Origin of the sequence: Aliivibrio sifiae (assembly GCF_002954705.1) — a bacterium.
Taxonomy (GTDB): Bacteria; Pseudomonadota; Gammaproteobacteria; order Enterobacterales; family Vibrionaceae; genus Aliivibrio; species Aliivibrio sifiae_A.
In genome coordinates this window covers 1,155,493-1,213,163 of record NZ_MSCO01000001.1, presented here as the reverse complement: position 1 = coordinate 1,213,163, position 57,671 = coordinate 1,155,493, and the positions used below count along the sequence as shown (strand labels likewise).

The 57,671-nt window shown below is 38.6% G+C and carries 44 protein-coding genes and 3 pseudogenes (1 of these 47 running past the window's edge); 17 read left to right on the top strand and 30 right to left on the bottom strand.

Features of this window, described 5'->3' with window-relative positions:
* From BTO22_RS05395 to BTO22_RS05375, 5 genes are all read right to left on the bottom strand, one after another.
* A protein-coding gene (locus BTO22_RS05395; RefSeq protein WP_105054597.1) for a type I restriction endonuclease subunit R crosses the window boundary here: on the bottom strand, nucleotides 1-2,708 show its 5' portion. It extends 511 nt beyond the left edge of the window; 2,708 of the gene's 3,219 nt are visible here — the first part of the coding sequence; its start codon is at nucleotides 2,706-2,708; the stop codon falls past the left edge of the window.
* Between the two features lie 124 nt (nucleotides 2,709-2,832).
* Complete coding sequence (locus BTO22_RS05390; RefSeq protein ID WP_146107516.1) at nucleotides 2,833-3,591, bottom strand: restriction endonuclease subunit S; 759 nt, start codon at nucleotides 3,589-3,591, stop codon at nucleotides 2,833-2,835.
* Complete coding sequence (locus tag BTO22_RS05385) at nucleotides 3,588-4,109, bottom strand: restriction endonuclease subunit S (RefSeq protein ID WP_105054595.1); 522 nt, start codon at nucleotides 4,107-4,109, stop codon at nucleotides 3,588-3,590. The genes BTO22_RS05390 and BTO22_RS05385 overlap by 4 nt, the downstream gene beginning before the upstream one ends.
* Nucleotides 4,110-4,185: 76 nt before the next feature.
* Nucleotides 4,186-5,865 (bottom strand): type I restriction-modification system subunit M, encoded by a 1,680-nt coding sequence (locus tag BTO22_RS05380; protein ID WP_258132459.1) that lies wholly within the window; start codon nucleotides 5,863-5,865, stop codon nucleotides 4,186-4,188.
* 197 nt (nucleotides 5,866-6,062) lie between these two features.
* Nucleotides 6,063-6,413: a hypothetical protein gene (locus BTO22_RS05375; protein ID WP_105054594.1), complete on the bottom strand. Its 351-nt coding sequence runs from the start codon at nucleotides 6,411-6,413 to the stop codon at nucleotides 6,063-6,065.
* A 154-nt stretch (nucleotides 6,414-6,567) separates the two neighbouring features.
* Here BTO22_RS05375 and BTO22_RS05370 point away from each other — a divergent pair, with 154 nt between their 5' ends.
* Nucleotides 6,568-7,758, top strand: a complete 1,191-nt coding sequence (locus BTO22_RS05370; RefSeq protein WP_105054593.1) for a cystathionine beta-lyase — start codon at nucleotides 6,568-6,570, stop codon at nucleotides 7,756-7,758.
* Nucleotides 7,759-7,854: 96 nt separating this feature from the next.
* Here the strand turns inward: BTO22_RS05370 and BTO22_RS05365 are convergent, their stop codons facing one another.
* From BTO22_RS05365 to BTO22_RS05340, 6 genes are all read right to left on the bottom strand, one after another.
* The gene (locus BTO22_RS05365) at nucleotides 7,855-8,217 is read right to left on the bottom strand and encodes a DUF2750 domain-containing protein (RefSeq protein WP_374954013.1); all 363 of its coding nucleotides are present in this window, start codon (nucleotides 8,215-8,217) and stop codon (nucleotides 7,855-7,857) included.
* A 138-nt stretch (nucleotides 8,218-8,355) separates the two neighbouring features.
* Nucleotides 8,356-11,433, bottom strand: a complete 3,078-nt coding sequence (locus tag BTO22_RS05360) for an efflux RND transporter permease subunit (RefSeq protein ID WP_105054591.1) — start codon at nucleotides 11,431-11,433, stop codon at nucleotides 8,356-8,358.
* Complete coding sequence (locus BTO22_RS05355) at nucleotides 11,433-12,512, bottom strand: efflux RND transporter periplasmic adaptor subunit (protein ID WP_105054590.1); 1,080 nt, start codon at nucleotides 12,510-12,512, stop codon at nucleotides 11,433-11,435. The genes BTO22_RS05360 and BTO22_RS05355 overlap by 1 nt, the downstream gene beginning before the upstream one ends.
* Nucleotides 12,513-12,514: 2 nt before the next feature.
* Nucleotides 12,515-13,549, bottom strand: a complete 1,035-nt coding sequence (locus BTO22_RS05350) for an efflux RND transporter periplasmic adaptor subunit (protein ID WP_105054589.1) — start codon at nucleotides 13,547-13,549, stop codon at nucleotides 12,515-12,517.
* Between the two features lie 95 nt (nucleotides 13,550-13,644).
* Nucleotides 13,645-14,001 carry a DUF2799 domain-containing protein gene (locus BTO22_RS05345; protein WP_105054588.1) on the bottom strand — a complete coding sequence of 119 codons (357 nt, stop codon included), beginning with the start codon at nucleotides 13,999-14,001 and terminating at the stop codon, nucleotides 13,645-13,647.
* A 144-nt stretch (nucleotides 14,002-14,145) separates the two neighbouring features.
* Nucleotides 14,146-15,672 (bottom strand): fumarate hydratase, encoded by a 1,527-nt coding sequence (locus BTO22_RS05340; protein ID WP_105054587.1) that lies wholly within the window; start codon nucleotides 15,670-15,672, stop codon nucleotides 14,146-14,148.
* A gap of 165 nt (nucleotides 15,673-15,837) precedes the next feature.
* Here BTO22_RS05340 and pabB point away from each other — a divergent pair, with 165 nt between their 5' ends.
* The 5 genes from pabB (at nucleotide 15,838) to BTO22_RS05315 (ending at nucleotide 21,445) form a co-directional block, all read left to right on the top strand.
* Nucleotides 15,838-17,208, top strand: coding sequence for an aminodeoxychorismate synthase component I (pabB, locus tag BTO22_RS05335; protein WP_105055562.1), 1,371 nt, complete (start codon nucleotides 15,838-15,840; stop codon nucleotides 17,206-17,208).
* A 26-nt stretch (nucleotides 17,209-17,234) separates the two neighbouring features.
* A complete protein-coding gene (locus tag BTO22_RS05330) occupies nucleotides 17,235-17,816 on the top strand; it encodes a CoA pyrophosphatase (RefSeq protein WP_105054586.1) in 582 nt (193 codons plus the stop codon).
* Nucleotides 17,817-18,005: 189 nt separating this feature from the next.
* Nucleotides 18,006-19,256 (top strand): aromatic amino acid transport family protein, encoded by a 1,251-nt coding sequence (locus BTO22_RS05325; RefSeq protein WP_105054585.1) that lies wholly within the window; start codon nucleotides 18,006-18,008, stop codon nucleotides 19,254-19,256.
* 96 nt (nucleotides 19,257-19,352) lie between these two features.
* On the top strand, nucleotides 19,353-20,714 hold the full coding sequence (locus BTO22_RS05320) for an L-serine ammonia-lyase (protein WP_105054584.1): 1,362 nt from the start codon (nucleotides 19,353-19,355) through the stop codon (nucleotides 20,712-20,714).
* Nucleotides 20,715-20,893: 179 nt separating this feature from the next.
* Nucleotides 20,894-21,445 (top strand): hypothetical protein, encoded by a 552-nt coding sequence (locus BTO22_RS05315; protein ID WP_258132457.1) that lies wholly within the window; start codon nucleotides 20,894-20,896, stop codon nucleotides 21,443-21,445.
* Between the two features lie 224 nt (nucleotides 21,446-21,669).
* Here the strand turns inward: BTO22_RS05315 and BTO22_RS05310 are convergent, their stop codons facing one another.
* From BTO22_RS05310 to sbcD, 8 genes are all read right to left on the bottom strand, one after another.
* Nucleotides 21,670-22,029, bottom strand: a complete 360-nt coding sequence (locus BTO22_RS05310) for a DUF2799 domain-containing protein (protein WP_105054583.1) — start codon at nucleotides 22,027-22,029, stop codon at nucleotides 21,670-21,672.
* Between the two features lie 90 nt (nucleotides 22,030-22,119).
* On the bottom strand, nucleotides 22,120-22,479 hold the full coding sequence (locus BTO22_RS05305; protein ID WP_105054582.1) for a DUF2799 domain-containing protein: 360 nt from the start codon (nucleotides 22,477-22,479) through the stop codon (nucleotides 22,120-22,122).
* A gap of 69 nt (nucleotides 22,480-22,548) precedes the next feature.
* Complete coding sequence (locus BTO22_RS05300; RefSeq protein ID WP_105054581.1) at nucleotides 22,549-23,715, bottom strand: amino acid permease; 1,167 nt, start codon at nucleotides 23,713-23,715, stop codon at nucleotides 22,549-22,551.
* Between the two features lie 99 nt (nucleotides 23,716-23,814).
* Nucleotides 23,815-24,969 (bottom strand): amino acid permease, encoded by a 1,155-nt coding sequence (locus tag BTO22_RS05295; RefSeq protein WP_105054580.1) that lies wholly within the window; start codon nucleotides 24,967-24,969, stop codon nucleotides 23,815-23,817.
* A 414-nt stretch (nucleotides 24,970-25,383) separates the two neighbouring features.
* Nucleotides 25,384-26,781: an MATE family efflux transporter gene (locus BTO22_RS05290; RefSeq protein ID WP_105054579.1), complete on the bottom strand. Its 1,398-nt coding sequence runs from the start codon at nucleotides 26,779-26,781 to the stop codon at nucleotides 25,384-25,386.
* Between the two features lie 183 nt (nucleotides 26,782-26,964).
* Complete coding sequence (locus BTO22_RS05285; protein ID WP_105054578.1) at nucleotides 26,965-27,450, bottom strand: acyl-CoA thioesterase; 486 nt, start codon at nucleotides 27,448-27,450, stop codon at nucleotides 26,965-26,967.
* A gap of 36 nt (nucleotides 27,451-27,486) precedes the next feature.
* The gene (locus tag BTO22_RS05280) at nucleotides 27,487-31,167 is read right to left on the bottom strand and encodes an AAA family ATPase (RefSeq protein WP_105054577.1); all 3,681 of its coding nucleotides are present in this window, start codon (nucleotides 31,165-31,167) and stop codon (nucleotides 27,487-27,489) included.
* Nucleotides 31,164-32,408, bottom strand: coding sequence for an exonuclease subunit SbcD (gene sbcD / locus BTO22_RS05275; protein ID WP_105054576.1), 1,245 nt, complete (start codon nucleotides 32,406-32,408; stop codon nucleotides 31,164-31,166). The genes BTO22_RS05280 and sbcD overlap by 4 nt, the downstream gene beginning before the upstream one ends.
* Nucleotides 32,409-32,592: 184 nt before the next feature.
* On the opposite strand from sbcD, the gene BTO22_RS05270 reads away from it, so the two are divergent.
* On the top strand, nucleotides 32,593-33,609 hold the full coding sequence (locus BTO22_RS05270) for an endonuclease/exonuclease/phosphatase family protein (protein WP_374954008.1): 1,017 nt from the start codon (nucleotides 32,593-32,595) through the stop codon (nucleotides 33,607-33,609).
* A gap of 49 nt (nucleotides 33,610-33,658) precedes the next feature.
* Here BTO22_RS05270 and queD read toward each other — a convergent pair whose 3' ends face one another.
* A complete protein-coding gene (gene queD, locus BTO22_RS05265; protein ID WP_105054575.1) occupies nucleotides 33,659-34,021 on the bottom strand; it encodes a 6-carboxytetrahydropterin synthase QueD in 363 nt (120 codons plus the stop codon).
* A 267-nt stretch (nucleotides 34,022-34,288) separates the two neighbouring features.
* Between queD and asnS the strand changes: the two genes are divergently transcribed.
* Nucleotides 34,289-35,689, top strand: a complete 1,401-nt coding sequence (asnS, locus tag BTO22_RS05260) for an asparagine--tRNA ligase (protein WP_105054574.1) — start codon at nucleotides 34,289-34,291, stop codon at nucleotides 35,687-35,689.
* Nucleotides 35,690-35,803: 114 nt separating this feature from the next.
* Here the strand turns inward: asnS and BTO22_RS05255 are convergent, their stop codons facing one another.
* The 3 genes from BTO22_RS05255 to BTO22_RS05245 form a co-directional block, all read right to left on the bottom strand.
* The gene (locus tag BTO22_RS05255; RefSeq protein ID WP_105054573.1) at nucleotides 35,804-36,355 is read right to left on the bottom strand and encodes a YcbK family protein; all 552 of its coding nucleotides are present in this window, start codon (nucleotides 36,353-36,355) and stop codon (nucleotides 35,804-35,806) included.
* Between the two features lie 169 nt (nucleotides 36,356-36,524).
* Nucleotides 36,525-38,069 carry a L,D-transpeptidase family protein gene (locus BTO22_RS05250; protein WP_258132456.1) on the bottom strand — a complete coding sequence of 515 codons (1,545 nt, stop codon included), beginning with the start codon at nucleotides 38,067-38,069 and terminating at the stop codon, nucleotides 36,525-36,527.
* Nucleotides 38,070-38,210: 141 nt separating this feature from the next.
* Nucleotides 38,211-39,620 (bottom strand): amidohydrolase, encoded by a 1,410-nt coding sequence (locus tag BTO22_RS05245; protein ID WP_105054572.1) that lies wholly within the window; start codon nucleotides 39,618-39,620, stop codon nucleotides 38,211-38,213.
* 392 nt (nucleotides 39,621-40,012) lie between these two features.
* On the opposite strand from BTO22_RS05245, the gene BTO22_RS05240 reads away from it, so the two are divergent.
* Entirely contained in the window at nucleotides 40,013-41,296 is a 1,284-nt protein-coding gene (locus tag BTO22_RS05240) for a dicarboxylate/amino acid:cation symporter (protein ID WP_105054571.1), read from the top strand.
* Between the two features lie 113 nt (nucleotides 41,297-41,409).
* Complete coding sequence (locus BTO22_RS05235) at nucleotides 41,410-41,922, top strand: hypothetical protein (protein WP_060990787.1); 513 nt, start codon at nucleotides 41,410-41,412, stop codon at nucleotides 41,920-41,922.
* A 162-nt stretch (nucleotides 41,923-42,084) separates the two neighbouring features.
* On the opposite strand, the gene BTO22_RS05230 is transcribed toward BTO22_RS05235, so the two are convergent.
* Together BTO22_RS05230 and htpX are read right to left on the bottom strand one after the other, a co-directional pair.
* On the bottom strand, nucleotides 42,085-42,570 hold the full coding sequence (locus tag BTO22_RS05230) for a YehS family protein (RefSeq protein WP_105054570.1): 486 nt from the start codon (nucleotides 42,568-42,570) through the stop codon (nucleotides 42,085-42,087).
* Nucleotides 42,571-42,712: 142 nt separating this feature from the next.
* Nucleotides 42,713-43,588 (bottom strand): protease HtpX, encoded by an 876-nt coding sequence (gene htpX / locus BTO22_RS05225; RefSeq protein WP_061002229.1) that lies wholly within the window; start codon nucleotides 43,586-43,588, stop codon nucleotides 42,713-42,715.
* 303 nt (nucleotides 43,589-43,891) lie between these two features.
* Here htpX and BTO22_RS05220 point away from each other — a divergent pair, with 303 nt between their 5' ends.
* On the top strand, nucleotides 43,892-44,053 hold the full coding sequence (locus BTO22_RS05220; protein WP_105054569.1) for a heat-shock protein HtpX: 162 nt from the start codon (nucleotides 43,892-43,894) through the stop codon (nucleotides 44,051-44,053).
* An 87-nt stretch (nucleotides 44,054-44,140) separates the two neighbouring features.
* Here the strand turns inward: BTO22_RS05220 and BTO22_RS05215 are convergent, their stop codons facing one another.
* Entirely contained in the window at nucleotides 44,141-44,731 is a 591-nt protein-coding gene (locus tag BTO22_RS05215) for an acetate uptake transporter (RefSeq protein ID WP_105054568.1), read from the bottom strand.
* 242 nt (nucleotides 44,732-44,973) lie between these two features.
* On the opposite strand from BTO22_RS05215, the gene BTO22_RS05210 reads away from it, so the two are divergent.
* From BTO22_RS05210 to BTO22_RS20400, 4 genes and pseudogenes are all read left to right on the top strand, one after another.
* A complete protein-coding gene (locus BTO22_RS05210) occupies nucleotides 44,974-46,656 on the top strand; it encodes a sensor histidine kinase (RefSeq protein WP_105054567.1) in 1,683 nt (560 codons plus the stop codon).
* The gene (btsR, locus tag BTO22_RS05205; protein WP_105054566.1) at nucleotides 46,649-47,365 is read left to right on the top strand and encodes a two-component system response regulator BtsR; all 717 of its coding nucleotides are present in this window, start codon (nucleotides 46,649-46,651) and stop codon (nucleotides 47,363-47,365) included. Before BTO22_RS05210 ends, btsR begins: the two co-directional genes overlap by 8 nt.
* A gap of 181 nt (nucleotides 47,366-47,546) precedes the next feature.
* Nucleotides 47,547-49,013 carry a carbon starvation CstA family protein gene (locus tag BTO22_RS05200; protein ID WP_105054565.1) on the top strand — a complete coding sequence of 489 codons (1,467 nt, stop codon included), beginning with the start codon at nucleotides 47,547-47,549 and terminating at the stop codon, nucleotides 49,011-49,013.
* A 561-nt stretch (nucleotides 49,014-49,574) separates the two neighbouring features.
* A pseudogene (locus tag BTO22_RS20400) lies at nucleotides 49,575-50,026 on the top strand (ISAs1 family transposase); the annotation flags it as partial.
* Between the two features lie 280 nt (nucleotides 50,027-50,306).
* Here BTO22_RS20400 and BTO22_RS05190 read toward each other — a convergent pair.
* Complete coding sequence (locus tag BTO22_RS05190; RefSeq protein ID WP_105054564.1) at nucleotides 50,307-52,982, bottom strand: peptidase inhibitor family I36 protein; 2,676 nt, start codon at nucleotides 52,980-52,982, stop codon at nucleotides 50,307-50,309.
* 287 nt (nucleotides 52,983-53,269) lie between these two features.
* On the opposite strand from BTO22_RS05190, the pseudogene BTO22_RS05185 reads away from it, so the two are divergent.
* Nucleotides 53,270-53,452: pseudogene (locus BTO22_RS05185) on the top strand (transposase family protein); the annotation flags it as partial.
* 56 nt (nucleotides 53,453-53,508) lie between these two features.
* Nucleotides 53,509-54,019: pseudogene (locus BTO22_RS20395) on the top strand (methyl-accepting chemotaxis protein); the annotation flags it as partial.
* A gap of 103 nt (nucleotides 54,020-54,122) precedes the next feature.
* On the opposite strand, the gene BTO22_RS05175 reads toward BTO22_RS20395, so the two are convergent.
* The 3 genes from BTO22_RS05175 to BTO22_RS05165 all read right to left on the bottom strand — a co-directional run bounded on the left by BTO22_RS05175 (nucleotide 54,123) and on the right by BTO22_RS05165 (nucleotide 57,346).
* Nucleotides 54,123-54,569, bottom strand: coding sequence for an exoribonuclease R (locus BTO22_RS05175; protein WP_105054562.1), 447 nt, complete (start codon nucleotides 54,567-54,569; stop codon nucleotides 54,123-54,125).
* Between the two features lie 9 nt (nucleotides 54,570-54,578).
* Complete coding sequence (locus BTO22_RS05170; RefSeq protein ID WP_105054561.1) at nucleotides 54,579-55,883, bottom strand: DEAD/DEAH box helicase; 1,305 nt, start codon at nucleotides 55,881-55,883, stop codon at nucleotides 54,579-54,581.
* Nucleotides 55,884-56,056: 173 nt separating this feature from the next.
* Nucleotides 56,057-57,346: an NAD(P)/FAD-dependent oxidoreductase gene (locus tag BTO22_RS05165; RefSeq protein ID WP_061011642.1), complete on the bottom strand. Its 1,290-nt coding sequence runs from the start codon at nucleotides 57,344-57,346 to the stop codon at nucleotides 56,057-56,059.
* Nucleotides 57,347-57,671: the final 325 nt, after the last annotated feature.

Sequence of the window (57,671 nt, the reverse complement as noted above, 5' to 3'; positions counted from 1 at the left end):
TCATCTGATTTAATGGTTGCAATGCTTTCTTTAAAATTGGCTGCCAGTAAATCAATCGGTGCGATTTTTGGATCAACACCTGTACTAAGAATATGCTCATCCACCAATTGACGCACTTTGGCACCAATCTCGCTCATATCTAGCCCTTCGTCTCGAAATTTGCTTTTTGAGGCATTGTGGATCTTGCCTAATAACTTCATATCAGGAATAAACGGAGCGGCTTCGGCATCAGGCAAGATAACATTTAACTGCTTGGCAAACTGTTTGAATGCCATGTCAAATTGCGCTCGCACTGTTTCATCTTTTAATACTAAAACGTAATCATCAATATCGTCACTCGGTTTGTCATTTTTAAGTACCAGCTTAAAGAACGACATGGCACGCGTATGCTTGGCTTTCAGCTTTGGTATTTCATCTTTTAAGCTTTGATACGAACCTTCTATATCATCGCTGCTGAACAACTCTAACGCCTCAGTAAGATGGGTCGCTAAGCCATGATAATCCACCACATAACCACACTCTTTGCCTTTATAGGTTCGGTTCACACGAGCAATGGCTTGCATTAAGGTGTGATCTTGCAGCTTTCTGTCGATGTACATCACTTGAGCAATAGGTGCATCAAAGCCCGTTAACAGCATGTCTTTGACTATCAAAAAAGCGGTATTATTAAACTTTTTATTTTTCTCTTCTGTGCCTTGTTTATCGATACCAAATGGCTTTTTAAAATTGGCGATAACCTTCTTTTGATGCACTTTATCTGTGTATAGAGAGAAGTACTTTTCATCATTGTGATCGCCAGAGATAATCACCTCTGAGTGAGGCGCACCTAATTCATCTAAAGTCTTTTTAAAAATAGCCGCCGCATGACGACTGCCCACCACGATCATTGCTTTAAAGCCATCAGGACGAATATGTTCTTTGTAGTGTTTGATTAAATCGATACACACCCAACGAATACGCGCAGGGGCTTCACGAACCGCCTTCTCTACACCGTATTTCCTTTTGATCTCACGTTGTTCTTCTTCAGTGTATTCACCAAAGTATTCTTCAAACAGTTTATCGAGTGAATCACCTGCGACTTCCGATTTCACTTCACGGCCTTCATAAAGCAATTTAACCGTTGCACCATCTTCTACCGCTTGGTTTATTTTGTATTCATCGATGTAACCACCAAAGGCTTGGCTCATTTTTTGAGTTTTCAGCAATGGCGTTCCTGTAAAACCAATTTTAGGCGCATTCGGTAACGCGGCATTAATCGTCATTGCCAAACCACCAAATTGGGTTCGGTGCGCTTCATCAGCCAAGACAATGATTTTGTCACTTGGGTTTAAATCAACAAAGCCTTCGGCTACCGTTTTTTGTTTCTCTTGTTCTTTTTCGAGATCAGCAAATTTTTGTACCATCGCGGTCACAAGATCAGAGCTGTCTTTCTTTAGTAATTCTTTTAATTCTGCCACGGAGCCTGCGTTATATACCGTCTCACCCTGCGCATCACGGAAGGTATTTGATAGCTGCTCATCAAGCTGAGTTCGGTCGGTAATAAACACCAACTTATACTGTTTTAATTCTTCATCACGACGCATTTTTACGGCAAGCATCACCATGGTCAGCGATTTACCACTGCCTTGAGTATGCCAAACTACACCACTTCTTTCTTTTCGATCCTTGCCTGATTTCAAGCGTTCAATCACTTTATTAACGGCGCGATATTGCTGATAACGCGCCACTTTTTTAATTAAACGACCATCATCGGTTTCAAATAGAATGAAGTTTTGCAGAATATCGAGAAAGTTTGAAATACTGAACATGCCCGCCAATAAACGCTGTTGCGCGGTAACTTCTGTTAATACCTCGTAACTTGCTGCTGGCTCAGCGGCTTGTTGCCATTCATCATGCTCTGCTGAGTTATCTTTACTCTCGTCTAACGCATCATCAGGGATTTGAACCGTAATTGCAGAATGAAGTGGAACGATATTATCGCGTAATGACTGTTGTGCTAATTGTGCATCAGAAAATGGATACGCGTCTTTCCAATCACCATAATGCTGACTGTTTGAGCTGATGGTGCCCACTTTGGCTTGATCTCGGCAAGTCGATACCATGAGTTGGTTATACCAAAACAGTTTTTCAGCCCCTTCGTGATCATCGGTATGACGTAGATTCGCGTAACGGCGTAATTGATTAATGCCATCACTCATTGGCGCGGAGATATACGGTGATTTACACTCAATCACAGCTAACGGAATACCATTAACAAAGCAGACAATATCTGGAATGATGCTTTGGTTTGTACCTTCTACTTTAAATTGATTGGTACATAAGAACTCGTTGTTACTTGGGGTTTCAAAATCAACCAGTTTAACCGTCTGCCCTTTTCGCCCTTTGCCTAAGTCTTGCTCTACTGAGAGGTAATTAACCATGGTTTGATAGAAGGCGTGGTTATATTCCATTAAGGCGGCGAAATTGGGGTGCGTGACTTCACGAGAGACTTTGCGAAGGTTCTCATCACTTATCCACGGGTTAATGCGTTTAATCGCGGCTTCAAGACGTTTTACTAACACCACATCACGCAGGTAAGTACGCTCAGGAATGCCATCGGCGCAAGCATAATCTGGTGACAATTGTTTGCCTTGAATGTAAGTCCACCCTAATTGAACCAACTGAGCAATGGCAGGGGCTTCTACTTTATTGAATTCGTTGTTTTTCATGTACCTAGCCTGATTTTCTCATCACTATTTTTATGTCCCGACTTGGGGGGTGACTTAGGGGGTAACTTGGGGGGGCATTGATAATAATCACCAATGACCCAAGGTGTAATTGACGCTAATGTGGTTATTCGCTGTCTACCTTTACTCGTACTTTGCCTGTTAGGAGATCTTGCATAAGGGCTTTTTTGAGTGACACTTTAGACGTTTTTATCTTCATTAAAGTTTGAATACGACCATCCACAGCAGACAATGTATCGCCGATTGCTTTCTGCTCAGATAAAGGTGGAATAATAATTTTAAGTAAATTTAATGACTCTCCACTAATTCCCGCTCTTGTCGTAAACTTACTGCTATGAATCATTTGCTGTCTCATATAATTAGCCTGAAACGCATATTTACAATAATTAATATCAAAAATTTTTCGCTTCTGACGAGCTCGAATTACAAAACCGTTATAAACAACATTATCTAAGCTACCTAAATACACATTCGTGAATCCAATTTCATCTGCCGTTTCAGATGTACGAGTAATAAATATATCACCTAGATTTACTTTAAAGCGACTCAGTTCACCTTCGGTCATTTCAACTCTGTTCGTCAACATGCCATCATAAATACCGTTTCCATCATAAACATTACGGTAGCTAATGATAGGAACACCCTGACCAAAAAACTCTTTACCCTTATTTACACCGTTTTTAAGAGTAAATACGTTATCAAAAGTATCAACCTCCCATCCCTTCGGAATTCTGCCCACTGGCGAGTCTTTAAATTCCGTATGTGGTTTTTCATCTACACCAACACCGCGCGTTAGTAGCTCTTGCATCATGCCTGTTTTTAGGTCTTTGAGCTTGTTAATTTGCGCCTGTGTTTTTTCTATCACTTCATCGACTGAGGTGAGAATAGCGGCGATTTTTTGTTGTTCTGGGAGTGGTGGGAAGGTGGGAAAGGCACCGATAAACTCTTAATATTATCAGCATTAATATTTATATTTGAGCTGCCCTGAGTAATTGCTGCGATCTGAGATTGACATATATCGGACTCATAAGCATATCCAAAGTAGCGAGTTGATACTTTAGTTTCATCAAAGCGAAAACGAATCAGATAAGAAGCAAAAACTGAAGGATATTGTTTATCAACAATTCCATAACGACCAATCGCACCACTTCGTGCAAAAAGAAAATCACCTATATCAACTTTAAATTGATTAAATTCCTTCTCATTGATAGGAAGTCTTGGCATATCTTTATAATTGATTTTTGGATTATTTAAATCAGTGATTCGAATTAAATACGTTCCACGATCATTATATGCATTATTTGTGTAATACCCTTGCTTATGCTCTTTTGTAAAAGAGCTAACCTTTCTTTCTATCCACCCCTCAGGCACAAACTCACTCATAACCCAACTCCTTCAAGTAACCTTGCATTACTTGTTCGGCTTCGGTCACTTGTGCATCTAACTCATGCAGTGATACTTAGTATTTATCCCACCAGTGTTCTAGTTGGCTGATGATCTTCGCATCAACATCACCCACTTGTTCTTCAACAACCAGACGGATTTGCTCTTTGCTTTCAATGCTTGGTTTGAATGCATAATAATCGTTGTCTTTTTTATCACTTTTTATATCAAAGACGACCGATACATCAAAGCCGTTTAGCATCTCTTCTTGAATGTATTCGTCATTCACTTCACGCATTGGAATGCCACCGTGAAGGATTGCACGTACATCAAAGATCTCCGCTGGAGGTGACGTATCCGCATAACGGCGAATGTTAAGGTTAAAATCGTTCTCAGCAATTTCAGAGAATGGAACCACACGCGCATAACGCTTAATATCACACTGGCTTTCAAACGAGTGGTTTTCAAAGGTGGCGACAATTTTAGCAATGTCTTCTGGGCGCAGTTTATTTTGATTTTTACCCTCTGCAAATTCCAACTCACCATTAATGAACAACACCTTGCCTTTACGTGCGCTTGGTTTGTTCTTATTGATGATAAGCAAACACGCAGGAATGCCCGTACCGTAGAATAATCCTGATGGCAAACCCACCACGGCTTCTAATAAATCGTCTTCTAAAATCCCTTGGCGAATGGCTTTTTCACTTGAGCCACGGAATAACACCCCATGAGGCATAACCACGCCTACCATGCCTTCGCTGTTGGTGCTGGCGATCATGTGTTGTACAAAGGCTAAATCACCTGCGTCTTTTGGTGGTGTGCCGTAAGGGAAACGTCCAAAACCGTCGTTATCACACTCGTCTTTACCCCACTTTTTCAGTGAGAACGGTGGGTTGGCAATAACGCGGTCAAAGCTCATTAACTCGCCGCCTTCGGTGTGCTGTGGGTCTCGCAGTGTATCGCCTTTACGAATATCGGCATTTTGTACGCCATGTAAGAACATGTTCATCTTACAAATTGCCCATGTGTTCAAGTTCATCTCTTGACCATACAGTGACAAGTTAGCGGCGTTTTCACCCTGCTTTTCTAATTGGTTACGCGTTTGAACAAGCATACCGCCCGACCCTGATGTTGGATCGTAAATACGCATTCCTGCATGAGGCTTTAATAACTCAACCAATAGCTGAACCACTTCACTTGGGGTATAAAACTCGCCGCCTTTTTTGCCTGCGCTATCGGCAAACATTTTAATCAGGTATTCGTAAGCCGTACCCAGTAAATCAGGACGCTCAAAGTCTTCATTACGTAAACGGTATTTATTGAAATGCGACAGTAAATCTTGCAGCTTTTTATCTGACAGTTTGTTTTTGATGTTGAAGTCAATCGTCACTAACACGCCTTCTAGCGCCGAGTTGTATTCTTCGATTGATTCTGTCGCTTTGTTTAGCGTTTCACCGATGTTGTGCTTTACATCTTTAAGTGCTGACCAACGGGCATTTTCTGGGATAAAAAAGGTACTGTCGTATTCGTCTTCATCATTAGCAAGATCTTCAGCTTGTTCCTGTGTTTTGCCTTTGTCTAGGTAGTATTGAATGACTTTTTCTTGAGATTCTTCAAACGCATCCGATAGGCGCTTTAAAAACATCATGCCGAAGATGTAATCTTTAAATTCAGACGCATCCATGTTGCCACGAAGAATGTCGGCGGTTTCCCATAAGAAGGATTCGAGCTGTTGAAGAGATAGCTTGTTAGTCATGCAATAGAGCCTAATTAAATAAGAGGTAACGTGTATCAAGTAACACGTCTATTCAAACGAATTGATATGTGGTGGATTTTACGAGGTTATGCCGTTGGGGGCAATCGAACCGTCAGATAAACGTAGACAATAGATAAGAAAAAAGCCAACGAATCAATTCATTGGCTTTTGGATATCATGGAATAACTAAACTGCGATTAAGAACGCTTTGGCTGCTGGTACGTTTTACCTGCGGCTTGATACGTTTCTTTTTGCTTCATATCGAACATTGCATAGAAGAACCAAGCGATGAATTTAATAACGTCATCACCTTCGTTCATGATCCACTCTGCAAGCTCTTGTGCTTCGCCGTTTTCATCTTCATCATTAAATACGTGATAAATACGTTGCTCGCCTTCAACTTCAGCAAGACGGAATTGACCCGCTAGCGATTGTGCCGCTTCAACGATGTCTTGGTCTTCACACGTTTTTAATGCTTCTAGCACTTGAGGAAGATTTTCTTTTTGGCATAGTTCTTTAACTAGTGTTTCAAATTCATTCTGTTGCATTTTAATTTAACTCTTTTAGTCAACATGTCATCTAGATAGCGCAATTTTAGCAGCAATAAAAATTTATTCGATAAGAATTCGTTTTAATCCTTGATATTTCGCCTTCACTTTGGCTTTATGGAAGTATTAATTACCTATTATTGAATGGATTCAGATGTCAGATAAATTAGATACCAAATACGTTACCGCCGGTCGCAATAAAAAATGGACAAAAGGCGTGGTAAATCCACCTGTTCAACGTGCCTCTACCGTGGTGTTTAATACCGTTGCTGAAAAAACGCACGCCATGATTAACCGAGCAAAACAAACTCTATTTTATGGACGCCGTGGCACTGAAACTCACTTTGCCCTGCAAGATGCGATGGTTGAGCTTGAAGGTGGGACGGGTTGTGCTTTATACCCTTGTGGTACGGCTGCGATTGCGAATGCGATTTTATGTTTTGTAAAAACCGGCGATCATATTTTGATGGTTGATGGCTGTTATGAACCTACTCGTGATTACTGTGACACCATCTTGAAGAAAATGGGAATTGAAACCACCTATTACGATCCTATGATTGGTGAAGGCATTCGTGATTTAATTAAGCCTAATACCACGGTGTTATTTACTGAATCACCTTGTTCTATCACGATGGAAGTTCAAGACGTTCCGCTACTTGCTCGTATCGCACATGAGTCCGATATTGTCGTTATGCTTGATAATACGTGGGCTGCGGGTGTGAACTTCTCACCGTTTGATCATGGTGTTGATATCTCTATTCAAGCCGCAACCAAGTATATTGTCGGTCACTCAGATGTGATGTTAGGCACTGCAGTCGCTAATGAAAAGCATTGGGAGCAACTGCGCGAGCAAAGCTATTTAATGGGCCAATGTATCTCACCTGATGACGCCTATTTAGCAATGCGCGGTTTACGCACTATGGGCGTTCGTCTAAAACAGCACGAAGCTAGCAGCATTAAAGTAGCTAAGTGGCTTGAGCAGCATCCACTGGTTGATCACGTTCGTCACCCTGCACTTGAAAGCTGCCCGGGCAATGAGTTTTATCAACGTGATTTTAAAGGCTGTAATGGCTTGTTCTCTTTTGTGCTAAAACAATCTGATAGCAAAGCGACAACTGCGCTGCTTGATGGCATGAGTCATTTTAGTATGGGTTATTCTTGGGGTGGCTTTGAAAGCTTGATCTTAGCGAATGAACCAAAAAGCTTTAATGCATTAAGAACGGTGGCTCATCCTCAGTTTGAAGGGACTTTGATCCGCGTTCATATTGGATTAGAAGATGTGGATGATTTGATTGAAGATTTAGAGCAAGGTTTAGCTCGATATCAAGATATGCTCTCTGCCTAACTCAGTTTATATCGTTTTTACTTACAAAAATGGCGACTCCTAAATGGGTCGCCATTTTTATATCTGTCTGTATTTAATATCAATTCTGATAAAAAATTAACGCTTTCTTTCTTGTTTTGTTAATTCAAAATCGAATTCGTCGGGAAAAAGGATTTGCCCTTCTTCGTTTTGGTTTGGGAATACAACAACCGCTAATTCATCATCTTCAAGACCTGTTGTCCAGCGACTGTGCCATTTGTTTAATGAAATAGACTCTGCTTTACATACGTCCCATTCACCTGTTGCCCATGCTTCTGCAAACTCTTTATTTGGCCATACAGGAACGCAATCTTCTTCTTCGGTATTCAACATCACACAACCGTGTTCATCAGTCAAAATCCAAATTTCACGATTAGCGACAACTTCTTTCATAAAGTAAGTAAAACGCTCTTCTTCATGAGAATTTACGATTTTGTCCATTGCTTGTTGATCTAATTGGCTCATTTACTGTTCCTAATATGTGGACTGCATTTGTATTATCCAGATAGAATATCACAAAAAAAGCCCATACTAGATATTCTAATATGGGCTTTTGAACATTTATTCTATGCGTCTATTTTAGTATTCGACGACTTTAATTTTATGGAACATGCGATACAACACAGGAACCACAATTAAGGTCAGTACGGTTGCGAAACCTAGACCAAACATAATGGTTACCGCCATTGGTTTAAAGAAGGTATCTGGTAATAGTGGGATCATACCTAAAATGGTCGTAATTGCTGCCATACAAACCGGACGAACACGGCTTAATGCGGCATCGACAACCGCATGATAAGGTTCTTTACCTGAATGTATCTCTATCTCTATTTGATCAAGCAGTACGATACCGTTTTTCAACAGCATGCCACTCAAACTCAAGAAACCAAGCAATGCCATAAAGCCAAATGGCGTATTTAACACCAACAGTCCCGTTGTTACACCGATAAGTGCTAATGGAACCGTTAACCAAACAATGACAGATTCCTTCACACTGTTAAATAGGAATACTGTTACTAAGAACATGAACAGATAACCCATTGGCATGGTTTGGAATAGTGACGCTTGAGCATCACGAGATGATTCATACTCACCGCCCCACTCCAAGCTGTAACCCGTAGGGAAATCAATTGCTTCAATTTGTGGTTGTAAACGTTTTTGCAATGTTGATGCCGTTTCTTCACCTAAAATATCAGGATCGGCCATTACGGTTAACATACGTTTACGGTTTTTACGCACAATCAGCGGATCTTCCCAAATTACGTCGTAGCCCAATACCACTTGTTGCAATGGAATGTATTGTGACAACGCTGGGCTCCAAATTTTCATGCCTTCGATGGTGCTAATATCTACACGTTCATTCTCAGGCAAACGAGTAACGATTGGCATTAATGTTGTCCCATCACGGTACACACCAATGGCTTTACCAGAGAACGCCATTTCAAGCAGTTCATTAACATCCGTTTTGGAAATACCATATCGACGCGCCTGACTTTCGTTAAATTGAGGTTCAAGCACTTTAGTACGCTCACGCCAATCATGACGTACGTTTGTTGCGCCTGGATCTTGGTGCATTACTTCAATAACTTGTGCCGCTAAACCACGGAGTATGGTTGGATCTGACCCCACAATTCGCGCTTCAACTTTTGCACCACCACCCGGCCCTAACTCAATCAGTTTTAGCTTGTATTGAATTTGAGGATAGTTGGCTTCGATATGATCTCGAAACTTGTCCATCAAATCAGGTAACGCTAAATAATCATCAACACGAGTCATGATCTCACCATAAGCTGCATAGCTCTTCTCTGGTGCATAAGTCAGCATGAATCGTTGCAAACCTTTACCTGCGGTTGTTGTCACATGTTCAATATGATTTTGCTCTAAGATCCACTCTTCTAGCTCTTTTAGCGTTGCGTTAGTTGAACGAATATCCGTCCCTTCTGGCATCCATACATCCACCATAAAGATTGGAGTGGTAGAAGATGGGAAGAAAGACTGTTTAACTTTAGTAAAGCCATACATGCTGCCACCAAGCGCAACAACCAAGATAAGCATGGTTGCTAATGAATAGCGCATACAAAATTCAAGGAATCGCTTATAAATAACAAAGATCATTCCATTGTATGGGTCTTTTTCTTCTATGCTTTCCTCGTCATTTTGTACTGTTTCTTTAAAGAATAAAGAAGCAAAGAAAGGAGTAAGAGAAATAGCAGTAAACCAACTCAGCATTAAAGAGATAAGCAGAACGGTAAACAGGGTTCCACAATACTCGCCAGTCGCATCATCCGATAAACCGATAGGTGCAAACGCAGTTACCGCAATAACGGTTGCACCTAATAATGGCCATTTAGTTTGCGTAACAATATCGGTAGCCGCTTGCAAGCGAGTTCGCCCTTTTTGCATACCAATGAGTATGCCTTCAACCACCACAATAGCGTTATCTACGAGCATACCAAGAGCAATAACCAAAGCACCTAAAGAAATACGTTGTAAGTCAATCGCAAAATATTTCATAAAGACAAATGTGCCTGACACTGTCAGTAGTAGAATAAGTCCAATAAGTAAGCCTGAGCGTACGCCCATAAAGAACAGTAAAACGATAATAACGATAGCAACGGCTTGACCAAGACTGACCACAAAACCACTTACTGATTTATCTACTTCTTTTGGTTGGCTGTATATCTCTGAAATATCAATACCAATGGGTTGTTGTTCTTTCAGTTCTAACATTCGTTGATCAACCAGTTTCCCAATTTCGACAACGTTAACGCCAGCACTAAAAGAAATGCCCATATTCAAAGCAAAGTTACCATTAAAGTTAACTAAATTGCTTGGTACTTCAACATAACCACGTTTAACTTCAGCAATGTCTTTTAGATAAATAAGGCCTTGTGCCCCGCCTTCGGTAATAATTAAATCACCAAGTTGTGACACATCTTCAAACTCGCCCGTTGGGTGTATTTGAATGTATTCAGATCCTATTTTTACTGCACCTGCACTCGATACTGTATTTTGGTTTGATAGTAAGCCATATAACGTTTGAGGTGAAATACCAAGGCTTGTCATTCGTTTTAATGACGCTTCAATAAAGACTTGCTCTTGTTGCACACCAGAAACGGATACCTTACTTACTCCATCAACCAATTCTAGTTCACGACGTAAATAATCAACATAATCAAGCAACTCTTTATAGGAATACCCTTGACCAGTAACGGCTAAAAGTACTCCGTAAACATCACCAAAATCATCAATAACGGACGGTTCACCAACACCCGGAGGTAATTGACGTTTCAAGTCATTTACTTTTCGGCGCAGTTCATCCCAAATTTGAGGAAGATCATCAGGTCCATAATTGTTTTTCATGGTTACCGTTATTTGTGATAAACCACGACTTGAAAGTGAATTTACTTCATCAACATAGGTTAATTGCTGAATTGCTTTCTCTAAAGGATAAGTAACCTCTTCTTCAACCTGTTCAGGGGTTGCTCCTGGATAATTGGTTACGACCATGGCATCTTTAATGGTGAAGGCTGGATCTTCTAATCGCCCCAAGCCAAAGAAAGCCGATGCACCACCAATCATAAAGATCAGAGTCAACATCCAGCTAATCACTTTATTTTGTATAAAGTAAGCTGCAATTCCTTTTTCTTGACTCATTATTTATCCTCCGCATTGATGATATTCACTTCTAGGCCGTCACGTAATCGTGAGACGCCTGCAATAACAATACGATCTCCTGTTGAAACACCATCGACAACTCGTAATCCAAACGATGTCGCTTTGGTGGTGACTACTTTTTGTTTTTTTATTTTATTCTCAGAATCGACGATCCAGACGTATTTTTCTTTTTTATCAATGTCATCACCATCTTCATTAAATATGGCTTCAATAGGGATAATTAACCCAAATTGGCCAGCTACATTAGGGGAACTTTGCTTTGTGGTCACCTCTACCGCCATACCATCCAGAATAAATTGATCTTCTGGCATTGGCATGGTTAAGGTGACGAGATACGCTCCAGATTCTGGGTCAGGCTCTGTTGTATACTCTTTCACTATTGCATCGTAAGACTGTCCGTTATCAAGGCGAACAGATGCTTGAATTAACTCAACAACACCTTGGTTTGGTTGCTTTGAATATAATTTATCAGGTACTTGAACAATAATATCGACTGAATCTTTATTATTGATATTCACTATTTGCTGACCGACTTGAATCGTTTCAAATTGCTCAATACTGACTCGTGAAATAACACCATCAATTGGGGCTTTTAGTTCGGTGAAGCTGAGTCGCAGTTTCGCTAACTCTAAGTCTGCTAATGCAATTTGACGCTGTGCTGCCAACTCATCAAATTGAGATTTAGCAAGCAGACCTTTCTCAACAAGAGGCTTTGAACGTTTATATTGACTGTTTGCAACACTGTATCTTGCGCGTGCATTATCAACATCGATGTTGAAGTCTGTTTTATCTAGTACTGCTAATACCTGTCCTTTTTTAACCGTCTCACCTGCACGAACATTAAGCTCTTTTACTTCACCAGAAAGTCTAAAACTTAAATGAGAACGATCGGCCGCTATTGCAACAGCGGGAAGATAAAGACTATCGCTAACTAAACCTGAATCAATCTTTTTAACGATAACGTTAGGAACTTCTATTTCAGTATCCATAGGGGCAGGACTGCAAGCAGTTAGTAATATAGCTGTTGAAAGTAAGGATAGTTTCATTAATTGCTGCATAATTATAATCCTCTCTCCTTGACCCATTTACGAACTTTCATTCCTTCTTCTAGCCCAGAAATACCTGAAGAAACAATTTGCTCAGAATCATTAAGCCCCGAAATCACTTGTCGTTTTTCATTCAACTCTATCTCGACTTTCTCAACGATACCTTGCTCAGATACACGCCAGACATAGGTGATCTCACCATCTTGTTCAGTCGCTGAAAGCGGAAGCTTTTCACTTCCCCCTTTTGGAATCGTGACTTTCACTTGACCAGACATTCCCGGTAGTATTCCTAAATCCTTAGGTCTAGGCATGCTCATTTTTACAGTGTAGCTTGATGTTTTACTGTCGGCTTCTGTATCAATTTCTTCAAATTCTAAAGGGAATTTTGAATTAGGGAACGAATCAAAAGAAACACTTGCTGAGACCTCAGAAAAACTAAATCGCTGCAATAAGTAATCTGGAAGTTGGAAGACGACGTATAAAATATCATTGGTTTGAATATGCATAATTGATTCTTTCGCATTTACATATTCAAAATTTTTGGTTGGTAATAATGAAATTGTTCCATCATAAGGTGCGGATAACTTGGTGTAACTTAAATTTGCACTCGCTTGGTCTAGCGTTGCTTTCGCCGTTTTTCTATTAGCTACCGCGGTATCATAATCTTGCTCTGACACAACTTGGTCTTTACGAAGCTTTTTAACCCGCTGATATTGAACATCAATTAATCGATACTGTGCTTGGGCTTGCTTTTGAATTAAACGGTATTCATCTGGGTTTATTGTTGCTAGTAACTGCCCTTTGGTAACTAATTGACCCGCATGAACATCTAAGCTATTAAGTTGACCGGGAACTCGAAAGGCAAGAACTGCTTTATCTCCGGCTTCAGCTTGCGCTGGAAACAATCGAGAAGTTTCATGATCGCCAACAGTGACGGTCATTATTTTAGCTGGTCGCGACTCTGGTTCAGCAATTACTGGGGCTTGTTTTCCACACCCAACAAGAAGCGTTGAACTTAACACCGTCGCTACCATCGTTTTTTTGAACATAAACCGTTCCTTGTAATGGTATATATAAGAATTATTCCTCATATCCCTACCGTCATCCAGTCAATAAGAATAATAAGTTATAAAAATACTCTTATTTATTCTTTTTTATGATTTTTCCCTTTTTCATACTCAGCACGAAAATCAGGCATAACTTGATCGCAAATGCCAAAATATGGCGCTTCACGTAACCCTAAAATATAGGCTTCTTGAGAACAATAGATAGTCGTTCCAGAGGTATGCCCTTCAAGGTACGCATTATAGAATGCCTCCGTAACCGCCTCCTCTGGGTTTGCACTTTCTAGAGTTTCCTTTTCTTGAACTAAAAAGCCATTTTTTGCTCTTTGCTCTCCATATTGGAACCAATCATCCGTATTTTTTTCTTTTACTTCAGATTGTGAAGCTGTACAGCCAACTAATAACAACATCATTAGACTAACAACTTTCTGCTTCATACTTCCTCCAAGAACAATCTAAATCACACAATATCAACAACATAATAACCTAGTTTAGACATAAACAGTTAACATTAAAAACACAAGTATAAAAAAAGCACTCAGTTTATGAGTGCTTTCTTAAATCCTAGAAATATAAATCAATTAATTCATTTCCGCGATTTTAACTTTCCATGTATCAGGGCCGATTTGATGCGCATTTGCCCCTGTTGAATCAACAGCAACCGTTACTGGCATATCTTCCACTTCAAATTCATAAATGGCTTCCATTCCCAAGTCTTCAAAAGCCACTACTCGTGCTTTTTTAATCGCTTTGGCTACTAAATAAGCCGCACCGCCTACCGCCATCAAATACACGGCTTTTTTATCTTTAATAGAAGCAACCGTTGCTGGGCCACGCTCTGCTTTACCAATCATGCCCATTAAGCCCATATCAAGCATCATATCGGTAAATTTATCCATACGAGTGGACGTTGTTGGGCCAGCAGGACCTACGGCTTCATCGCCAACGGCATCAACTGGACCGACGTAGTAAATAAACTTACCATTGAAGTCAACGCCCTCAGGTAAACCCTCACCGCTTTCAATCATGCTTTGAAGACGCTTATGCGCTGCATCACGTCCTGTTAAGATTTTCCCTGTTAGCAGAACCGTTTCACCCGTTCGCCATTCTTGTACGTCTTCTTTTGTGATCGTATCAAGGTTAACTCGGCGTGTATTAGCACCGGCTTCCCACGTAATATCTGGCCACTCTTCAAGTTTTGGTGGTTGTAAGTCCGCCGGGCCTGAGCCATCAAGTGTAAAATGAACATGACGAGTCGCTGCACAGTTTGGGATCATGCATACGGGTTTTGATGCTGCATGAGTTGGTGCGGATTTGATTTTTACATCAACAACGGTTGTTAAACCACCAAGGCCTTGTGCACCAATACCAAGCTTATTCACGCGATTAAAGATATCAAGACGAAGCTCTTCTTCTGCGTTCTCTGGACCACGATCGATCAACTCTTGAATGTCGATATGCTCCATTAATGATTCTTTCGCTAATACTGCTGCTTTTTCAGCCGTGCCACCAATACCTATGCCTAACATACCTGGTGGACACCAACCCGCGCCCATTAGTGGTAAGGTTTTTTCTACCCATTCAGCAACATCATCTGAAGGGTTTAACATCACCATTTTTGTTTTATTTTCAGAACCGCCGCCTTTTGCCGCAATTTGAATTTCTACTTTATCGCCCGGTACCATATTAATGTGCACCACTGCTGGTGTGTTATCTTTTGTATTAATTCGCTTACCCGCAGGATCAGAAAGTACTGAAGCTCGAAGTGGGTTATCTGGATTCGTGTACGCCTGACGAGTTCCTTCATCAATCATTTGCTGGACGGTTAAATCTCCTTCCCAGCGTACATTCATGCCAATATTAACAAAGCAAGTTACAATTCCCGTATCCTGACAAATAGGACGATGTCCTTCAGCTGACATACGCGAATTTATTAAAATTTGAGCAATGGCGTCTTTCGCGGCTTGGCTTTGCTCTCTATGATATGCTTTTTCTAATGCTTGAACGAAATCAAGTGGGTGGTAGTAAGAAATATACTGCAGTGCATCAGCTACAGAGCTGATCACATCTTCATTACGGATGATAGTGTCTTTACGAACAGTCGTCATAGGGCCCTCTTAATATTTATGCTTCCATGGCTATTTTAAAATTATATTTTTTAATGACTTGAGCTATTGTCATCTATATTTTCTTTTAGAACTCGCAATATGATACTCTTGCTCTCCATTCAAGGCTATCGTTGCTCATCACACTCTGGTTATAAAAAACTCAAAATGAACAATCAATTAGATGCAAAACTACAAGTTACCCTACTTGATTATCAATCAAATTCTGTGATTGATTTATTTTCTGCAATAGAAAACCAACCTTGGGCAATGCTGCTTCATTCATCCGCTCACAAACACATAGATAATCGCTACGATATTTTAGTTGCGGATCCTATTGCTACTTTAGAAACTCACCATAACGTCACTCGTATTAATGTTATAGGAAAAGATCCGGTAACAAGTGAAGCTTGTCCTTTTCAACTACTTGCTCATTATCAAGAACGATTAACACCTCATTGTAATTCAATAAGTAAACTGCCCTTTATTGGTGGAGCATTAGGCTACTTTAGTTACGATTTAGGTCGTAGAGTTGAATCTATCCCTTCTATCGCTGATCAGGATATTCCAACAGCAGAAATGGCGGTTGGTATTTACGATTGGGCATTGATTGCGGATCATAAAACGTCGACACTTACTTTAATACAACCAGAAAGTAGTAATCGTCTTGATTGGTTAAAACAATTTGTAGCAATAAAAGAGGATAAACAAGAATTTACATTAACCTCTGACTGGCAATCAAACATGACTCAAGAGGAATATGCGAGCAAATTTGATAAAGTCCAAGCTTACCTGCAATCCGGAGATTGTTATCAAATTAACTTGGCACAACGATTTCAAGCTCAGTATGAGGGTTCTGAATGGGTTGCTTACCAGAAGCTCGCCATTAATAATGGGTCTCCTTTCTCTGCTTTTATACGTACACCTGAACTTACCATTCTTTCCGTTTCGCCTGAGCGCTTTTTACAAGTAGAAGATAAACAGATTGAAACCAAACCAATTAAAGGCACGCGCCCACGTTTACAAGATCCAATCCTTGATGCTAAAGAAGCTGAAATATTACGTAATAGCCCTAAAGACCGATCAGAAAACTTAATGATTGTTGATTTATTACGTAATGATATTGGTCGAGTCGCAAAGCCTGGATCTGTAAAAGTGCCTAAACTCTTCGAAATCGAATCTTTTCCTGCGGTGCACCATCTTGTTAGTACGATCGTAGGTGAGCTAAAACCTGAATATTCTGCCTGTGATTTACTTAAGGCTTCTTTTCCCGGAGGTTCAATTACCGGCGCTCCTAAAATAAGAGCAATGGAAATAATTGAAGAGCTAGAGCCACATCGTCGTAATTTATACTGTGGTAGCATTGGTTATATCAGCCGATGTGGGTCGATGGACACAAGTATCACAATTCGTACTTTACTCGCTTATAAACAGACTTTATATGCCTCTGCTGGTGGAGGAATTGTTGCCGACAGCGAAGTTGAACTAGAATATGAAGAGACATTACATAAATTAGGGAAAATTCTGCCTATTTTATGAACATTAATTAATAAAGGATTTGGTTTATGGATAGATATTTACTTCCCCAATTACTGCTCAATAAGCCAAATTCTTACAGTGACGCTTTAATGCAACATCCACGCTTTGAAAACGACAATTTTAAGCCTGCGGCAGTTCTTGTTCCTCTTGTAAAAAGAGCTTCTGGTTTGCACTTAATTTTAACGCAAAGAGCATCTCATTTACGTCACCATCCAAACCAAATTAGCTTCCCCGGAGGCAAGGTTGAACCCTCTGATTTATCCCTCATTCACACCGCTATTCGTGAAACAAATGAAGAGATAGGTATACTCCCATCGCAGATCAAACCATTAGTAAAACTTAACACTATACCAACAATATCTGGTTATAAAGTAACCCCCATAGTCGCTCTCATTGATGAAAATTATACCACCGCAATCGATTACGGTGAGGTTAGTAGCACATTTGAAGCACCACTCACCCATCTATTTAACCCTAAAAACACGACAAAACACAAAGTTTTTAACAAAAAACATACTTATGAACTAATTTTTATCCCATTTGAGAAAAAACTCATTTGGGGAGTTACAGCCGAAATCATTCATTCAATGAATTACATTTCAACTTAGAAAAATTAGCATTATTGATAAGTTTTACTAATATCAGATTCACATCTATTGTGACCATTATCAATTATTTTCTGATCTCCGTTCATCTTTTTTCATTTTCCGATCTGCGTCAAAGTTTTTCTCGCCAAAATAACGACAATAGCGCCGTTCCCAAAATTCCTGTTCCAAAAAATTAAGAGTATAATTATTATGCAAACAACAAATACTGCATCAGTAGGTGCAAAAAAAGCAAAGTGGACTTATAAAGATTTCACTTGGTGTCTTTCTCTATTCGGTACTGCTGTAGGTGCTGGTGTTTTATTCCTTCCAATTAAGGCTGGTGCTGGTGGTTTTTGGCCTCTAGTTATTCTTGCGTTGATTGCTGCTCCAATGACTTGGTTTGCACACAAAAGTTTGGCTCGTTTTGTTCTTTCTGCTAAAAACCCAGACGCTGATATTACCGATACGGTAGAAGAGCATTTTGGTAAAACTGGCGCGAACCTAATCACTTTTGCCTACTTTTTCGCGATTTACCCAATTGTACTTATTTACGGTGTTGGTATCACAAACACGGTAGACTCTTTCATGGTTAACCAACTTGGTATGGAATCTATTCCACGCTGGTTACTTTCAGGTGTTCTTATCACTCTGATGACATGTGGCGTAGTATTTGGTAAAGAACTTATGCTGAAAGCAACATCAGCAATGGTTTACCCTCTTGTATTCATCTTAATGGCATTGTCTATCTACCTAATTCCAGGTTGGAACACTTCAATGATTGCCGTTGACCCAGATTGGAGCTCTATGCCTTCAGTTGTTTGGTTAGCAATTCCAATCATTGTTTTCTCTTTCAACCACAGCCCTGTGATTAGCCAGTTTGCTAAAGAACAACGTCGCGTTTACGGTGAAGATGCAGTTGGTAAAACTGACATGATCACTGGCGGTGCAGCTATGATGCTAATGAGCTTTGTAATGTTCTTCGTTTTCTCTGTAGTTCTTTCTTTATCTCCAGAGCAACTAGCACAAGCACAAGCACAAAACATCTCAGTTCTTTCTTACCTAGCTAACGTACACGAATCTCCAATGATTTCTATCATGGGTCCTATCGTTGCATTTGCTGCTATCACTTCAAGCTACTTCGGTCACTTCCTTGGTGCTCATGAAGGTCTTGTTGGCCTAGCTAAATCTCGTTCAAATGCTCCTGTTGCTAAACTTGAGAAGTTCTCTCTTATCTTCATCGTTATTACTACGTGGATCGTTTCTATCATCAACCCAAGTATCCTTGGAATGATTGAAACAATGGGCGCACCGATGATTGCAGCTATCCTATTCCTACTACCTATCTTCGCAATGCGTAAAGTACCAGCAATGGCTAAGTACAAAACTTCAGCACCTGTACAAATCTTCACAGCATTATGTGGTGTTGCGGCGATTACTTCTGTAATCTACGGCGCTCTTTAATAACTAGTTTATAAATCCTTATAAGCATTAGTTACACGAAGTTAATAATAATGATAATAAAGCCCCCTCTTTTGGGGGCTTATTCGAGGTAATAACATGATTAGTGTTTTTGATATCTACAAAATCGGAGTTGGTCCTTCTAGCTCCCACACCGTTGGTCCAATGAAAGCAGGTAAAGAGTTTATCGACGATTTACGTGGCATGGGCAAACTGCGTGATATCACTAAAATCACTGTTGATGTTTACGGTTCATTATCACTGACAGGGAAAGGTCACCATACTGATATCGCTATCATTATGGGTCTGGCAGGTAACACGCCAGAACACGTAGATATTGACTCTATTCCGGGCTTCATCGCTCGTGTTGAAGAAACAGAGCGCTTACCAGTTGGCATGCATTGTCATACGGTTGAATTTCCAAAAGATGGTGGAATGAATTTCCACACAACTAACCTTTCACTGCACGAAAATGGTATGCAAATCCATGCGTGGGTTGATGGCGACGTTGTTTACTCTAAAACATACTACTCTATCGGTGGTGGTTTTATTGTTGATGAAGAACACTTCGGTAAAGAAGTAGAATCATCAATTCAAGTACCTTATGCATTTAATACTGCAGAAGAGCTTGTTGATTTATGTAAAGAAAACGGTTTATCTATTAGTACATTAGTGATGAAAAACGAACACGCTATTCTTGCAGAAGATGAAGTTCGCACTTATTTCGCTAAGATCTGGAAAACCATGCGTGATTGCATGGAAAAAGGCATGAACACTGAGGGCATCCTTCCTGGGCCTCTACGTGTACCTCGTCGTGCTGCGGCACTTCGTCAACAACTGCTGACTTCTGAAAAGACGTCTAAAGATCCAATGGAAGTAGTTGATTGGGTAAACATGTACGCATTCGCTGTAAATGAAGAAAACGCAGCTGGCGGCCGTGTTGTTACTGCTCCAACAAATGGCGCATGTGGCATTATTCCTGCTGTTTTAGCTTACTACGATAAATTCATCCAAACAGTAACTGAAAAAGATTACATTCGTTACTTTGCTGCTTCTGGCGCAATCGGTGGCCTTTATAAGCAAAACGCTTCAATCTCTGGTGCTGAAGTAGGCTGCCAAGGTGAAGTTGGTGTTGCCTGTTCTATGGCTGCTGCTGGTCTTGCTGAATTGATGGGTGGAAGCCCTGAGCAAGTCTGTATGGCTGCAGAAATTGGGATGGAGCATAACCTTGGTTTAACTTGTGATCCTGTTGCTGGTCAAGTACAAGTTCCTTGTATCGAACGTAATGGTATTGCAGCGGTTAAAGCAATCAACGCTACTCGTATGGCACTTCGTCGTTCATCAGCGCCTCGTGTTTCTCTTGATAAAGTTATCGAGACAATGCTTGAAACAGGTAAAGACATGAATGCTAAATATCGTGAAACCTCTCAAGGTGGCCTAGCAATCAAAGTTATCTGTTAATTAGAACTGACTTTACTAAATTATGAGGGCGTATATCGCCCTCTTTTTATTTCTCACTTTCTTCTTTATCTCTCCTATACTAAATATATACAATAAGTTGTTGAATAAACCACTCTTGCTATTAACAAATGACTCAGTTACTGTAATAATGACCTTATGAAAATAATTAGTATATTCCTATGATGAATAAGAAAAAACACTCTCTCTCACCAAGAGCGCAGAAATTAAGAGCTGAATGGACAGGGATGAACAGCGATCATCGCTTTATTTCTCATTCATTCAATTGCGTTAAAATCCATATACATACTCCTGATGATGGTATGTATAATCGTTCTATCGGTTGTTTAAAAGAAGGCAGAGAAAAAGCCCTAAAAGAAGCAATTAAACAACGAAATAAAGTTGGGAAGGAACTCTGGGGAAATTGTTGGAGTATGGTACTCAACTACCCTAGTCTATTCGAGCGTCTACCACACAGCTTAGAACCCGATATTATTACCAAAAAACGTACTCTGCATTCTGGAGAGGTTCGTACTACTGATTACTATATTGTTCGTTGGAAAGAATTAGTTGATGGTGAGTATAAACCAAAAAGTCGTTTATTCTCTCATGGAAACGGTAATGATAAATTAAGTGCTTACAGCAAAGCAAAAAAAGTAATGCTTGAAGTAAACAAAGAGTTCTTACCAATTTTGAAAAAAATGGGCCGTTTTAATATTATTAAAGTGATCTAATTTATATAGTTATATAAAAAATGGCGGATTATGATCCGCCATTTTTAAAAGTAAGATAGTATTATACCAATCGTAGTAAATAACTGATCATCCTAGCTGGTTAAAATACTCGATAACTGCGTTGAAATTTTTGATTGTAGAATAACTACTTATCGAAAAACTTCGTCTTGTTCTCAAGCATTTTCCCTGTGCTATTTATGTTCACTTACTTACTGTGATTGGTATTACATCTTATCCGCTTCTGAATGGTAGCCTCTTAGGTACTCAAACTTAAAGTTTTCATCAATACTGTCACAAACTCCAGTATAAATACCTCCTTTAGCTCCTAATTCAAACGCGTCTTGTCCACAATACTCTTGTAAGCCTTTATTGTACCCTGCAACGTATGCGTCATAATTAGACACCTTAAATTCTTTGCCATCTAAAAGTTCGACTATTTGCTCTTTAGATTCAAAATTCCAGCCTTTTTCGCCTCTTTCTAAACCATAAGTACCCCAATCACTGTCTTGTGTAGACGTTAATGGTGCCATACTTGAACAAGCTGCTAGAAAAAGTGAAACTACAGCAATTAATATCTTTCTCATGTCACTACCCTCTTATTATATATTTATCCAATGATGTGGAATATTGAATACAAATCCTAATAAGTGCTTACTCAATCAGATTAGTATAAATTACATTCCACCAGCAGTTGAGTGTCTACCGCTGTTGTAATCTTGACTAAATGTCCAATCAATTTGGTCACAAATACCATTATATGGTTTACCTACAACACCTAGTATATAAGCACTTTGTTCACAGTACTCTGTTTGACCGTTTTTGTAACCCATAAGGTAGGCTTGATAGTTATTTTCTTTTAACTCGCTACCAGTCAGTAAATTATTTAGTTTCGAATCAGACTGAACAATTAGCCCTTTAATCGCTCTGTCATAACCAAATTGTTGCCAATCACTGTCTAACATTGATGTTGGTGGAGGAGTAGATGAACACGCTGCAAGTAATAAAGCAGCAATACTGACAATTAATATTTTCATTTTTCTGACCCTCTACAAAAAACACATTATATCTTACGTTAACTGTAGAGGATTAGATCATAATTTCTATTAAACTTGGCTAATTAATAATAAAAGACCAAACATTAACGTCAGCCCTAAAGCTATTTTTCCACCCTCAGCTTCATACGTATGAATAGATAATTCAGCCGTATTTTTGTTTTTCTTTCTTAACGCTATCACCATGGCTAATGGAATAAAAATAGCTAAGAAAACAAGGATGACTCCTGCATAACCAAGCACTGATAGAAACTGATCCGCAGCAAGGCTTGCACCCAATAATGGCAAAATAAAAGTACTTACATACGTCACTATTTTATTATGTGAAATCATGTCTTTATTTTGATTATAAAGAGCCATTGCCACACCCAAAAACGATGTTAGCAGAGCCAGAGAAGTAAAGATCGAAAGGATTATTTCAATGTATTCATTTTTCGCACTAAATGTTTGAATTAAATCTGAGATATTAGAAAAGTGAGTAAGCTCATCAGCGTTTAAGTTCCCAACAACTGCATATAGCCAAACTAAATAGCAGATCAGTGGAATGATAGAACCTAGGATAATCATATTTCTTAACTGTTTACTTGTGGCTTCTTTATTATAAGTTACAAGCGACGGTATCACAGGCATTGATGCAAAACTGGTAAACAAAATAGTGCTTGTATTGAATAACATTCCACTATCGGTATTCGTTACTTGCATTAAATTATCTGATGAAATACCAGGAACTAAAATCACCAATGTAATCGCTAACATAGATACCATAAATAAGAATAAAACACGATTAAGCTTATCTATAATTTGAGTACCGCATACCACAAACATACTTGCAACAAGTGTAAAGCCAATTTGTGCAACTTCTATACTCATCTCAATATCAAATATGGTAAGTATGCGTTTTAAAAGATCTGCTGCTCCTAAAATATAGGCAATCAACATACAGATAAGCAGCAAATAAAACAAAGCATTAGTGATAATCTGACCACCCTTGCCTAAGGTTCTATTTGCAACGGTATTAATACCAAATGCTAACTCAGTTTTTGAACACGCCTCTGTTAGTAATAGCGCTGAATAAGTGGTCCCTGCACAAATAACTAACATTAATAAGGTGCTATAAAATAATCCGAATTGCGCCAATACCATAGGAATAGCTAACATTCCAGCGCCAAGAGCAGTACCTGAAAGGATTAATGCACTGCCAAATAATTTAAAATTCATCGTGTATTCTTATTTCGTGAAAATGATTACCCATAAAGAGTAAAGTATGTGCTCTACCTGTAACATAGAGCACCAATATATTAACTTTAGAGTCGGTAACTAAATAATTTGAGAAACCAATAAAAAAGTGCCAAAAATAAAAGAGAAAATAAGCATTACTGCACCACCTTCTGCTACATAACTTCTGTCTTGGTTTTCTACTTGTCTTAATTTAGCAACCATACCTAAAGGCACAAAAACCGCTAAAAATACTAAGATAATTCCAGCGTAACTTAGTACGGATAAAAATTGATCTGCAGCAAAAACCGCACCCAATAACGGTAAGATAAAACTTATCACATAAGTCACTACTTTATTTTGTTTAAACATATCTTCATTTTGAGTAAACAAAGCCATCGCCACACCTAAGAAAGACGTTAATAATGCAAGGCCGGTAAAACTAGAAAGTACTAAATTGATAAATGCATGATCAGCACTAAATACTGAAATTAATTCTGATACGTTAGAGAAATGCGTGATTTGTTCTGGCGTTAAATTACCAACCACCGCATACAACCATACTAAATAGCACACGAGTGGGATAGTTGACCCAATAATCACCATATTTCTCAATTGCTTTGGTGTCGCTTCATGATTATAAGAAACTAAAGATGGGATCACGACCATAAAGCCAAAACTAGTGAAAATGATCGCACTGGTTTTAATTAATTCAGAACCGCTTGAGTTTGATACTTGAGTTAAGTTATCTAATGAAATACCTGGTACTAAAAATACCAATGTAAGTAAAAGCATTAGTAACATAACAGCAAAAAGAACGCGGTTTAATTTATCAATAACTGCAGTGCCTGATGCAACAATAACGCCGGCAACTAAAGTAAACGCAACTTGGCTTTGAACTAAAGATAAATTAAGACCGACATTACGCAGTAATTTATTCAGTAAATCCCCTGCCCCAAGGATATAAGCCATTAAGAGACAGATCAATAAAGCGTACAACAAGCCATTAGTGACCAATTGCCCACCTTTACCTAAACTTTTACGTGCAATGGTGTTCATCCCTAAACCACCACCGACATTAATACTTGCTTCTAATAGCAGTAAAGCGGCATAAGTTGTCCCAATAAAGATAAACAACATTAACGCAGTTCCCCATAGTAGGCCAAATTGAGCCAACACCATTGGAATTGCGAGCATACCAGCACCAAGAGCGGTACCAGAGATAATAAGTGAACTGCCGATTAATTTTAAATTCATTATTTTTCCTTCATTTTCATTCGAGTTTGAGCTTTAGTTTTAATTTTTGTCAAATTCAACACATACAAAAACACCATAAACAGGGTAATACGGTTGAAATTAGAGCTGATTAATTACGAATAAAAACGGAGAAATCGAAAATACGAGAGGAAACGAAACGCAAGAAACTGAGAAGAAAGGAAGCGTGAAGAAGTCATTGCTGTCGATGTAGAACAAATCGCGTGTGGTGAACCTTCTGTAGGCTCCAATAATGGGCCTGATGTTAGCTGGAAAATCATGTGTATATCCTAATTAGTCACATTCCATTTAATAAAACGTCAGTAAGTCCTTTACTGATCGAACTACCCATATAGTAGTCCGATCCATTTTATATCCTGAGGCTTTCAATGCAACCCCTTAAGGCACAACTTTTTTCTATGTCTCTTTCTCAACTAGGTTATTTATCCATTTCTTACTTTTTAAACGATAGATACAGGCAAACCATTTAAATAATGTTTCTAGAAAAAATAAACAGTATACAATTTCCGCAGAGTAACCAAAATAGATTGCCCCGAATGCTGCTATTGGAATACCGAAAAACCATTGAGTAAGCATATCCTGATAAAGGCAAAACTTAACGTCACCACCCGCTCTTAAAATACCGACAACTAGCGTCGTAGGAATAGAACGAAGCATAATGCCTACACACAAAATAGATAAGAATGTATCTGCAAGATCTCTGGTATCCACTGTTAATGCCGTAAACAGATCTAAAATGCCTTCTTTTGAAAAATAAAGAGCGATTGATACCATTAAGGTTACAGTAAAACCAACCATCATCATTAATATCGCTTGGTAATAAACCTTATCATATTCTTTTGCGCCAATATGATTTCCAACAAGTACCCCAGAAGCATTTGCAATACCCATTAAAAAGCTTAGAGAAACCACTTCAATAGGGGTAACAACAGCAAACGCAGCTAAACCTTCCGTTCCTGTCTGTCCCATAATAGCGGTATACGCAAATAACCCTCCCGCCCATAAAAGAAAATTGGTTGTCGTAGGAATAGCTAAACGAATAAATGGCGTTATTTTATCAAGACTTGCACTAGCGATAATGTCAGTGACTGTAAATCTTAAAAGGTGCTTTTGATAAACCAAATAACCATAAAAGAGAGTAATTTCGATAAGAGAGCTAATTACTGTCGCTATCGCAGCCCCTTTTATGCCCAACGAAGGAAAACCTAAATGACCAAATATGAGTACCCAGTTTAATAAGATATTACTGACAATCCCTATTGAGCTAAAAAAAGTGCTAACACCTGGCTTTTGAATGGACCGAAAACTCGCGCCTAAACTCGCACTAAAAGCAATAGCGAGCATACTCCAGCTAGTAATCCGTATGTATTCAGCACCCAATCCAATGACGAGAAAATCAGATGACGCTAATCCCATTACCATCTCAGCACTAAATTGCAAAATAGCAATAATAATTAACGCACCAATCGTTGAGGTTAGCCAAGTTAGTGCCGTAGTTTCTCGTAATCCTTTATTGTCTTTTGCTCCCCAGTGCTGAGCAGCTAATAGCGCGCCTGTCGTTGCTACCCCCGTTAATATAATCGTGGTAAAGAAGATAGCTCGACTAGCAACACCAACCGCAGCAATATCAGCTTCTGAAAGTTGCCCGAGCATAAAAACGTCAATTAAGCTTTTACTGGATAAGAGAATACTTTGAAGAGTAATAGGAATGGCAATCAAAAGGAGACGGCGGAAAAAGTCACCATTAGCATGATTATAAACGTTACGAATTAGACTTGGGCTTACTTCTTTCACACTCTCTACCACTAAATTTAAACTGTGAATTAAGTGTATCGAAAATCGCAAGAACACTCATAAGTAGGTATAAAAAGAGTTAGGTCGATTGCAAGAATATGAACCTTGACATTACTATGACAACCCACCATAACCACCATAACCACCATCTTATTTATATAAAGAGTAATAATAAATATAGCGTTATTTTAGATATTGAACATGCGCTTCCATCTCTTCGCCAATTTCTTTACGCATATTCATTAGCTTGATTGCCGAATCCCTTAGCTTAATGTCTTCTTCTGTCTCTGGTATCCACTCAGGGACTGACGTCGGTTTGCCGTTGCCATCAACCGCCACCATGATAACGATACAATGCGTCGTTAAGCGATTATTCTGCTCTTTAGGGTCACTTGCTTGCACATCAATAGCAATATGCATAGACGATGTTCCGGTATAAATGACTTTACCTGTCACTTCCACAAGGTTGCCAACAAAAATAGGCTCAACAAAACGAATGCCTCCTGCGTATGCAGTAATGCAATATTTACCACTCCACCCTGCCGATGATGCATAAGCGGCTAAATCGATCCATTTCATCACTGCACCACCGTGAACTTTACCACCAAAGTTCACATCCCCAGGTTCAGCTAAAAAGCGTAATGTTATTTCTCGTTTTGTTTTTCCCATTTTAAATTCCTTTTTACTGCATTACATTGTGCAAAATTAACTGACTTTTTTATATTGTTTTTCTAGCTCACTCACGCCTAAACCACTGCGTCTGGTGACTTTTATTTGGACTGGAATACGTTCTTTCATCGCTTCGATGTGGCTTATCACACCAATCATTTTCCCTGATGCATTTAAGTTATCTAATGCATCAAGCGCCATGTCTAACGTTTCACTGTCTAGCGTACCAAACCCTTCATCTAAGAACAGTGAATCAATGCTTGTTTTGTGACTAACCAGATCAGAAAGTGCCAATGCAAGCGCCAAGCTCACTAAGAAACTTTCACCACCAGATAATGTTTTAGTATCACGAACTACATCACCCTGCCATGTATCCAATACTTGCAGCTCTAATCCATCACTTGCTTTACGTTTAAGTTCATAGCGGCCATGCAAACGAGCTAACTGCTTATTGGCTAAATACACCAAGTTCTCTAACGTTAACCCTTGGGCAAATTTACGGAATTTATCGCCTTTTTGCGAACCAATTAATGAGTGTAGATATTGAATATCATCGTATTCTGATTGATATGCTTCAATCGCTTCAAACAAGGCTTTTTGATTGGTTTTACGCTCGCTGTCTGAACGTAATGCTTGAGCTATTTCACCTTCACGCTTCACTAACGTCTCAGATTGAGATTTCACTTGGGCTAACTCAGCCTCAACCACTTCTTTTGGCATTAATTGCCACTCTGCTGCTTTTGGCGCTTGATAATGGTGTTCTTTGATTTGCTGTGCACTCTCTAGCAAAGCGCCAGTTCGCTCAATCGCTTGTTGTATTTCCGTTTTTAAGCTTAATAATTGTTGGCGATCGTCTTCTGAAATCAACGCCGCTTGGAATAACTCAAGCGTTTCAAATGGGCTCTGTAATAAAGCGTCTTTCCATACATCAGAACGCTCCACTGATAGCTTTTTACTGCTTACATGATTCTCTTTAAGGTTATTTAGTTTGCCATCTAAAGCCGCAAGTTCTTGTACTAATGCTTGTGATTTTTGTTCTTCAGCGTGATAGTTTTGCTCTGATACCGTCAGCTTTTCAGCCATGAGAGTGCGCGCTGTTCTGATCTCTTGTGTACCAAATAACTCAGTCCGTTTTTGCTGGTGTTGTTCCAACTCACTCGCTAATCTTTGCACTTCAGTTTGAGAAACCTGCTGCTGAGAGTTTAGATCTTCTAACTGCTCTGCGAGATGACCCTGATCACTTTGCATTTTTTGCTGCTGTTGAAGCAGTGCTTGACGATTTTCAACTTGCTGTTGGATTTGCTGTAAATCTTGCTCTTTTTGCACAAACCAAGATTGAATTTGAGTAAACTCTGGGGCATTAAACCCAGCTTGCTCAATCTCTGTGGTTAACTGTTGATTCAATTCTGTTTGATGTTGTTGTAATTGGGCTAATTTTTGATTGTCATCTTGCAGCTGCTGAGTTGCAGCTTGATGTGATTGACGATCATAATTAAGATCTTTATTTAACGTATCAAGACGATGCTGAAATTGTTGTAATTGAGTTTGTTGAACTCGGCGCTTTTCATCTGCTTGGCGTAATTGTTTTATCTGCTCACTTAAAGTGCGTAACGACGCTTCACATTCAGTAATAAATTGAGTAATACCATTGGTATCTCCCAAAGCTAAAGTGAGTTGCGTTACTTCCATTAATGCTGACCATTGTTGCTTGGTCATTTCCGCCGTTTGTTGCCATTTAATTAATTGAGTTTGGGTGTGCTCTTGTTTTACTTTTAATGAATCTAGCTGCTCACGTACCGATTGACCTTGCGCCACAATCTCAACTCGCTTTTGTTCTGCCTCTTTTTTACGCTGTATCGTTACATTGATATCTAATGTTTGCGCTTTTTCTAGTAACGGGTGATGCGTTGAGCCACACAAAGGACAATCATGATCTTTTTCTAATAAAGCACGATACTTAACCAGATCACCTTCTTGCTCAATTAGCGTCGTTAAATCTAAGATTTGTTGATCTTGTTGCTTACAGGCAATAATAAGATCAGCACGCTGAGCTTCTAATTTTAGAATCGTTTCACTTTGCGCTTTTTGAGCTTCGCTTAACGTCTGTTGCTCTTTTTCAGCACGTAAAAACTCATTATTAGTATGATTCAACTCTACACGGTAGTGATGACGAGTATTAAGTGCATTAATTTGCTCTGTTAATTCCGTTTCAGTGCCTTTTTCTTGCTGCTGTTTAAATACAAGTTCAGCGTTTTTCGTTACTTCTGTTTCATTATTTAATGTGCTTTGAACTTGCGTTAGTTCCGCATCTTTTTTATTTACACTCTCAAGTAAAGCCGCGACTATTTTATTGGCTTGATCTACTTTATTAGCTAAAGATTCAGTTTCTTTATCTTGCTGTAAAATATAACTAACTTGAGTCTTCCATTGACCTAAATAACGCTCTAAATTCAAATCTGATTGATGTGTTTCTACATAGCTATTCAGTACTGTTAATTTAGACGTTAACTCTGTTAATGATGCCTCTAATAATTGTTGTTTATTATTGCTATCTTGAAGACGAGTATTAACTTGCGTGAGCTGTTGCTGCTTTTCTTGCGATTGTTGAGTTAACTGTGCAATCGCAGTATCAAGTGGTTGCACTGAATCATTAATCAATATTTCTAACGATTTACTCTCAGCCTTAATGCTATCAAATACTTGTTTTAATTGTGTAACAGTTAACTCAATAGCTTCTTTATCAGTTAACGTTTTATGATGTAATTGCTCAGTCAGTGTTAGCTCTTTTACGACACCGTCAAAGCGAGTTTGTGCTTCTTGCCATAATTGATACGGTGTACGCAGTTTTTCTGCTGGCTCACTTTGCGCTAGGCGGTGCAATTGAGCGCTGGCTTGTTTTTGTTTATCTAACGCGAACTGGTTATTTTCAGTCGCTTGCTGCCACTGTTGTTGGTTTTTCGCTTCTGCAACCCACCACTCAAGATGTGCTTGCCAATCTGTAAGTTGAGCTTGCTGTTGCTGTTGATTGGCTTGCAGTTCAGCTTGCTCGTCGATTAATGCTTGCTTATTTTCTTCAGAAAGCAGCTCAACCCCTTCCGCTTTGGCTTTAAGCTCCGCTAATTTTTGCTTTGATGCGGTGTAATGCTCATGCACCTTCTCTGAGATCTGACCGTAGATCTCAGTGCCTGTCAGTTCTTCTAGTAAACCGGCGCGGTCATTAGCATCGGCATTTAAAAACGCCGCAAATTGACCTTGAGAAAGCATCATAGATTTTGTAAATCGAGAGAAATCTAAACCCGTAATCGAATTAATTAACTCATCTTTCTTTTTGACTTGTGTTGCTAATACTTTCTCTGAATCGACTTCAGCAAGCTCAACTGTTGCTGATTGTAAGTTTCCATCTACCTTGCCACGAGAACGACGTTGACTCCAAAACGCACGATACGCTTTGCCTTTTACTTCAAACTCCACTTCCGCAGAACATTCCGCTGTACCACGCGTCATGATCTCATTGCTTGATGTTGAGATCCCACCAAGTCGAGGGGTTTTATGATAAAGCGCTAAACAGATCGCATCTAAAATTGTCGTTTTACCTGCACCTGTTGGGCCTGTAATCGCAAACAATCCATTTTCAGCAAAGGGAGAAGCAGAGAAATCAATTTTCCACTCACCTTTTAATGAGTTTAAATTTGAAAAACTTAGGCTTAAAATTCTCATGCATCACCTTCTTGTAAATCAGTATCTTTATGTTCTACTTCTGACAAAATCTGTTTAAATTTGGTCGTCATTCGCTCTGCGCGTTGCTGCTCTTTTTCTGTCTCAAACGTCTCTTGCTCAATCCGTTTGGTAAATACATCAAAAGGCGTTAACTCCGCTAACGTTTCTGTTTTTTCTTGCGCTAACGTTTGTTCACTGCGGTTTCTCGCACGACGCAGTTGCAACACTTCTACATTCAAATCTTGAGTTAATGTTTGAATGCGTTGTTGTAGATCGGATAGATAATCCTGCACTTCTACTTCAATACAAAGCCAAGTGGTTTCTTCGCACTCTTTGAATTGTGCTAATTCTTGTTCAATCGTTTCTAAATCGCCTTTTAGTGCCTTCATTTGTTGAAACATAGGCACATTAATTTGAGAGATTTGAGTTACGCTTGCTTTATCAAACTCCACCATCACCACTTGTTTTTGAGATTTCAATTCATCAAAGCTTAATGGAATTGGCGAGCCTGAATAACGGATATGATCAGACTTTGCGACCAGTTGAGGACGGTGAATATGACCAAGGGCAATATAATCAGCGGGTGGAAAACCATCGGCAGCAAAGCCATCAAGCGTACCGATATAAATATCACGAACCGAGTCCGATTGTTTAACGCCTAATGCTGTTAAGTGACCCGTTGCAATAATAGGTAAATCAAGATCTAACTCAGATCTTAACTCTAGCGCTTTTTGATACAACTGATGATAGTGCTGCTTGATGGCTTCACCAAGCGCTTGTTGTTTCTCTACACCCGTTGAACCTGCCACACTGGTGACAACGTCACGCGGACGAATAAATGGAACCGCGCATAAAATAGCGCCCACGGCTCCATCACTGTCTGGAAGCGTTAATAATTGAGTGGATAAATCATCATTAGTATTAGCAATCACTCGTGCGTTTAAATGTGCTAACAGTTGTTTTGATTCATTGAGTGTCGATACTGAATCATGATTACCACCAAGCACGATCAATTCGCAGTTTACTTTGTTCATCTCCACCACAAATTTGTTATACATTTCACGCGCGTAACTTGGTGGCACGCCCGTATCAAACACATCTCCGGCAATAATCACCGCATTAATGGCATTTTCTTGTACTTGTTCAAGCAACCAAGTAATGAATTTTTGATGTTCATTACGACGACTTTTTGTGAAGAAATTTTGACCTAAATGCCAATCAGAAGTATGTAAAATACGCATAAATATCAACTTGTTTGATGGATAGAGAAGACGATACCCCTTTTATACCATCTGGGAGAGAAACTATGTACTTTTATAAGCTTTTAAACTTAAAACTATGAGCACGTGTTGACCTTACTTCATGCTGTTATACTTTATTTAATAAACCTCGATTCCATCGATAATAACAACATGAGTATCTAATTTGCCATCTCCTGAAAGCCTAACGTTTACCACCATCAATATGTTCAACTTTGTTGAGCCGCCTAATGCGTATTACGATTTTGAAAATATACTAACTCAAGATGAATGGTTGAAGAAACAAGGCTGGTTTAAGGATAAGATCACGGCGTTAAATTCTGATGTAATTGGTTTTCAAGAAGTTTTTAGTCCAAGCGCTCTAGAGGCTTTAGTTAATGAGCTTGGTTATTCATATTTTGCCACTGTCGATGAACCAAAATCTGAAGATGGCTATGTCTTTAATTCCCCTGTGGTTGCCTTTGCTTCGCGTTATCCAATTTTAAATGCTCAACCTGTTGTTGCAGAACCAGAACAATTAAAACGATTCGGAATTGAATTTGAATTTAATCGTGTACCTGTTCATGCCAGTATTGAACTGCCTCACCTTGGGATTACTGACTGCTATGTGGTGCACTTCAAGTCTCAGCGCCCTAAAGAGCCGGAAGAAAGTGATGTAACGGATGAAGTCAACAGCTCTCCTCTTCATCAACTTCATGATGAACAGCTAGGCTCTTGGCTTTCTACTACACAACGTGGGTTAGAAGCGAATATTCTACATAACCATATTATTCAGCAACGCAAAGAATCAAACCAGCCCGTAATTGTAATGGGCGATTTTAATAAACCTTTGTTTCATGATGAATTTAAAGGATTACTTTCTCATTCATTACGCTTTGATAAATTTAGTACTGATTATCTCACTCGATTTCAGCTTAAAGACAGTTGGGATATTTATTGTGGATTAAAAGGCGCAGATTTATTAGAAGAACGAGTAAGTACGCATTACTACGGAGCAAAAGGGTCTGTATTGGATTACATCCTGCTGTCTAACGAATTTGATAGCTCATTTTCGGGCAGTATTTTAGAAGTTATTGATTACACAGTAACATATCAGCACATTGTGAATCCAAGGTTCGATATTGACCAATTCAGTACCGACCATGCATTGGTTTCAATTACAGCCCGTATACGACAAGCATAAAAAAGGGCTGAATAACTCAGCCCTCTCTAAACATGACAGTTAATGTAGATTACTCACCGCGGTAAGTACAACCTGCTGTACATGTCTCTTTAATTTCAATTTTGCTTAACAGTGGAAGTGTTGGTTTAACTTCATTCCAAATCCATTTAGCCAATACTTCACTTGTTGGGTTCTCTAGCCCTTCAATGTCGTTTAGGTAGTAATGGTCAAGACGGTCATACGTTGGTTTAAATGCCGCTTTAATTTCAGAGAAATCAATTACCCAACCAGTATGTTGGTCAACTTCACCTTCAACATACAAACGAACTAAAAAAGAGTGACCATGAAGACGACCACATTTATGACCTTCTGGGACATGTGGTAAATGGTGTGCTGCTTCAAACATGAAGTCTTTATATAGTTCAGTTGTCATTAGTTAAAATCTCTATTACCTATATTATGAAGCAGGGATAGTACTCTACTTCTCTACTAAACAACAAGGCTCACAAGCTGTAAGTTCCCTATTACCTTGTAATATTGGCGATTTTTTCGGCGAATTTACAACGAAAATTGATTCTTATTCTGAAAAATCACGTTTATAGAACAACAACACTTGAAGCTATCAATAAGAAAGGTAATATGTATTTCTTGAAATAAAAATATTCGTGCATGTAGCACAACAATGGAGAATGTAATTAACATGACTTACGCGCCTGTAACAGACGTATTAAGCGGCAAACTAGCGGTTGACAGTGAAGTAACTGTTCGCGGTTGGATCCGTTCGCGTCGCGACTCTAAAGCTGGAATCTCTTTCCTAGCTATCTATGACGGTTCTTGTTTCGATCCGATTCAGGCCGTAGTTCCTAATGACTTAAATAATTACAATGATGAAGTCCTAAAACTAACAACAGGTTGTTCTGTTGAAGTGACTGGTACTATCGTTGCTTCTCCTGCTAAAGGTCAAGATTTTGAACTTGCAGCAACTAACGTTAAAGTTGTAGGTTGGGTTGAAGACGCTGATACTTACCCAATGGCGAAAACTCGTCACTCAATTGAGTATTTACGTGAAGTTGCACACCTTCGCCCACGCACTAACGTGATTGGTGCGGTTGCACGTGTTCGTAACTGTCTATCTCAAGCGATTCACCGTTTTTACCACGAGCAAGGCTACTTCTGGATGTCAGCTCCACTAATCACTTCATCTGATGCTGAAGGCGCTGGTGAAATGTTCCGTGTTTCTACTTTAGATCACGCGAACCTTCCTTTAGATGACAAAGGCAATGTTGATTACGACAAAGACTTCTTTGGTAAAGAGACATTCCTAACAGTATCTGGTCAACTTAATGCGGAAACTTACGCTTGTGCACTAAGCAAAGTTTACACATTTGGTCCAACTTTCCGTGCTGAAAACTCGCACACAAGCCGCCACCTAGCTGAATTCTGGATGGTTGAACCTGAAGTTGCTTTTGCTGATCTAGATGACGTTGCAAAACTGGCTGAAGACATGCTTAAATATGTATTCGAAGCGGTTCTTGCTGAACGTCGTGATGATCTTGAATTCTTTGCTTCTCGCATCGACAAACAAGCGATCACTCGTCTAGAGCAATTTGTAAGCTCTGATTTCGCACAAGTAGACTACACAGATGCAATCCAAATCCTGAAAGATTCTGGCCGTACGTTTGAGTTTGATGTTGAGTGGGGCATCGATATGTCTTCTGAGCATGAACGCTATCTTGCTGAAGAGCACTTCAAAGCACCAGTTATCGTTAAAAACTACCCGAAAGACATCAAAGCATTCTACATGCGTCAAAATGACGATGGTAAGACGGTTGCTGCGATGGATGTTCTTGCACCAGGTATTGGTGAGATCATCGGTGGTTCTCAACGTGAAGAGCGTTTAGACGTTCTTGATGCTCGTATGATTGAAATGGGCATCGACCCAGAGCACATGAGCTGGTACCGCGATTTACGTCGTTACGGCACAGTTCCTCATGCTGGCTTCGGTCTTGGCTTTGAGCGTCTAGTGTCTTACGTAACTGGTATGGGCAACGTTCGTGACGTTATCCCGTTCCCACGTACTCCACGTTCAGCTAACTTCTAATTTGCTTTTCTTATAGAACATTAGCTCTGTAAGAATAGATTAAATAGAAAGTAATAAATACAAAAATGGCGACCAATTCGGTCGCCATTTTTTTAACTATATATTTAGGTATAATTACCAGAAACGAACTCGACCAGTATCAATATGAACAAAGTTACTTCCAGGGTAATACCCTACTCCGCCTGCTTTTAATGATAAGGCCGCTTTTCTTACTTCATCCAATGGTACGCCTTCTAAACGAAAATCCATGGCTTTGCCTAGCATATGCAAACTTTTCTTTGCCACGCCACCGTGTGATTTACCACGTAACATTTCATTTGTTGCTGGTGAGCGATAACCCGAAATAATTTGAACCTGAGTATCACAACCAATGACATTTTGAATCGCCGACAATTGGTCAAATAATCTTTTATCCATTTCGATGCTTTCATTACGTCTGAAGTCACGACATAAATGATTTAGTTTTGCTAACTCTGCGCTCTGATATTGTCGTCCATTAAAATATTCAGTCTGTAGCTCTTCACTTGTATGCAGGTTATTTAATGCTAATTTACGCGGTGACTCTTCAAATTGTGATGCGAAAGATAGGGTAGGAAATAGACTTAAACCAACAGTAGCTGCGCCACCAATAAGGATTTTACGACGTAATGGACTAAATTCAGACATGCAGTAAACAACTCACTTATAAATAGATCAATCAATAACTGAGCGCAAGATACACACTTTACACAGGCTGGTCAAATAATGAACAGTGATATTTTTCAGCTAAAACAGCAAATAATAGCTTACTTATTGAACTAAATATGTTTTTAAACTTAATCAAAAATGTAAATTATTAGTCAATTTTAGATTTACTCCATTCATCGTACTTATAAATATCATCTCTAAATTGAATGATATCTTTGTCATCTATCCATGTCGTTTGATAAGTTGTATAGACTGCTATTTTTTGTCCTAAACCAACAGAATTTGTTTTTGGTAATTGGTTATAATTTTCGTAATCTGTCGCAGTATAATCTGACTCTTCCATCAAAAGTTGTGCAAACTCTGATGCTTTTTCTACCCTAATACAGCCTGAACTATAGGCTCGATGCTGTTTTTTAAATAACGATCTTAATGGAGTATCATGCAAGTAAATTGAGTTTTTATTAGGAGTATTAAATTTGTACTTTCCTAATGCATTTGTTCCTCCAGGCTTTTGTCTTAACTTATAAGGAAAATTCTCCGCTGTCATTTCTTCCCATTTAATACTCTCAAAAGGTATTACGTTATTACTTAGCCATGAAGGGAGTACCTCAAAATTATGCTCTGTAAGATACTCTTTATTATCAAAGGCTTTAGGTAATATATCTTCCCTCATGATCTTAGTCGGTACTTTCCATTTTGGATTAAAGACAATCGAATCTAATCGAGTGGTAAATAAAGGCGTTCTTCTGGCTGGTTTACCTACGATCACTTTACTTTTAAAAATTAATTCACCTTCTTGAAAGTAGCCCATTTCATAAGACGGTATGTTTACCAATACAAACCGATTACTCTTTTCTTCCCACAATCGTAGTCGCTGAATATTAAGCGCAATGATCCGAACTCTTTCATTTGCACTCATGTTTAACCAGTAAAGTGTTTTCTCCCCAATAATCCCGTCGGCAACCAAACCATGCCTTTCTTGAAAGCCTTTAACTATCGTAACTAACTCTTCGTTGTATATACGGCTGTCTTTCTTCAGGAAATACTGAAGTTGCCTTTTATTTAGATCACCTGAAATATTCAACCTGTAGACCAATGACTTATAAGGTATAATTTGATTTGGTTTGAGCAAGCGAGTAATTTCAAGTTTAGGAGCCTCTTGGTGGTAAGGGTCATAATATAGATACAGGCGTTCATATAAATCTGAATATTGCTCAGATTGCGGCTGTAATGTTATAACCAATTGATATAAATTATTTGTTTGAAAATGCTGATTTATTGTATTTATAGCAAATGCTGATGGTTGACCAATATTCCCATCTAGCCTTCCACCAAACAACCATTTAATACCATGCGTTGCAATTAACTCTTTATATACAGAGAAATACAATAAAGTATCAGTTGCTAGAATATCAAACTCTAACCCTTGAGTTTGTTGAAGAAGATCATATCGTTTTTGAAGATCATCGTTCACATCAGCTAATACAAGCAAACCAAGTTGATTTTTTAACTGTCTTCTGTCTTTAACTAATTGCCATTTGAGTTGTGAATAAGGATAAAAGCTAGCCACGATTTCAGGATAGAATAACTGGGATTGATATTCTTTAATGTAATTATTTACACTACTGGACGCATAAACACCAAAAGATACATGCATTAACAAAGCAATAAGTAATATATTGAATCTATCCATGAAATCCCCTAATAAAATACACCAGTACTTTTATACTAGTCTTCAATAGGTGAATATCAAGTTAACCTCTAGTAATTAAAAACCAAAAAAAGAGCCGAATAATCGACTCTTTAAATCATCAAAAGCATATATTTATGTCTACTATTGAACGACTTCACCGCTTTCAATAACGGTTTTACGTACTATTTTTGTAAACTCAATCACTTCTTGTCGGATTTTGTCTTCATCAACCGTTAACATTTCACGATCTTTCATCAGGATATTACCATCAACAATGGTATGACGAACATTGCCTGAATTTGCAGAGTAAACCAATGCTGAATATGGGTTATATACTGGCAACATATTTGGTGCTTTAGTATCAATAACAATGATATCTGCTAGCTTACCAACTTCAATAGAACCAATTTTATCTTCCATATGAAGTGCTTTCGCTGCACCCATTGTTGCCATATCGATAACTTTAATTGGAGGCATAGCTGCGCGATCTTTATTTACCAACTTATGAACTTTAGCAACTTGGTTAAACTCATCAATAATACTTAATGTATTACCAGACATTGGACCATCAGTACCTAAACCAATACGTACATTTTCATCATACATTTTAAGAGCAGGAGAAACGCCTTTGGCTGATTTGATGTTAGCACTCATGTTATGCGCAACACCCATATCTGATTCTTTTACTAATTCAATATCTTTATCATCAATAAGAATCATATGCGCACCAATAAGGTTTTTATTAAGCGCACCAATACTATGCATATATTCTACTGGAGACATTCCGTTAGCACGCTCAGCGATGACTTCTTCTTCGCGATGAGATTCAGCTAAGTGGATCATAACAGGAACGTCTAGCTCTAATGATAGTTTCGCAATTTTTTGTAGCGTCTCAGTTGTATTTGTATATGGTGCGTGAGGAGCAAACGCTGGTGTGATACGAGGATGATCTTTATATTCTTCGATAAAGTTTAGGGCGTACTGAATCCCCTCATCTGCATTTGCGGCATCAGCAACAGGGAATTTAATAACACTTTCACCTAAAATTGCACGCATACCAATTTTGTCGACCATCTTTGCAACTTCGTCTTCAAAGTAATACATATCCGCATAAGTGGTTACCCCACCCTTAACCATCTCAACATTACCTAGGTTAGCACCAATACGAACCATGTCGCGTGACACTAATTTTTTCTCTAAAGGGAAGATATAACGGTGTAAACGATCAGGAACATCATCGCCTAATGAACGAAAAACAGTCATTGAGGCATGAGTATGTGTATTAATTAAACCGGGTAAAACAATATCTCCGTCCACATCTAACATGGTTTTCGCTGTGTAGTTTTTTGCGATGCTTTGATCACCAACAGCAACAATTTTATTACCTTTAATTGCAACAACGCCATTTTCGAATGTTTGTTTAGACTCATTCATTGTTAATAGCGTTGCATCAGTAATCAACAAATCAACCTGCTGAGCTGCAAGCGCTGAAAAAGTGACAAAAGTATTTGCTGCAATTGCCGCTGCTAATAAGGTCTTTTTTAAATACATGGACTGACTCGCAAAAAGTAAGAATAATTCGCAGGGATGGTATACGTTAATATTTTTTTATCAAGCGAATTGTCATTAGGTATACGTAACATTCGTTCAAAGTAGTGATCAATCTCATATTTCCTGAAATCCAATACTCATTACGAATATAAAATAACAACATGGTAAACCGCAAACGATACCTAGTTAAGTATTTGGTTTTAATAAACTATAAATGTTAAATCAATCAATAAAATCGCACAATATATCCAAAACTACTAACAATCCATTGCTTTTATCCCTTTTATTTATATTAACAATATGTAAACATTCTGTTGATTTCTCAGTTAATAGAGAAACATTACAAGGACTCACCTATTAGTGAGCACAATATTCTGGAGAACAGGTACATTATGAAAAAGTCACTTTCAAGTAGAATTTTTATAGGTTTATTCGCTGGCCTATTAATCGGTACAGCTATTCAATACATGTTTAATGGTGTTGCGTTTTTTGACTCGTTTCTTTTAGGAGCAGCGGAAGGCGTTGGCGGGATGTTTGTTTCACTGATCAAACTACTCGTAGTTCCACTGGTTTATGTTTCGATCGTTTGCGGTATCGTTGAACTAAAAGACATTGCTTCATTTGGTCGCCTTGGTGGTAAAACTTTTGCTCTTTACCTTATTAACACCATCATCGCGATTGCTGCAGCACTAACTGTAGGTATGATATTTGCTCCTGGTGCTGATGCTAATTTAGCAGGTACTGTTGTGGCTGGCTCTGTAGAGCTAAAAGCTACTGAAACCCCAGATATCTTCTCTCTTATTACAAACATCGTTCCTAGTAACCCAGTAGAAGCTTTCGCTAATGGGGATATGCTACAAATTATCTTTATGGCTATTCTAACCGGTCTTGCGATTCAAGCGCTTGATCACCGTGGCGGCCCTGCAATTAAAACATTTAAAGTTGCCAATGAAATCATGATGAAGCTAATCAGCTTAGTAATGAGTCTTGCGCCTTATGGTGTATTTGCACTAATGATTCAATTAGGTGCGACATTAAACGCAAATACATTAATGTCTGTTGCTGGTTATGTGGCTCTTGTTATTGCAATGCTTGCTTTCTGGATTTTTGTTTTCTATCCAATAATGGTTGGCTTAACAACAGGGATCTCTCCAAAAACATTCTTACGTGCGGTACGTGAACAAATTTTATTCTCGCTATCAACAGCAAGTTCAAATGCAACGATCCCAGTAACAATGCGTACTTTAACGGATAAACTAAATGTATCTAAGTCTGTTGCAGGTTTCGGCGTACCACTAGGCGCAACCATGAACATGTCGGGTGTATCTATTTATATCGCACTGGCTGCTATTTTTGTTGCCAACGCATTTGGTCAACCAATTAACTCTGCTGACCTATTCACGTTAGGCTTTACGATTCTATTGCTATCAATCGGTGCAGGTGGTGTTCCTGGCGGCGGTGTTGTTATGGTAGGTGTTATTTTGCACCAACTAGGCCTTCCACCTGAAGGCTTGGCTATTGTTGCTGCTGTGGACCGCATTAACGATATGTTCTGTACTTCTTCTAACGTTGTTGGTGATACTGCAGTAAATACGATTGTTGCTAAATCTGAAGGCGAAGTGGGTAAAGTAGAGTCAACAGAAGAAGCTATCTTTACTGAAAAAGTAAACGGCTAGTTCTATATTTACTATTAATATCAATAAAAAGAGAGAGCTACCTATGCTCTCTCTTTATATTCAGACATAAAGCATTTATAATACATCTACATTTTTTTTACATCTTTTGAGCTATGAAGCCTTATTTTTTTACCGCTTTACTTTTTCTTTTTCTATCACCTTTTAAAAGTAACGCTGAATCTCTTTCTCTTTACTCCATGAATACGGGGTCATTCCTTTATCACTTGGTACCTTATGACCCAGACTCTCATCAATACTTTGGTAATGAATACTTTTCTATAGAGCGTAAATTTTCTGAAGATTCAGATTACAGTTTTATGTTAGGTACTTTTCTAAATAGCCAAGCTAATCGTTGTATGCTAATTGGTGTACGAAAAGATTGGTATCAAGTCAGTGATAACGTAGTTATAAAAGGGGTTTACTCTTATGCAGGTGAGTTCTTTGTTGATGCGTTTGAAAACTGTGGTGATGGAGGGATTTATAAAACTTCAAAAGAGAAATTCGGCGTTGCATTTGCACCTTATATCTACCATGCCGCGCAATACAATCTAACTGACTATTTTGGGGTTGAGGCTGGTTTTATTCTTCCTGGTATCCTTGTAATGAGTATGCAATGGAGCTTCTAACTTAACCACAACATTACTTATACCAATCGTAGTAAATAACTGTTCATCCTAGTTGGTTAAAATACTTACTGTGATTGATATTACTATATAATTACCCAATACAAAAAAACCACGACTCATTAAATAATGATCGTGGTTTTTTATTAATAATGAAGAAAAAGCTTACTCGCTTTCGTTTTCTACTGCTTCTTCACCACGTAAATCTTGTTGCACGCCTTGTAAAAAGTTACGTAAAACTTGGTCTTTACAAATACGGTAGTGCTTATGATCTGGCTTACGGAAAAATGCACTCAGTTCGTGCTTGCTTAGACGGAAGTTTACTAACTTCATTAAGTCTAAAACATCATCTGCTTTTAAGTTCAAAGCAATTTGTAATTTTTTAAGAATGATGTTGTTCGTTAGTTTTTCTTCAGGCTTTGGTTGCTCGCCTTCACGCTTACCACGACGATCATTAATTAAACCATTTAAAAACGTTGCTAATTGAACATCTTGACAACTTTTATAGTCTTTATCGTCATCCGCTTTTAACCAGTTACATACTTCTTCACGAGTTACTTTAAGATCAGCTGCACCAAACAGTGCGATCATTTTTGTATCGTCAAAATCAAAAGTATAGCGAATGCGTCGTAGAACGTCGTTATTAGTCAAGGTAAATCCTAAATAGCTTAATTTAAATTAGGGGCAGACTATAACTCGTAATGCGTATAGGTAAAAGATTTATGTGATCTCTAAACATAAAAAAACCCGAGAATTATCTCGGGTTTGTTGAATTACTTGTAATCTTGCTTAATTACATTTGGCGTAATGCATTAATACGCTTATCTAATGGCGGGTGACTCATTAATAATTCCATTAACGTGTGCTTACCATTAATACCAAAAGCCATCATAGAACCTTCTAACTGAGACTCTTGACCTGTACGTAAACGCTCTAATGCTGCAATCATTTTCTCTTTACCAACAAGCTGTGCTGCACCTGCATCGGCATAAAATTCACGATGGCGGCTAAACCACATTGTTAAGAAGCTTGCTAAGAAACCAAACGCAATCTCAAGAATAGTCGATACAATAAAGTAAGTCATAAAGCTACCGCCTTCCCCCTCACCTTCTTCATCACTTGATGTAAAGCCACTTACTGCATTTGCAATCATTCGAGATAAGAAAATAACAAACGTATTCACAACACCTTGCATTAACGTCATTGTAATCATATCGCCATTTGCAATATGGCTCACTTCATGAGCAAGAACCGCTTCAGCTTCATCACGAGTCATGCTGTGAAGTAAACCAGTAGATACAGCGACCAATGAGTCATCACGCTTAGCACCAGTAGCAAAAGCATTCATATCTGGTGAATCATAAATAGCAACCGTTGGCATACCAATACCAACTTGTTGAGCCTGACGTGAAACCGTTTCTAATAACCAATGTTCTGTCTCGTTACGTGGTTGCTCTATTACTTCACCACCAACAGAACGTAACGCCATTGATTTTGACATCATTAAAGACACTAATGAGCCACCAAAACCAAACAATACTGCCATAACTAGTAAGCCTGATAGGCTACCTTGTTGAATCCCCGTAACCGCATAAACAATATTCAACACAATGCTGAATACGATCATTACCGCTAAGTTTGTTGCTAAAAACAGCGCAATACGCTTCATTTATTGTTTCTCCAATATATTAATAAATTCTACTCATTTATTGTATTTTGTTGAGTAGATACCATAAGTGCAAAGCACACACTTTGGATATAAGCATAAGATAGTGTCATTTAATTCAAATACAAGGGGTTGACGTACTTTGATACACTTTCTTAGTATCTATTTACCTTTATTAATTACTTTTTCATCTTACACGCTCGTTAAACCACCTCAATAGTTAGACTTTGGTCGTATTGCGATATACACGGTTTAGCTTTACCTTGGTTTTAATGATTTAAAGTAAGCAATGTTCAAGGATTTAACATGACTGAAAAAGAAACTTATTTGATGGCAATTGATATGCTTTGTTGCCATTTGGGGTTATCAAAAGAAGAGGCTCAAAAGCAGCTAGGCATTCATTCTTCTACTGATTTAGAAACTCAAATTCTAGAGACTCAAGAAGCATTAATGGGGCTCAATCAATAATATTGATTCTCTTTTATTCCATAATAAAAAAAGCGGCTCACTAGTATTTAGTGAGCCGCTTTTTTACATTCGTTTTTTATTAGAAAACTATGCAGTAACTGTTGCTGCTTCTTTAGCTTTCATTTCACCAACAGGTAATACAGTACGACCGTATTCACCATTAATTACTTGAGCCATAGAGAAGTACATTGCACTAAAACCACAGAACAGACCAACGTAACCAGCCATGTGACCAATGAATACGCTACCTGTGAAATCGCGAGCTGAAAGCAATGCGAATAAAATAGTTAATGTACCAAATACCACTTGTTTAGCACGTGGGTAGTTAAATGTACCTAAGAACAAGAAGAACGTTAGAACGCCCCACATTGCTAAGTACCAACCCATGAATACAGCTGATGTTGCTTGACCAAGACCCATTTCAGGCATAAGGATTAAACCAACAAGAGATAACCAGAAGAAACCGTAAGAAGTAAACGCTGTAGTACCAAACGTATTACCCTTTTTATACTCCATGATGCCTGCAATTACTTGCGCGATACCACCGTAAAAAATACCCATAGATAAAATAGCAGTATTTAATGGAAAGAAACCTGCATTATGTAGGTTTAGTAGCACAGTTGTCATACCAAAAGCCATTAGGCCTAATGGTGCTGGATTTGCAAGTTTGCTTGACATGCCGGAGCCTCAAAAAAAAGTGTAATGATTAAAAAAGTGTTTAGGACGCGCATTCTATTTACGCGCGTTGAATATCACAACTACCAATTATGGAATCTTACATTTCATTTATAGCATTCCTAAAGTTGAGTCACTTTATTATCCATTAATAACAACAAATCTTGTTTTTTTATCTTCTCTTTTAGACTCTCTACACATTTACGATTACACTAGATAATCTGCTTTATTTATAGAGAACCTCCATGGAACTGGTCTTTTCCCTACTACAGCAATTAAGCGTTTACCTCGTATTGGCTTATCTATTAAGTAAAACTCCCTTATTTCTTCCTATTACGACTATTTCAGGGCGTTGGAGTCACCGTTTCCTTTGCTATATTATCTTTTCTGGCTTCTGTATTCTCGGAACGTATTTTGGCCTTGCGATTCAAGATGCAATTGCAAACACTCGAGCTATTGGTGCTGTAATGGGGGGCGTTCTTGGTGGGCCTTTAGTCGGTTTTTTTGTCGGTCTAACGGGTGGATTACATCGTTATTCAATGGGAGGGTTTACCGATCTCGCATGTGCAATATCAACAACTGCAGAAGGTCTTTTAGGTGGATTGTTCCACTTGTATTTTTTAAGAAAAAATCATATAGAACAATTATTTAGACCAAGAACGGTTCTTATGATTGCATTTATCGCCGAACTACTGCAGATGACAATCATTCTGGTCGTCGCACAACCTTTCGATCAAGCTTACGATCTTGTCTCTTCTATTGTTTTACCTATGGTTGTTGCTAACTCCATAGGTGCTGCTATGTTCATGAGTATTATCCAAGATAGAAAAGCCATCTATGAAAAATATTCTGCTGCATTCTCAAATAAAGCTCTGAATATTGCTCAACGCTCTGTCGGAATATTAAGCCAAGGATTCAACCAAGAAAACAGTGAGCAAATAGCAAAAATTATCTATGAAGAGACAGGTGTTGGTGCCGTTTCTATTACCGATAAAGAGAAAATATTAGCCTTTATTGGTATTGGAGATGATCATCACCTACCAGGTACCCCTATCGCATCGGATTACACCAGAGAGGCAATAACACAGAGCAAAGTAATGTATATAGATGGAGATGAATTCCCTTATCAATGCTCAATTGATGATAAATGTAAACTGGGTTCTGCACTGGTTATTCCACTTATTGGAGCAAATAATGAGGTGATTGGCACCATTAAACTGTATGAGCCCAAACGGAAATTATTTTCCTATATCAACCTAACATTAGGAGAAGGCATTGCTAAGTTACTCTCTAACCAGATTTTAACTGGCCGTTATTTACAACAACAAACACTACTAACTCAAGCCGAATTACGCTTATTACAAGCTCAGGTAAATCCTCATTTTTTATTTAATGCACTAAACACTATCAGTGCTGTTATTCGTCGAGATCCAAACCGCGCAAGAGAGCTAATCCAGCATTTATCGCAATTTTTCCGTCGAAATTTAAAACAGAACTTTGAGCAAGTCACCCTAAAAGAAGAGCTACATCACGTACAATCCTATTTAGAAATAGAATTGGCACGCTTTGCTGATAGGCTAACCGTTAACATGGATATTGATGAGCGTTTGTATTCATTACAACTGCCAACTTTCACTTTGCAACCTCTTGTTGAAAATGCGATTAAGCATGGAACCTCTAATATGTTTGAAGCTGGTGAAATAACAATTAAAGCTTACCTCTCACATCATCAAGTGATTTTAGAGGTAATAGATAATGCTGGTCTGTATATAGAACAAGAAAACAGCGATGGATTAGGTACAACCATTGTAGATAAACGCTTAAAAAATCAATTTGGTGATACGTTTGGATTAACTCTATCTTGTATAGAAAATCAACAAACAAAAGCCACTATACATTTACCACTAGAGACAATAAATAATGCTTAAAGCCATTGTGATTGACGACGAACTATTTGCTCGTGAAGAATTAATAGAACAATTAAATGAAATTGGTCACATTGAAGTTATTGCTGAATGTGGTAATGCGATTGACGGGCTAAAGCAGATCAATCAACTAAAGCCTGATGTGGTATTTCTTGATATTCAAATGCCTAAGATCACAGGGATAGAACTGATCAGTATGCTTGATCCTGACACCATGCCAAATGTAGTTTTCGTTACTGCATATGATGAGTTTGCAGTAAAAGCATTTGAAGATAACGCTTTTGATTATCTACTCAAACCCATTGAGCCTTGTCGCCTTAAAAAAACCGTAAAACGTTTATTGGCCCTAGAAACCAAACTCGATCTTACACCTATCACTCAAACTAAAATTGAACTTATCCCATGCTCTGGCCACAACCGCATTCTTCTATTGCCTTCTCAAGAGATTGAAGTTGCCAGTATTCAAGCTTCAGGCGTTGAGTTAGCAACCAAATCAGAAAAAGCCTGTACTCAGCTTACTTTGAAAGTACTGGAAGAGAAAACGCCACTCATTCGCTGTCATCGTCAATTTTTGATAAACCCTCATTTTATACGAGAGATTAAATTACACGATAATGGCACCAGTGAAATTCTCACACAAAGTGGCCATATAGCTCAAGTAAGTCGGCGTTACCTAAAGGAAATTAAAGAACGGCTGGGTATTCAGAGTTAGTTTTAATTTATTAATACAAACCACTTAATTTTGTTCAAAACCACTTAACATTAAATAATACCGCTTAGCCTCTTATCACAACCACTCACTTTTTTTGGGCGTGAACTCTTTACGCCCATCAGTATGATAACCAACATATTAATTTACCTATTTAATTCGTAATTCAAACAAGGAATAAATTATGGTTTGGTTTCTAACCTGTGTTGCTGCGCTTATCGGTGGTTACTTCATCTATGGTGCATTTATTGAAAAAGTCTTTGGTATTAAAGAAGACAGAAAAACTCCCGCTCACACAAAAACAGATGGCGTAGATTTTGTTCCAATGTCGACACCAAAAGTATACCTAGTTCAACTTCTTAACATTGCAGGCGTCGGCCCAATTTTTGGCCCAATCATGGGTGCCCTTTACGGCCCTGCAGCTATGTTATGGATTGTACTTGGTTGTATTTTTGCAGGTGCGGTACACGATTATTTCTCAGGAATGCTGTCTGTCCGTAATGGTGGAGCCTCTGTTCCTACTATTACAGGTAAGTACCTAGGCAATGGTGCAAAGCACTTCATGAACGTGTTCGCGATTGTTCTATTGCTTCTTGTTGGTGTGGTATTTGTATCAGCACCTGCAAGTATGTTAACTAACCTAATGAATGACCAATTTGATCTAGGCATCACAATGACGGCGATGGTTGTTATCATTTTTGGTTATTACATCTTAGCGACAATTGTACCTGTTGATAAAATTATCGGACGTTTCTACCCGCTATTTGGTGCTCTACTAATATTCATGTCTGTTGGCTTGATTTCAGCAATCGCACTATCGAGTGACCATTCAGTACTTGGCGGTTATGAGCCTAGTGAAATGTTCACCAACATGAATCCGAACGACTTACCATTGTGGCCGGCACTATTTATCACTATCGCTTGTGGCGCGATCTCTGGTTTCCACGCAACACAATCACCTTTAATGGCGCGTTGTATGGAAAATGAAAAGAATGGTCGTTTTGTATTCTACGGCGCAATGATTGGTGAAGGTATTATCGCACTGATCTGGTGTGCTATTGCCCTGTCTTTCTTTGATGGTATTGAAGCACTTCAAGCAGCGGTTGCAAACGGTGGTCCAGGTAACGTAGTTTACGCATCATCATTCGGTCTTTTAGGTACATTTGGTGGCATCCTAGCGTTCTTAGGTGTAGTTATTCTACCGATTACTTCTGGTGATACTGCATTCCGTTCAAGCCGTTTAATCCTTGCTGAATACTTCAACATGGAACAAAAAACACTACGTAACCGTCTACTTATGGCGCTTCCACTGTTCGTTCTAGGTGGTATCTTAACTCAAGTAGATTTCGGTATTATCTGGCGCTACTTTGGTTTTGCTAACCAAACAACAGCGGTCATGATGTTATGGACAGCGTCTGCTTATCTACTTCGTCACAACAAGCTACATTGGGTTGCAACAATACCTGCTGTATTTATGACAAGCGTATGTATCACATTCATCTTAAATAACAGTCAGCTTGGTTTTGGCTTACCGATGACACTATCGACCATTGTAGGTGTAGTCTCTGCATTTGTAATTGCTGGTTTGATTATTGTGAAATCAAAAGGCAAAGGTGAAATTGATTCAGAAGAAGAAAGTCTACAATCTTAATAATCTAGTTAAATAAAGAATCCCCATTAATCATTATTAATGGGGATTTTTGTAATACTAATTACCTTAGCTTTAACTCTTATTGCTTCGGGACGCTTTTTAAAACATACAAAGAAAGCAATATGACTCATACAAGTAAAATTGCGCTCAACGTTACACAAGCTAACTTTAATACTGCAATAAATGGCCTTTATGGATCCATAAAGTCATTATCAACTGCTGTAGAATTAGATCCAAATCAACCATTTGAGGAAAAACTTATCTTAGGCAACATATCAGAGTGAGATAGCGAACGTTTTTCAATCAAAAATAGGGCGACTTGACGATCACATTCAGCGGTGATCATATACTCCTTTTTAGGGAAAGCATCATGTACATTGACCACTTCAAAGAACATTTTCAAACGATTATTGACTAACATCAAGGTGCAAAGATCACATATTACCTGTTTAAAGTCCTCTTTGGCTCGCTATGTGCGGTGATTGCAAGTGCGAAAGGCTAGTTTGATATTCGTGAATACATTCTCGGTCATCATAGGTGCTTCATTAACTGAATGTCGCCAATACACACTCTTACGAAGGTCAAGTGATTACGATAGATGACAAAACGCTTCGAGGCTCATACAATCGTGAGACAGGACGAGCACCATCCATATGAACAGTGCTTATGCATCGTCAAACAAACTCGTGTTGGGACAGCTGAAAACCGAAGAAAAAAGTAATGAGATTACAGTGTACCCTGAACTGATAAAGATGCTAGATATCAAGGTAGCCCTAGTAACCATTGATACAATGGCCTGTCAGGCTAAGATGGCCAAAGCCATTATAAAACAAGGTGGTGATTACTTGCTTGCATCAAGGAAAACTCGGACAAGCGATAGAAAAAGCGTTCTCATATCAGCGAGCAAATATGGTAGATACCCTCACAGCCTTAAACAAGGGTGTGGACGTATAGAGTATCGCCAATGCTATGTTTTTAATATTACGAAACTTGATGGTGACTTCTCTCTCTAGAAAGAGTTGAAGAGCATTATAATGGTTGAAAACTTCCGTTTTGAGAAAGGCAGTTCGATTATAGTTAAACCGAGAATTTAATAAACTAACAGGACAATGTTGAGTTCGAATTAAACAAGGGCATCGCTGAGACTATGTTCATGTGCCCAGTGACGTTTTCAATACAGTTTCACCTACAACAAATCAAATTAGTTACGTTTAGGCACTTTGGGTAAGAACCAAGAGGACAGCACTTAATGGCCCTCTTGGTTCTTGGTAGATTGAAAATGATGCCTTGACGCTATGGACGCGACATTATCTTAATGGAGCTTATATTATTGCTAAATGCTTCTTGGGCATTACCACTGGAATTTCGTGTATAGTACCTACCTGCAAAGTTGGCATCTTCATAAAATCTAACCACCCAGCCCTCAGGGATGATAAATGATTGTAAGCGATCATTCATTGAATCAAGGAAGGCCATATCTGACGTAATTTCCATATAATCACCCCCATAATTATTGTAATCAAATATCACAAGATTATTTCTAGGGCTTAATATTTTTACTGAGTTTGTTATGTCATTAAAGCCATCAGCATTACCGCTTGCTGCTCGCGTATAGTACCTACCTGCAAAGTTGGCACCTGCATAAAATCTAACCACCCAGTCCGTTGGTAAAACCCATGATGACATTTTGTCATTCATTTCGGTGCCTAAATCGTGCTTATCCGATGTGATAACCAATGAATTTCCTTGCTGATCGAAGTGTTCATAAATCACAACACCTTCAGTACCATGGTTTTGTTGGAAAAAGTTGATTGCTTCAGCGTGAGTGGTGTTTTGAATGGCGACTACGTCATGTCCAAAAATACTCTCAGGTTTATACGGAACTGATGTTATGAATTGGGATTTCTTATCGACACCCATGACCAGTTCAAACGGTTTTTTACTGAACTTCTGATATGACTTAACTTTTGATTGTTCTCTGAATATCTCTGAATCTTGATTCTCAATATTTAAATCATTGGCGACGCGAGAGTCTGTAAGCTCTAGTTCCCCGTTATAACATTGAGCGACGCCTTTAAATAGTTCATTGTAATAGATACAGTAATCACTATTCTTTTGAATGTCTTCAGCTTTCACTAAAGATAAATCCACATCTCCTCTTGAAAGGATGCTAGATGATAAATTCCCGATACTTTCCATTGATTCGGTTAAATAGAATGGAGGCTTATTTACTCTCAAGTCCGCTTTAACCCAATACCCGTCAGGAATATTTACGAACGATATATAAGACTGAGGGCTTTGAAGTTCTGAATTTTCACTTATACAAAATGAAGGCTCATTTAGGTTCTCCTTATCAGTGTAAAAACACGCGTTTTCAACAGCATTGAGATCAGAGTCTGTTAGTTTTGACATCATGTGATTGTTGATCAGCTCATAGGGGAAATCGTTGGTGTTATAATCGGTTTTCTTGACGTTATTGAAATTAGTCAGTGCATGGAAATTATTTTTTTTTGTGCTAGTGTCAATAAATATTGTCATGCCATCAGATATGCCAGGTATATAGGCAAGAGCAATCTCAGAAGTACTATTACCGGGATTTCTAATATTATCAGCTAGTTGCCATATGTTAAACCCCATACTTAAAAGTTGGTCTGGGCCAAAACTCTTTAATACACTAACGGGGTTTGCCAGTCTAATTGATTTTATTGTTTTCTTAACACCATTTTTTTTAATGCTGTTTTTAAATCTGTTAATATTGTCAAGTGTCCCAAGATTTCCCATTAAAATCCCTTGATAATGAGATGTAGTCCATTGTTTAAATGCTTTCTTTAACTCCTTTTGAGTTCTTTGGTTTGATTCAAATTTAATTTCATTAAATTTGGTCTCAAGACTTATAGTGTTGTCATTCATTACTGTTGTAATAAATCTTGAAAAGTCGTCATTTATAGAATCCACACCATTCAATCTAAAGTTCACAAGTTTAGACCAAATAATCTTAACGGCTGTCAACGAGTTGTTTTTAATGCTTTCATCAGCAGCTCCTGCGTTGAAGCTTGGGGACTCCAAATCAAAAAAGATGTCTCGTAATAGATCTACTCCAACATATTGTATTTTATCGTCTCTCCAAAACTCATGATCTGTAATATTTAAATCTGACATACCTGTAAAATGAGGGTAGCCGGTAATGTTAGGAACATTAACTACAATATCAACGATGTCAGCTAGTGCATTATCCCATACAAATTCATTTTCATTTATAACTCTAGAGCCTTTTTTAATCCTTATTATTGCAGGCTCATCGTATTTAAAACACCATCGTTCATTTGATTGTGTTTGGATAGCACCTTTCTGAATTGCCATTCTTGAGAAGTTATTAATGGCAGCTTCTGGATGATCCTGTATGATATAATCTGGTGCAGGCAAGTCAAAATTATTTGTTTCTTGATTGTATAGTGATACTTGAAACCACCACTGATCTGGTGAATTAACAAACCCTAAATTTGTGACGGAGTTCGCTGCATCAGCTGCAATATCGGACAATTTATATCTTCGATGGGTATAAATACACATTCGATCATCTTCAATTGTCGGCTCATAGGTGCTTGGCATGCCATCGGCATTCATTAAAAATTGCCAAACACTATTTGTGGCTCCCGGTGGCTTCTCACCATTATCATAATAATCTTGAACAAGTCCTGCTAGATTTTCAGAAAATAATGGATGCACGCTTCTTAAACTTAGCCCCATTGGATTATTTCCAAAGTCAATTTCTGAATTATCAAATGGGACTCTATTTAATGCATAGTGGTGAAAATTAAAAATAGACACCGGTCCCAATGGGTTTCCTGCGTTTTCAATTATCCTATGAATATCTGGCGTTTTTGTATCAATTTCAATAAGAGTTTCACTGTGTGCATTAATTGATAAGCACAGTAAAAAAGTACTATAAGTAAACCTTTTCAACATCATTACTTTAACCTTCTTCCTATCATAGGTAATATAATAACTATCTGTAATGTCTAACTTTAAATATATTATATTTATTCAACTGAAAAAGGAATTAATAATTTGAGTTAATAAATAAAGCCCTACAATTGACCATTATTATTAACAAATGACCTCAACATTGAATAAGCGATTGAGAAAGGCGGATCTATCCCCAGAGTGAGATTGCGAACGTTTTTTTAATCAAGAATAGGGCGGTTTGACGATCACATTCAGCTGTGATCATATACTCCCTTTTTAGAGAGAGCATCATGCACATTGACCACTTCAAAGAACATTTTCAAACGATTATTGACTAACGCCAAGGTGAAAAGGTCACATATTGCCTGTTTGAAGTCCTCTTTGGCTCGCTATGTGCGGTGATTGCAGGTGCGAAAGGCTGGTTTGATATTCGTGAATACATTCTCGGTCATCATGATTGGTTTAAGCGTAATAGTGCGTAAAGAACTTTCTCAAATTCCAAGAGTAGTTAGTAATATTCAACTCATGGCAAATGGCGACCACTGCAAACGATATTACTGCAAACGCGTTATCAGCTGAAGGAGAAACAAGTACGGCGTTAGTTCTTTCTTCTCATAGTTTAAAACGTTACAAGAGTCCTTTTGCATTATTGAAGAGCTAAAAATCTTATCAGATAACACCAGCTCTATGGTTGACGTTATTACTAACATTTCAGACCAGACGAACCTACTCGCTTTAAATGCCGCGATTGAAGCTGCACACGCAGGTGAACAAGGGAGAGGTTTTGCGGTAGTTTCAGATGAAGTTCGAGCACTTGCGGTGAAAACTCAAGATTCGACAGCCAATATTCAAACGATCATTGCAACCCTACAAACAAAAGCAACTAAAGCCGTTGATGCGATGGAAAATATCAGACAAAATTGAGGCAATATTTCAAAAAAAGTAACTCAGCTTGTTGATATTAACTCATCAGTTGCGACCGCTTCTAAAGAGCAATCGTAAACCAAAACATCGCTCATAATGTGGAAGACATTAAAAACAGAAGTCAATTTCTTCAAAGTCTCTAATCAATATAATTAAGTGCACAATAAAAAACCTTCACTCAGAAAGATGAAGGGCTTTTATTTATACTATTCAAATCACTTATTTTTTCGCAGCAATAGCGGCGTAATCACCAAGTAATTTAGATAAAATTGGCAGCCAATTTAATGCATCTGTTGGTGGTTTCGCTAAAATTTTCTCAACCAATTCACAGTGCTCTTCTAACGATACCGCTTCTTCTAAATTAAATAACATTGCATAAGCATGCCATAAAACAAGACGCATCATTCGTAAGCTGTTTTGTTGTGAATTTTCAGACTCTGAAAATGCATGAGTCACTTCGCCAAGAGCGACAGCAGCAAGACGAAGCATGGCATCTAATTGAGCTGTTTGCATACGATCTGGATCTGCCGTTTCTTCTTGTTCAAACGTAAAGATCTCTTTTATTGTCTCTTCAGGCACCATACGACTAATCACACGATGACTGAACTCTTCAAGCTCATGACGCGGCATTGTTACTAAACAAGAGAAAGTATAATCACGTTCCATTTTACTCTCCTACTTTTTAAGCTTAGTAATACCAGCTTTCTTTTGGATCACATTCTTCAAACGCATACGACGTTCTGCAGAAGCCTGATCTTGATTCACGTTAGTCGCGTTATTTGTGCGACCTTTACGATCTCTAAATCCAGCTTTAGTATTCACTTTTTCGATGTAAGCATCACGGCTCTTAGGCTCGTAACCTGCTTGAACTACACGGTGAATACGTTGCTGAATTAGTGTTTCAACTTGAACAACCGTTAATTCTTCTTCACGGCTAACAAATGAAACCGCATGACCTTTTTTACCTGCACGACCTGTACGACCAATACGGTGAACATAATCTTCAGCTAAGAAAGGCATGTCATAGTTAATTACGTGTGGTAAATCGGCAATATCAAGACCACGAGCAGCAACATCCGTTGCAACCATTACACGTGCTTTACCTTCTTTAAACTCTTCTAACGCACGACGACGAGCACTTTGTGCTTTATCTCCGTGACAAATAACCGCTTTAATACCATCAAGCTTAAGCTCTTTAACAATGCTATTTGCTGTTTCTTTGTAGTTTACAAATACCAGAACTTGCTGCCAGTTTTTACGGCCAATCAACTCTGATAGTAATTCTGTTTTACGTTCTTCATCTACAGGATAAACAACGTGAGCAATCGTTGATGCTGTCATATTTTCGCGGTCAACCGAAACTCGTTTTGGACGACGTAAAATATCACTCGCTAATTTGTTCATTTGCGCAGACGACGTTGCTGAGAACAACATGATTTGTGGAGCGGTATTTACTTCCATCATGATGTTACGGATAGCATTAACAAAGCCCATATCTAACATACGGTCGGCTTCATCAAATACTAAAAATTCTAGACTCGCGATAGAGATGTTGCCTTCTTCGATATGCTCTTGAAGACGACCAGGAGTCGCAACCAAGATATCAACACCCGGATCCAATGCTCTCTCTTGAGAAGACATTTTCTTACCGCCAAATACTGCAGTTACTGATAATGATGTGTATTTTGTGTAATCAGCAATGTTTGATGCAATTTGCTCTGCTAGCTCACGAGTTGGCGCTAAAATTAAAGCACGAGCTGAACGACGAGTTGCTGTTTTTTTCGAATCAAGCAATTGCTGGATCACTGGCAACGCAAACGCGGCAGTTTTACCCGTACCTGTTTGAGCATTCGCAAGAATATCATGACCTTTACGTGCCAAAGGAATAGCTTTTTGCTGGATTGGGGTTAATTTCTGATAACCACATTCAGTTAATGCTTTTACGACTTCAGGTGCGAAACCTTGAGATGAAAATGACATAAAGTGGATTCCTTAAGCGAACAGTCTATGTATTCAGTGAACAATAATTTAGCCGCGCATTATAAATGATTTACGGTGAGTTAGCGCACATTTTTTGTTATTCAGTCATAAAAAAAGGCAGAAATACTGAAGTATTCCTGCCTTTTTATCTATTTCGTTTTAAAACAACCCAATTAGTGAAGTTTTAAGTTTGGACGTAGAACTCGGTTGATACGCCCTACTAGCATAATCAACGTCGTTTTAAAGAGACCATGCAGTGCAATTTGATGCATACGATATAATGAGATGTATACAACACGTGCGATACGGCCTTCAACCATCATAGAGCCCTTCGTTAAGTTCCCCATCAAGCTACCAACCGTTGAGAAGTTACTTAATGAAACTAAAGAACCATGATCTTTATATACGTATGGTTTCATTTCACGGTCAGTCATTTTAGCAATAATATTTTTAAACGCATGACTTGCCATTTGATGAGCAGCTTGTGCACGAGGAGGAACAAAACCACCATCGGCTTTTTCACACGATGCTAAATCACCAATAACGAAAATATCATCATCACGTGTAGTTTGTAGCGTTGGCTTAACAACAAGCTGATTAATACGGTTAGTTTCTAAACCTGCGATATCTTTCATGAAATCAGGTGCTTTAATACCTGCAGCCCATACCATGATTTGAGCAGGAATAAGCTCACCTTCTTTAGTGTGTAAGCCTTCAGAATCTGCTTTAGTTACCATCGTCATCGTTCTAACGTTCACACCAAGTTTCGTTAACTCACTGTGTGCCGCAGATGAAATACGAGGAGGCAGAGCAGGAAGAATTCGCTCACCCGCTTCAACAAGATTCACATTTAATTTTGCCGAATCTAAATCACCAAAACCATAAGCTCGTAACTCTTTAACCGCATTATGAAGCTCTGCAGATAATTCAACACCCGTAGCACCAGCACCAACAATCGCGATATCAACCGTCTTTTGTGTAGGATGAGCATGAAGCTTCAAGAACTGATTGTTCATCTCAGTACGGAAGCGATGTGCTTGTTCTGGGCTATCAAGGAAAATACAGTTTTCACGAACACCCGGAGTATTAAAGTCATTCGACGTTGAGCCAATCGCAAGGATCAGGTAATCATATTCAATTTCTCTTGTCGGAATAAGCATCTCACCATGCTCATCTTTAATTTCAGCCAGAGTAATGAATTTACGGTCACGATTAATGTCGCACAAACTACCCATTTGGAAATCAAAAGAGTGATTCTTTGCATGTGCACGGTAGCTAATGGCATCAACACCTTCATCTAAAGAACCTGTCGCCACTTCATGTAGCAGTGGTTTCCATAAATGGCTTGCTTTACGGTCTACCAATGTAACTTCAGCACGACCTTTACGACCCAGTGTACGACCAAATTTAGTAGCAAGCTCTAAACCACCAGCTCCACCACCAACAATAACAATCTTAGTCATTACAATTTTCCTCTAAAAAATAAAAAGGGGATTAATCCGATTTGATCGAATCAAAAAATTTGTGCTTTCCTGATTTTTATCATTATCAAATGAGTAAAAAATAGAAAGTCTTGAGGAAACAGTGTTTACGTTATGCAAGGTTGAGCAATTTATGCTTCTTTTCGTTGTTTTTTGCATTATATATCCCTATTTCAGATGTTATCAAGCAGATATAGATGTTATGTAGAAGATTTCTTTTGAGGTGTAAAATAAATGGGGAAATTGTTCTATTTTGTAACAGGAGGTCGTTTCTTTGGTTTAGATCAAAAAACCTCACGATATTGTT

Coding starts and splice junctions, on each gene's coding strand:
- BTO22_RS05385 (WP_105054595.1), bottom strand. CDS start 4,109: ATGAGTGAGTTTGTGCCTGAGGGGTGGATAGAAAGAAAGGTTAGCTCT.
- BTO22_RS05380 (WP_258132459.1), bottom strand. CDS start 5,865: ATGACTAACAAGCTATCTCTTCAACAGCTCGAATCCTTCTTATGGGAA.
- BTO22_RS05375 (WP_105054594.1), bottom strand. CDS start 6,413: ATGCAACAGAATGAATTTGAAACACTAGTTAAAGAACTATGCCAAAAA.
- BTO22_RS05370 (WP_105054593.1), top strand. CDS start 6,568: ATGTCAGATAAATTAGATACCAAATACGTTACCGCCGGTCGCAATAAA.
- BTO22_RS05365 (WP_374954013.1), bottom strand. CDS start 8,217: ATGGACAAAATCGTAAATTCTCATGAAGAAGAGCGTTTTACTTACTTT.
- BTO22_RS05360 (WP_105054591.1), bottom strand. CDS start 11,433: ATGAGTCAAGAAAAAGGAATTGCAGCTTACTTTATACAAAATAAAGTG.
- BTO22_RS05355 (WP_105054590.1), bottom strand. CDS start 12,512: ATGCAGCAATTAATGAAACTATCCTTACTTTCAACAGCTATATTACTA.
- BTO22_RS05350 (WP_105054589.1), bottom strand. CDS start 13,549: ATGTTCAAAAAAACGATGGTAGCGACGGTGTTAAGTTCAACGCTTCTT.
- BTO22_RS05345 (WP_105054588.1), bottom strand. CDS start 14,001: ATGAAGCAGAAAGTTGTTAGTCTAATGATGTTGTTATTAGTTGGCTGT.
- BTO22_RS05340 (WP_105054587.1), bottom strand. CDS start 15,672: ATGACGACTGTTCGTAAAGACACTATCATCCGTAATGAAGATGTGATC.
- pabB (WP_105055562.1), top strand. CDS start 15,838: ATGAACAATCAATTAGATGCAAAACTACAAGTTACCCTACTTGATTAT.
- BTO22_RS05330 (WP_105054586.1), top strand. CDS start 17,235: ATGGATAGATATTTACTTCCCCAATTACTGCTCAATAAGCCAAATTCT.
- BTO22_RS05325 (WP_105054585.1), top strand. CDS start 18,006: ATGCAAACAACAAATACTGCATCAGTAGGTGCAAAAAAAGCAAAGTGG.
- BTO22_RS05320 (WP_105054584.1), top strand. CDS start 19,353: ATGATTAGTGTTTTTGATATCTACAAAATCGGAGTTGGTCCTTCTAGC.
- BTO22_RS05315 (WP_258132457.1), top strand. CDS start 20,894: ATGATGAATAAGAAAAAACACTCTCTCTCACCAAGAGCGCAGAAATTA.
- BTO22_RS05310 (WP_105054583.1), bottom strand. CDS start 22,029: ATGAGAAAGATATTAATTGCTGTAGTTTCACTTTTTCTAGCAGCTTGT.
- BTO22_RS05305 (WP_105054582.1), bottom strand. CDS start 22,479: ATGAAAATATTAATTGTCAGTATTGCTGCTTTATTACTTGCAGCGTGT.
- BTO22_RS05300 (WP_105054581.1), bottom strand. CDS start 23,715: ATGAATTTTAAATTATTTGGCAGTGCATTAATCCTTTCAGGTACTGCT.
- BTO22_RS05295 (WP_105054580.1), bottom strand. CDS start 24,969: ATGAATTTAAAATTAATCGGCAGTTCACTTATTATCTCTGGTACCGCT.
- BTO22_RS05285 (WP_105054578.1), bottom strand. CDS start 27,450: ATGGGAAAAACAAAACGAGAAATAACATTACGCTTTTTAGCTGAACCT.
- BTO22_RS05280 (WP_105054577.1), bottom strand. CDS start 31,167: ATGAGAATTTTAAGCCTAAGTTTTTCAAATTTAAACTCATTAAAAGGT.
- sbcD (WP_105054576.1), bottom strand. CDS start 32,408: ATGCGTATTTTACATACTTCTGATTGGCATTTAGGTCAAAATTTCTTC.
- queD (WP_105054575.1), bottom strand. CDS start 34,021: ATGACAACTGAACTATATAAAGACTTCATGTTTGAAGCAGCACACCAT.
- asnS (WP_105054574.1), top strand. CDS start 34,289: ATGACTTACGCGCCTGTAACAGACGTATTAAGCGGCAAACTAGCGGTT.
- BTO22_RS05255 (WP_105054573.1), bottom strand. CDS start 36,355: ATGTCTGAATTTAGTCCATTACGTCGTAAAATCCTTATTGGTGGCGCA.
- BTO22_RS05250 (WP_258132456.1), bottom strand. CDS start 38,069: ATGGATAGATTCAATATATTACTTATTGCTTTGTTAATGCATGTATCT.
- BTO22_RS05245 (WP_105054572.1), bottom strand. CDS start 39,620: ATGTATTTAAAAAAGACCTTATTAGCAGCGGCAATTGCAGCAAATACT.
- BTO22_RS05240 (WP_105054571.1), top strand. CDS start 40,013: ATGAAAAAGTCACTTTCAAGTAGAATTTTTATAGGTTTATTCGCTGGC.
- BTO22_RS05235 (WP_060990787.1), top strand. CDS start 41,410: ATGAAGCCTTATTTTTTTACCGCTTTACTTTTTCTTTTTCTATCACCT.
- htpX (WP_061002229.1), bottom strand. CDS start 43,588: ATGAAGCGTATTGCGCTGTTTTTAGCAACAAACTTAGCGGTAATGATC.
- BTO22_RS05220 (WP_105054569.1), top strand. CDS start 43,892: ATGACTGAAAAAGAAACTTATTTGATGGCAATTGATATGCTTTGTTGC.
- BTO22_RS05215 (WP_105054568.1), bottom strand. CDS start 44,731: ATGTCAAGCAAACTTGCAAATCCAGCACCATTAGGCCTAATGGCTTTT.
- BTO22_RS05210 (WP_105054567.1), top strand. CDS start 44,974: ATGGAACTGGTCTTTTCCCTACTACAGCAATTAAGCGTTTACCTCGTA.
- btsR (WP_105054566.1), top strand. CDS start 46,649: ATGCTTAAAGCCATTGTGATTGACGACGAACTATTTGCTCGTGAAGAA.
- BTO22_RS05200 (WP_105054565.1), top strand. CDS start 47,547: ATGGTTTGGTTTCTAACCTGTGTTGCTGCGCTTATCGGTGGTTACTTC.
- BTO22_RS05190 (WP_105054564.1), bottom strand. CDS start 52,982: ATGATGTTGAAAAGGTTTACTTATAGTACTTTTTTACTGTGCTTATCA.
- BTO22_RS05175 (WP_105054562.1), bottom strand. CDS start 54,569: ATGGAACGTGATTATACTTTCTCTTGTTTAGTAACAATGCCGCGTCAT.
- BTO22_RS05170 (WP_105054561.1), bottom strand. CDS start 55,883: ATGTCATTTTCATCTCAAGGTTTCGCACCTGAAGTCGTAAAAGCATTA.
- BTO22_RS05165 (WP_061011642.1), bottom strand. CDS start 57,346: ATGACTAAGATTGTTATTGTTGGTGGTGGAGCTGGTGGTTTAGAGCTT.